This window comes from Pseudomonas sp. NBB (assembly GCF_032701105.1).
Classification (GTDB): Bacteria; Pseudomonadota; Gammaproteobacteria; order Pseudomonadales; family Pseudomonadaceae; genus Aquipseudomonas; species Aquipseudomonas asiatica.
This window is the reverse complement of the sequence record NZ_CP103994.1, coordinates 2,161,446-2,219,116: the sequence shown is the minus strand read 5'-3', so window position 1 is coordinate 2,219,116 and position 57,671 is coordinate 2,161,446. Positions and strand designations below refer to the sequence as shown.

Genomic DNA, 57,671 nt, shown 5'->3' with positions numbered 1-57,671 from the left:
CGCCTGCGCATCTTCAGCCTGTTGCAGAAGCACAGAATTGCCTGACAGCGCCACGTAACCGTGTCGCCACAACGTGGACAGGATGAAGTTAGGGGGCAACAGAGAGATGGAATTGTGGGAAGCATCGAGCATGTACAACGTCTGACAATCCGTGATGCCCTCTGGCAGCAATACCAACCCGGCATTGCGCAGACGCAGTTCGGCCAACTGGCTCATCCCCGCCACAGAAAAGGTCATGTTCAAGCGGTTGTCCGAAAGGTTCAGGTAACGTAACCGGCTGCAGAGCCCAAGCGCTCGAGCCTGGGGTTCGTCCAGTGAGATGCGATTGCTGGACAAGTCGAGTATGCGCAGGTCATTGAGCAACGACAGGCTCTCTGGTAGACGTCGCAATTGGTTGTAACTCAGTTCCAGCGAGGTCAGATTGGGGAATGAAAGCAGGAATTGCTCTGGCACTTCTTTCAGCAACAGGCTACGCAGGGAAAGTTCGGTAATATGCGGGAAGCTGAAGAGTGGGCCCAATTCAGGCAATGAGCACAGGTCGCGCGGTTCGTAATGCCACACCAAAGCCGGACGTTCATCTTCAGGTGCAACTAGACCGGGTACCCGTTCCCGCCAGCATTGCATGAGTGCTTTGCGAAACCGCTTGCGCTCGGTTCGTTCGCCGACCAGCAACCCTCGCCGCTCCCAGCTTTTCAGGTGCTCGCTCAAACGGCGGGCCTGCTCTTCGAGCACACCGAGCTGGGTGTCGGTATCATGTCCCAAAACATGCAAGTTGGTCAGCCAGGCTTCGATCTGCTCGTCACTGTACGCTGGGTAAAGGTCGCGCAGACGCGCCTCGAACGCCCGGGGTCGGGACGCAGGCCGGGCAAAGCGTCCCTGGCTGCCGCCCAGCGGGTAGCCGACCCTGCCATCCTCCAGACGCAGTGGCGCCAGCATCCATGGCTGTCGAGGGTTATTGCCCAACACCTGGGCCAGTACTTTGGTGTGGCCGGGCATTTGCCGGGCCAACATTGCTCTCAACCCCGGGGCGTAGGGTTCAGTGATACCGAATACCGCATGATCGGCCGGGGCAAACGCAGCCGCCAAGGTCTCGAACAGCTCGCCGGGGCCGCGCAACTCGATGCCTAGCGCATCTTCAAGCTCGAACTGCCCGTTGTCATGCACAAGCCTGTAGTTCTGCCCGTCGCCAGCAGTAGTCATTACCGGCTGCGGGCTATCGCCATCGTACAGCCGCCAGCGCGGCCTGGCCTCCCTGACATCCAGAGTCTCCAGCAGCGTCAGCGCGACCTTGGCCTGGTCCAGGGTCTGGGGCGTATCGATGAACAGCGCCTCGCAGGCACGCGCAACACGTATGCGCAGTACGCTCAGCCTGGCCCTTTCGACCAGCCGAAAGGGCACCGTGCCGCTGACCAGTGCCTGAAACTCCGCACCTTCTGCCGAAAGCTCACCCACAAGCTCGCGCGCCGCTCGGCGATGCAGGCTCGGGAATGCCCTGCGCAACGTTGCCACCGCCGCATCGTCTGGCTCCTGCTGCCCGTCGTACACCTGCTGAAACAGCTGGCGCCGCTTTACCGAGACCTGCGCCGCCAATGCTGGCCCGCCCTGCTCGGTGACGCCAGGCAAGGCGCGGGCCTTCGCCAGCAACGGCGCGTCCTCCGGCACCCGCCCGAGTTGCAGATCGTCCAGCAGGGCCTGCAGCCGGCGGTCGATCAGCAGGCGCTCTACGGTATCGACCAGCTCGGCCTCAGGCGGCCGGCCGTACACATGCAACGCCCGAAGATGGTCTGCATCCAGGGCATGGACGGCCATTGCCTGGTCAATCTGTTCATCATCCAGGCGAGCGAAACGCTCACCAAGGCGACGGAACATCCGGTGCTTGTCTGTCCAGCTGGCCGGTTGCTCGGTCCATAGCCGCCAGGCACCGGCGTCATTGTGACGCAACAAAGGCCCATGACCATCTCGTGGTGCCAGTTGCCACTCTTCATCTGCGCGCTGGACGATTTCATAGTTGTGGCCGTCCATGGTCATCCAGCTTCTGTCCTGGGCACGGTAGATGCCCATTTCATCGGCCACTTCCCCAGCGGGAGGTGCAGCGCTGCGAAACGGCACCAGGTCTCCATTCCAGAGCTTCTCGCTGCCGTCTTCCAGGCGCGCTGGCACCCACTGGTCCAATGCGGCCCAGGCCCGGCTCGCTTCCCGCCATACCACAGCGGTTACTCCGATCACGGCCAGGTCTTTGGTCACGTTGAGTACATGGTCCATTGCGGCGCTGGTATCGCCCTCGCGCCAGTCTTCCACGGCCTGGAACAACTCGCCCAGCAGGTCCCAGACCATTACCGCCAGCAGCAGTGCATTGAGTGCGGGGATGAACACGCCCGCCACGGTGGCCAGTGTCCAACCCTCGGCAACCAACCTTTGTTGATGGGCTTCCTGGGCCTTGCGATCCAGTTCTGACACCGGCGTGGCAATCAGCGCAGCATCGTCCTTGATATGGGCAATGCGCTCATCGGCAAGGTGGGCGAACAAGGGTAGCGGGTAGTCCCGTATGTGCTGGTCCATTTCCCGGGTTGCCCAATCGGCGACGCTCACCAGGTCCTTGGCAACCCTGGAGAAGAACTGCTGGCTGTCGCGCCGGCGTACGAAGCGTTTGAAGAAATCCTGATAGCGCTTGTCTCGCAGACGCTTGCCCAAGACCTTACGGGTGAAGCTTTCCAGGTCGCGGCTTGCGGTCCAGGGACCGTGGGGGTCATCGGGAATGTAGACAAGGATCTTGCGGCTGACTTTGTCATGAAATAGATCGAGTATCACGATCTGTTGCAAATCGCAGCCGAACGCCTTGAGTTGCCGGGCCACCACTTTCGACTCGTACAACGTGCCAGGTCTGCCGTGCTTGCATAGCTCTAGCACCAGGTCCAGTTCGGCAGCACTCAGGACTCCATCACCTTTAGCCTTGCAGGCATCGATCAGCATGACCGAGCTGTAAAGCTGGGCAAGTGTCGAAGCCATGCTGCGCCAGCCGCTTGCCTGGCTGCTCGGCGCTTTGAGCACGCTGTCCAGGTGCTGTTGATAGCGCTTGCCCAGATCCAGCTGGCGGCACAAGCGTGCGAAGGCTGGTGCGGTTGGTGAGGCGAGCCGTCGCGACAGGCTGTCGACGATGCAGTTATCCTTGTGCTGCTCGTTCCGCCCCTCGCCCGGCGTGAAGTTGTCCAGTGCCGCCTCGATCAGCGGTACGTCGAAATAGTCCTTTTCCAAAACCGGATAGCGCCCCCACACGGTGCCCTGGCTGGGAGCGGTGTAGGTGTACCAGCGCCTGAAATACAGGCCATCGACATTTTCCCTGGTGCCGAATTCTTCCTGCATGGCGTGTTGCAGCAGCGGCTTGACGAAACGGTCGATGCCCTGGATGCGCGCAAGCTCCTTTTCCAGCCACTGTCGACAGGCCAGGCTGTCTTTCAACGCCTCGCGCAATGCAGCATGCTGCGATTCATACAGACCGTTGGCCGGGATGTTCTGCTCGGTCGGCGATACGATACGCAGCCGGCGAATCCATCTGGGCAGTCGCTTGACGATGAGGTTGTCCTGATAGGCCTGCTCCATGGCCAGCGTATCGGCAGTTGGCGGTTGTTCCTTGCTGGGTGTAGTCACGATGTTGCGCCTCGGGCTGATCAAAAGGCCCGACACTAGACGCAGGCTTGCCAAGCGATCAGCTAGATAGCTACCACCTCTTCAGAACAGCGCCAGCTGCTGGCCGGTCAACCCTTCGAAACTGTCGCCAACGAAAGGCAGGATGGCATCGGCCACCGGCTGCAGCTGCCGCGTCAGGTAATGCTCGTAGTCCACCGGCGCTTGCAGGTTTTCCAGGGGTTCTGGGCCCGCCAGGGTGATCAGATAGCTGATCCAGCCGCCGCGCTGGTATTGCAACGGGCGGCCAAGGCGGCGGTTGTAGTCATCGGCCAGCCGGGCCGCACGCACGTGCGGCGGCACATTGCGCTGGTAATCGGCTAGCGGCCGGCGCAAACGCTTGCGGTACACCATCAGCTCATTGAGCTCGCCCGCCAGGGTGCGCCGTACATAATCGCGCACATACGCCTGGTAAGGCTCCCCGCGGAATATCCGGCCATAAAGCTCCTGCTGGAACTCCCGGGCCAGCGGCGACCAGTCGGTACGCACCGACTCCAGGCCCTTGTAGACCATCTGCTCGCTGCCATCGGCCCGCTGCACCAGCCCGGCGTAGCGCTTCTTGCTGCCTTCGTCCGTACCGCGGATGGTGGGCATCAGGAAGCGCCGGTAATGCACCTCGAACTGCAGCTCCAGCGCACTTTCCAGGTTCATCTGCTCGCGCAGGTGTTTGCACCACCACAGGTTGACCTCGGCCACCAGCTCACGGCCGATGCGTGCTGCAGCCTCCTCGCCGTGGGCGCCCTTGAGCCAGACGAAAGTGGAGTCGGTATCGCCATAGATCACCTCGTAGCCCCTGGCTTCGATCAACGCACGGGTCTGGCGCATGATCTGGTGGCCGCGCATGGTGATCGACGAAGCCAGGCGCGGGTCGAAGAAGCGGCAGCCGCTCGAACCCAGCACCCCGTAGAAGGCATTCATGATGATCTTCAGCGCCTGCGACAGCGGCGCGTTGCCCTCGCGCTTGGCTGCTTCCCGGCCCTGCCATACCCGCTCGACGATGGCCGGCAGGCAATGCTCGCTACGGGAAAAACGCCCACCGCGGAAGCCTTCCACTGAGTGTTCATCGTCGGGCAGGCGCAAGCCTTCGACCAGCCCCACCGGGTCGATCAGGAAGGTACGAATGATCGACGGGTACAGGCTCTTGTAGTCCAGCACCAACACCGAGTCGTAAAGGCCCGGGCGCGAATCCATGACGAAGCCACCGGGGCTGGCTTCGTCGGGGCGGCTACCAAGGTTGGGCGCGACAAAGCCAAGGCGGTGCATCTGCGGAATGTACAAGTGGCAGAACGCAGCCACCGAGCCACCGCTGCGGTCCACCGCAAGGCCGGTGACCGAGGCCCGCTCCAGCAGGAATTCGAGCAGGCGGGTGTGGGCGAAGATGCGTGTCACCAGCTCGCAATCCTTGAGGTTGTAGCGCGCCAGCGCCGGCTTGTCCTCGGCGAAGCGGCGGTTGATTTCATCCATGCGCTGGTACGGCGTGTCGATGGCCTTGCCTTCTCCGAGCAAGGTCTGGGCGACACTTTCGAGGCTGAACGACGGGAAGCTCCAGGTCGCCGAGCGCAGCGCCTCGATGCCGTCGATCAGCAGCCGCCCCGGGGCATCGGCGAACACGTGGCCACCACCGGCATGGCTGCGCAAGGTCATCGGCGCGCCATTGCGCCCCAGTGCCAGCGGTACCTGCAGCAGCTTGGCGTGCTCGTGCAGCAGGCGCAGGTCGAACTGGATCAGGTTCCAGCCGATGATTGCATCCGGGTCGTGCTCGGCCATCCACTGGTTGAGGCAGGCCAGGATGTCGGCGCGGTCGGTGCAGTAGTGCAGGTCGAAATCCAGGACATCAGCCGTGCCATTGGCCGGCCCGAGCATGTACACCTGGCGCTGGCCACAGCCTTCCAGGGCAATGCTGTAAAGCTCGCCCCGCTCGCTGGTCTCGATGTCCAGCGACACCAGGCGCAGCGGCGGGCGATAACCCGGCAGGGGCTTGAGCTGGGCATCGCAGAGCACGCCTTGGGCATCCGGTTGGCCGGTGAACTGCACCGGGGCGGTGATGAAGCGCTCCATCAGGTAGCGCTCGGGCGGGCGAATATCGGCTTCGAACACCTCGATACCGGCCGTGCGCAGGCGTTGCTCCAACTGCATCAGTTGCCGGTGCTGGCGGCAGTACAGGCCCAACACCGGGCGCTGGTCAAAGTCCTTCAGCTGCAGCGGCCGCAACTCGACACCGGCTTCGTTGGCCAGCAGCACCCGCGCGTGCGCTTCCTGCGCCTGGGGGATGAATGCCACCGATACCTGTGGCGCCAGGCGCAGCTGCCGTGGCCCCTGGTCGGTGGCCAGCCAGAATTCCACGCAGGTGCCTTCGGGCGTGTCATGCCAATGTCGGGTCAGGACAAAGCCCTGCTGCAACTCCACCGCGTCGACCTCTGAATCGTTTGTTGTGCTGATTGCGGGATTCTACCGCTGACGCACCGTCGCAGCGCATTTTGTTGGGGCCAGCAGGTGTTTGCCGAAATATTGTCAGCGCCGGGCGCTTGCTCGAACGCGTGTTCAACCGTACAGGTAATTGATGTCCTTGCAGGGCAGCGGTGGCACCTGGCCAAGCAGGAACTCGCGCAGCTTGTGCATCTGCCGCGCCTTGGGGCTGGCCTTGAGCCAGGTCATGTAATAGCCGTCGCCGGTGGCCACCGCGTGCTTGAACGGCGTGACCAGGCGCCCGGCCAACAGGTCGGCGCTGGCCAGCACCAGGTCGACCACCGATATACCCAGGCCTTGCTGTGCGGCCGAGATGCCCTGGTCGAGGGTATCGAACACTTGCCCGTGATCGATGCTGATGTCCAGCGCATCCATGCGAGCCAGCCAGCGCCGCCAGTCTCGTCGGTCAGGGGACGGGTGCAGGAATTCGCACTGGGCCAGGTCGGCAAGGTCCGGTTGTGCCTGGGCCATGTAATCCGGGTGGCACACCGGGATCAGCCATTCATCGAACAGCTTGAAACTCTCGATATCGGCGGGAAAACGCCCGTTGGCCAGGAGGATCGCACAGTCGTAGGGCTCGGAATAGAAGTCCACGCTGTCGATGTCCATCCACACGCTGGACAGCTGCACGCTGCAGTTGTCCTCGGTCTTCTTGAACGCATCCAGCGCCCGCAGCAGCCAGCGCACGGTGAGCGTGGACGGCGCCTTCAGGCGCAGGCCGTAGCGGTCCTGACGCAGCAGGGCGCAGGCATTTTCGATGATCTTGAAGCCAACCTTGAGTTCCTGCGCCAGCAGGCGGCCGTGCTCGGTCAGGGCCAGCTTCGGCCCGCGGCGTTCGAACAGGTCGCAGCCGAACATGGCTTCGAGGGTCTTGATGTGGTGGCTGACGGCGCCCTGGGTCAGGGCCAGCTCTTCCGCTGCACGGGTAAATGAGCCATAGCGAGAGGCCACCTCGAAGGCACGCAGCGCGTGCAAAGCCTGAATCCGTTCCGACATGGCGACGCCCCGAGCATGAGTAAGACTAATAGTAGGTCATAGTTCCACGCGTTTTACAACGCCAAGGACGTCTCGGAAAATGCGGGTAAATAATAAACATAACCAAGATCCTGCCTGCATGTGACTTGAACGTTCATCAAATTTACGCCTGGGGAAATCATGTCGACGGGTTATGGAACTTGCTATCGCCTGGATGCGCTAGAGCTGGCCGCTGACCATGTGCGCAACGCGCGACATTGGACCTACAAAGCCGTAGAACATTTTCGCAGTGTCCTCGCCAACCCCGAGTTCCCCTGCCTGTTCGGCCGCAAGGCGGTAAACGGCGCAACCTGCCACATCCTCTTCGCCCGCGCCGGGCAGCTGGCCGATGACATCGCCATGGGCCTGGCCGACTACGTGCGCACCGTCGCACCTATCCCACCCAAGCAGCGTATCGGCAGCCCACTGGTGGTGTTTCTCGAAACTGCCGCCGACTACACCCTGGCCGAGCAACAGGCGCTGGCCTGGAAGGTGTTGCGTGGCGTGCACGCGCGCGACCCGCATCCCTGGCCGCAGGGCATCCCGACCGACCCCGACGACAATGCCTGGTCGTTCTGCTTTGCCGGCATGCCGCTGTTCATCAACATGAACTTCCCCGGCCACCAGCAGATGAAAAGCCGCAACCTGGGGCCACACATCACCTTCGTCATCAACCCGCGGGCGAACTTCGACGAAGTGGCCAACGTCAACACCGAAAGCGGCCATCGTATCCGCGAACGCATCCGCGAGCGCGTGCACCACTACAACGACGGCGTCATGCCCGACACCCTTGGCTTCTTCGGCGATGCCGACAACTACGAGTGGAAGCAGTACCAACTGCAGGAGGCAGGGTCGCTCAACCCGTCCCGCTGCCCGTTCCACGCCCATGCCGTACAGCCGGCAACACCCGACATACTGATCGAGACCTGACCGTGAATACCGCACTCACCGCTACCTATGCCCTTACTGTCCTGCTACTGATCGCCACCCCCGGCCCGGTGGTGGCACTGATCGTCAACACCGCGGCCTCCTCCGGCTCACGCAAGGCCATGTTCACCGCTGTCGGCACCAACTGGGCATCACTGGTGCTGATCGGCGCAGCGGCCTGGATCATTCTCACCAGCGCCGCCATCGACAAGGCCTGGCTCAGTGCCATGAGCCTGCTGGGTTGCCTGTTCATCGGCTACATCGCCGTCGGCACGTTGCGGGAAGCCCTGCAGGCGCCTGCAGCCGAGGCGCCAAGCGACCTCGCCAAGCCTGGCCGCGGCGGGCTGCTGCAAGGTTTCATGGTGGGCATCTCCAACCCGAAGGACATCATCTTCTTCATCGCCTTCTTCCCGCAGTTCATCCAGATTACCGAGTCATTCGGCAAGAGCATGGTGGTGCTGTCGTTGCTGTGGGTGGCCATCGATTTTGCCGTGCTCAGCCTTTACATCTTCGCCATCGGCAAGATCGCCTCGCAACGCAGCAACCGCATGATCAGCCTGGCCTCGGGGGTCGCCCTGCTGCTGATTGCCGCCGGCGGCCTGCTGTACAACGTCAGGGAGCTGGCGGCCTGAATGTGATGCACGGTGCCCGCTGCGAGAGAAGGAGAACCCATGACTGCGATTGACACGAGCCCTTCACCTTCGCCGTTGCAACAGGACTACCAGCGCTTTCTGCTGCTGGGCAGCCGGCGTGCCCCGCACACCGTGCATGTGCACGAAACCGGCTACCGCTCCGGCACCATCAACACCGATGCCCTGGGCCTGCGTTACAGCCATTGCGCCGGCAAGCGTTTTTCGGTAGCCGAACGCGGTGGTGCATCACGTATCAACCTGCTGGTCGGCGGTTCCGCCGCGCTGGGCATCGGAGCCAGCTCAGACGAACACACGGTGGCCTCGCACCTGTCGATGCTTACTGGCGAAGTCTGGCTGAGCCTGGCCGGCTGCGGGCTCAATGCGAGCCAGGAGCTGCTGATGTTCCTGACCCACCAGCACCGCCTTGGCCAGCTTGGCCATGTGGTGGTGCTAAGCGGCCTCAACACCCTGGCCCACGAAGCCCTCTGCGAAGTCCTCGCCAGCCTGAACGACCCGCGGCAAGCCAAGGCCTATCAGGACTTTCTCAACAGTTTCAGCGAAGGCATGCAGCCCACTACAACGCCACGTCGGCAATCGCTGTGGCGGCGCATCGGTCAGGCGTTGGCCACGCCCCCGGCCGTGACACCTGCCGCCTGGTCGCTGTCGCCTCCGGAAAAGCGCCTCACCCGGGCCGCCGACAACATTGGCCGGACCTTGCGCCAATGGGACCGGCTGCTGGCAGACAGCCATTCCACCCTCACCTTCATCCTGCAGCCGTTGCTGCCCTGGTGCCGGGATAGCCTGCCCGCTGGCGAGGAGGCAATGCTGAATGCGCTGCAGCGGCAACCGGCGAATTTCGACCGGCTGCTGGACGGCGCATTCGACAGCCAGTTGCACTCGGCCTTCTTCCGCCGCATCAAGAGCCAGGCCGACCCGGTGCCTTGCTACGACATGAATTGCATGCTCAGCAGCTCACCGGTGTTCGGCGCCGACCTGTTCATCGATCGCCTGCATCTGAACGATCTGGGCAACAATGCCCTGGCCAAGGTCATTACCGCCAAGCTTGGCCTGGCCCAAGAAAAACATGCCCAGCGCAAGGTCACACCGATCAAGCTCGTCTGACAGTTGCCGGGTGGTCTTCCGGCCAGGCCCTTTGGGTGGCTAGAATAGGCCGTCGTTCCGATCTGCCCGAGGCGCACGCTTGACCGCCATGAACATCGAAGCCATCCATCAGTACCTGGCACCCCTTGGGGCTTGCCTGTGAGCCGCATGCTTCGCTTGCCCCCACTGTTGATCGCCCTGATGCCACTGGCTGCGCACTCGCTGGAAGTGCGCATCGACCCTCATGCCGACCTGCTCTACCGCCAGGCCTTGCCCCTGCTGGAGCAGGCCGACAACCAGGACGACGGCGCCAGCACGCTGCGTACGACCGTCGGCGGCGACCCGGAGCTCAGCCGCCAGGGCCAGGCCATGGCCCACACCCTGCCGACCGCGGTCGCCTTGCTGAAAAAGTCCGTGGAGCTGGGCCACCCGGTCGCACAGTACCGCCTGGCGCTGTACTACATGACCTACCTGCCCGCCGCGCAAATCCCGGATGCCGCCTGCCCGTTGCTCGAAGCCAGCCTCAGGCAGGGCTTTGCCGCACCGGCGCCGGCCATCGCCACCTGGTGCCCTCCCTACAACGCCAGCAGCGAGTACCGTACTGCGCTGGAGGCCATCCCCAACATGGCCACCGTGTATGCGCCCTACTACCCGCAACCGGCCACGCACCTGGCCTGCAACCGCAACCGGCCACAAGGCCTGGAAATGCAGTGGGGGCGCCAGCGCGACTACCAGGCCGAGGTATACCGCCTGCTCGGCGACCTGGACCCGCAGCACCGCCAGAGCCTGCTGCAGAAGGCTGTGGATACCAACGGCTGCGTGACGGCGCAGCAGCACCTGACCAGCCATCCCTGACCATCAGCAGTCGCGAACCTCTGTGGGAGCGGCCTTGTGTCGCGAAAGGGGCGCGCAGCGGCCCCACGATTTCAGCTTCGCTGCAAATATTGCCGGGGCCGCTCTGCGGCCCTTTCGCGACACAAGGCCGCTCCCACAAGGTCGAGACCAGCAAGATCGTTCAAGCCATCCCCCGCCCCGTCTGGCATGCTGGCCTGCCAAGTACACGCACTGCAGCCACCATGCCCCACATCGCCCGCCAAGCCTTTCTCCACGGCGCCATCGCCATTCTCCCGTTGTCCCTGGCCGTTGCCCCCTGGGGCCTGCTGGCTGGCTCCATGGCCATCGAGGCCAACCTCAGCGCCTGGGAGGGGCAAGGGCTTTCGGCCATCGTCTTCGCCGGTGCCGCGCAACTGGTGGCGATCGGCATGCTCAAGGGCGGCGCCAACCTGGCGTCGATCCTGTTGACTACCCTGCTGCTGACCTCGCAGCACCTGCTGTATGGCCTGACGATGCGCCCGGTGCTGTCCAGCCAGCCGCTGCGTTGGCGCCTGGGCCTGGGCTTCCTGCTCACCGACGAGTTCTTCGCCCTGACCAGCCAGTACGACCAGCAGCAGTTCAACCGCTGGTACGCCCTGGGCGTGGGCCTGACCTTCTACGTCGCCTGGAACCTGTTCACCCTGGCCGGCATCCTGCTGGGGCAGAATATTCCGCACCTGGACCAGCTCGGCCTGGACTTTTCCATCGTCGCCACTTTCGTCGCTCTGATCGCGCCACTGGTGCGCAACCTGGCCACACTTGTATGCGTGGCAGTGTCGCTGTTCTGTTCGGTGCTGTTCAGCTACTGGCACTGGGAAACCGCCTTGGTGGCCGCAGGCCTGCTGGGCATGAGCGCCGGTTTCGTCTGCCAGAAATTCGCCGGAGCCCGCGCATGACCTGGGTCCTGATTTTTGCCATGGGCGCCATCGTGTTCCTCAACCGCTATGCGTTCCTGGAGCCGCGCCTGCCCTTGCGCCTGAGCTCCAACGCCAGGCAGTTCCTCGGCTTTGCCGTGCCAGGCATGCTCACCGCGATATGCGGCCCGATCATCTTCATGCCCGAGCACCAGCTGGACCTGAGCCTGCTCAACCCTTACCTGCTGGGTTCGCTGGTGGCCATCGCCCTGGTGCTGTTGACCCGCAGCGTGTTGCTGAGCATGCTGGTGAGCATGTTGATCTTCTTCCTCTTGCGCAGCTGGCTGGCATGAGCACGCCCCTGCGCGAACAGACACACCTCTGGCAGGCGCCGGCACTGGGCGACGTCGAGATGCTGCACGCGCGCTATTTCCAGCAGCGCTTCGCCCCGCATGTGCATGAAGGCTATGTGTTCACCGTGATCGAGTCGGGCGCCCAGCGCTTCTGGCATCGCGGCAGCGAGCACCTGGCGCCGGTCGGCAGCATGGTGCTGATCAACCCCGACGAGCTGCACACCGGGGCCACCGCCCACGAAGCGGGCTGGCGCTACCGAGGGTTCTACCCGGAACATGAACGGGTAACTGGGGTGCTCGACGAACTGGAACTGGGCCGCCACGGCATGCCCAGCTTCAAGGACAGCGTGATCCACGACTCGGCTCTGGCGCTTGCCTTCAGCCAGTTGCACCAGCTGTCCGAAGCCGGCGCCAGTGCCCTGCAGCAGCAGACCGCCTGGCGCCAGGCGGTGCTGGCCCTGGTGCAACGGCACGGGCAATGCGCCGAACCTGCCGCCCCTGGCCACGAACCGCTGGCAGTGGCCCGCGCCCGTGAGCTGCTGGAAAGCCAACTGGCCGACCCACCCTCGCTCGAAGCTCTGGCGGCGGCTGTCAACCTGTCACCGTTCCACTTCGCCCGGGTGTTCCGCCAGGCCACCGGCCTGCCGCCACATGCCTGGTTGAAACAGCGGCGCCTGGCCCGTGCGCGGGAAATGCTCAAGCTTGGCTGGGCTGCCTCGGACGTGGCGTTCGACCTGGGCTTTGCCGACCAGAGCCATTTGAGCCGGCAGTTCAAGCAGGCTTACGGTGTGTCGCCGGGGGCCTATCGGCAAGCATGTGTTCATTCGATCGTGCCAACCAAGCGACTCAAAACGCCAGCTCGAGCTGCAAGGGGTCCGGCAGACTCCTTCGAATCCTGACGGCAACACCTACCAGACGCACCGCTCGCCCTTGCCGTTTGGTATCCCAAAGCATGCGACATAGCCCCTGTATGACCTGCGGCTGTAAAGTCAGGGCGGGCGCCTCGGCACTGGCAATGGAGAAATCGGAGAACTTGAGTTTGACCAGATTCCTGACAATGGGCGGCGTAGGGCCAAGCGCTTCCAGGCGGATGGTTAAGGCCGCCAGCAATCCATCCAGCTCTCTGGCACAACTGGCAAAGTCATCACAGTCGCTGGGCAACGTATGTTCGACTCCCAAGGACTGGACACCTCCGGGCTTCCCTTCATAGCCCTCCAAGCCTCGGCAACGCTCCCACACATAGAAACCGTGCGCACCAAGGTGCCGCAACAGAGCCGGTATCATGTCGTCAGTAACATCAGTACATTTCAGACATCCTAAAGCCTGCAACACGCCCCATGTCCTGGGCCCCACCCCAGGGATCTTGCGAATATCCACATTGGCGAGAAAAGCCTGCACCTGATCGGGTGCAATGACGAACTGGCCATTGGGTTTGTTCACTTCCGAGGCCATTTTCGCCAGATACTTCAAAGGCGCGACACCCGCGGAGGCTGTCAACTGCAGTTCCTGCTCGATCGTAGCCCGGATGCGGCTTGCCATATGCGTTGCCGAACCGTTGCAGTGCATCTGCCCTGTCACATCCAGCGTGGCCTCATCCAGCGAGAAAAACTCGACGCCTGGGGTATAGCGCCGAAAAATGTCCTCCAGCCTGCGAGTCACTGCCTCATACCGCTCGAAGCGCACAGGCAATAGCACCAAATCCGGACATAGACGTTGCGCAGTGGCAGTTGCCATTCCGCTTCTGACACCAAACCGCCTGGCAACATAGTTGGATGTACTGATCACTCCCCTGTCTATCGCCTTGCCACCGACAGCGACCGGCCGCCCACGCAGCCATGGGGCATCCAGCAGTTCGACGGCGACGAAGTAGGAGTCCATGTCGACGTGAATGAACTTACGTCCTTGACCTTGCGGTTGCGTGAGTGCGCCACCCAGCGGTTGAGAGCGTTCAGTCAAGCACGAACACTCCGAACAAGACCGAACCATCGGCATCGCCAATCCTGTGCACACCCTGAATGTGCGGCGCGAATTCGGGGTACTGCGCAGACAAATCCTCCACTGCTTGCAGATAGCCAACCAACGTAGCTGTCCAGCACTCACCGGGAGTGATGCACATGATCCCGGGTGGGTAGGGAATAACGCCTTCGGCCGCAACCCTGCCTGCAACCTCCGAGATCCTCTGCAAGCTGGCCTCTCCACGCACGAACCGTTGGTTGGCCTGGTAAGGGGAGCAATTTTCCTGCGCAGCGCCCATGGCACTGAAAATCTCACTCTGCCGCAGCTCAACCTGATGTATGCGATAGAGCGCTCTGATGCGCTCCCCTAGCTCAGCGATGGACAGGCCCTGATAGGGTGCCGAAGCCGCACGTAGCGAAGGCAGCAGTTGCAGCACCGCAGTGCCATTGAGCCAATGCGCTTCGAAATCCTCCAAAGCGCCCACCAACCTGTTCAAGGTGGCACTGTCGCTGGACGGTGTCATCAGCAGGGTAAACGTGAAGAAGTCTGTTTTCTCCGGAGTAAAACCGCAATCTCGCAGATACTGGGCAACAATGCATGCCGGAATCTCTGACTGCCCTCGGGTGGTGAAGATGGCTTTGCATGGGTCGACATAGTGCAAGCCAGGCTCTATGGCCAACACACCCTGCGCCTGGTATTCAAGCGAAGTCTGCAATACAGGCGGCATCAGTGGCCGGATCAACCGACAACGGTGTACGACCTGATCGCGCAACGCCTGCGCACTGGCCAGCGCTTGCCGCCAGTGGCGCTCGCCCTCACCGTCGGCGAGTATGGCTGCATTCACTTCCAGCGACATGAACAAGGGATACGACGGGCTGGTCGAAGCGTGCTGCATGAATGCTGCGTTGAACATTGGCCGTGTGCAATAACGGCGCAGGTGGCTGATATGCTGGTCTTTCTTGTGAATCTGTGAAGTCTGGGAAAGCCCTGACATCTGCTTGTGCACCGATTGCGTCACAACAATGCCGGGAGAGCTGTCAGTCAATTGCACGCCCAGCGGCGATAAATCGGCCAGTGCGGGAACGAAAGGTTCATACCCAGCCCAGGCGCCATCGAACAGTACGTATTCACATAGATGCCCAATTCGCGCCAATATTGCCGCAGCATCGACCACCACCCCATCACAAGTCGCCTGCTGGATTACCGCCAGACGAAAGGGCCTGGGTTCTCCCGCCCGGCGCTCACAGATCTGCCCCACCCGGCTGCGCAAGTGGCCCTCATCCAGGGCACCTACTCGGTAGCCACCCAGCAGCCCCCGCTCATCTCGCACATTATCCAGGTACACCGGCAAAGCGCCGCACTGGACCAAGGCACCGAGAAACACCGACTTGTGGTTGTTGCGATCCATCAGCACCAGGTCGCCAGCTGCCAACAGCGCACTGGCAACGACCTTGTTGGCAGTGGACGTGCCATTGAGCACGAACCAGGTATCGTCAGCACCAAAAACCCTTGCAGCCAATTGCTCGGCCTCTTGGACCGGGCCTTCGTGGCCTAATACATCACCCAGTTCAGGCGCTGCATGGGGTACATCCACGTGGAACACTTCAGGCCCCAGCAACTGCCTGAAACGGGCTCCAGCGGGATGCTGCTGCAAACAGGCTCCTCCCTGGTGACCTGGGCAGGCAAAGGTTGGCCGACGCATGTCGACAAAAGACGCAACCGCACGTGTGAAGGGAGGCAGTACCTGGTGTTCAAAGGTGAGTGCAGCCGCCATTAGCCGGGCCCTGTCAGGCTCCGACAGCGGCACGCTCAGCCTTCGCTCATCGCCGTCTGCCAGGCCATTCACACCTTCCGAGGCAATGAAAAGTGGTAAACGCCAGCGCGTAACCGCCTCAAGTACAATCGCTTGCAGCGCATCCTCCGGCGTCAAGAACAAGGCAGAAGCGAGTGCGAGATTAGCTGACGTATGAAAGGGCGCAGTCAGCACACCGTCCCATGCGTCAACATCGAGCGCCACGCTATATACGATTGTCGGGGTCATCGGCATTTCCTTTCAGGTTCCAGTGCACAGGCGCGATGAACAGCATCAGCGTCATCCAGATGAAGGTTGCCGGCCCCGCAAGCACAAACACCAAACTGGCAACCAGGCCTGAAACGGCATCACCAATGACGGCCGTGAAGTAATAAAGGGAAAAATTCCTGCCCACCTCATGCTCATTCGACAAGCACTGGATGTTGGTCACGATAGCGATATCGACAAACGCACCGATCAAGCCGACCAGGAACAAGACCGACAGAAACAGCCAGCTGTTGATCTGCAGCGCCACTGCTGCAGCCAAAAACAATGCGCCGTATAGCAGCCAATAACGCAACACCAATCGTGCGGTTGTGCGCGGATTGAAACGTGTGTAGAGCACGCCCCCCAGAACAGTACCCGCTGCAAGCAATGAAAGTACGTAACCTACCGCTGCCTCGGAAGCGAAATGCTCCAGCACCGAAGCCGGAAGGATGAAGCGAATGACCGACGTGGCAAACATCGCGCAGAGCGTGGTGCAACCAATAACGGCAAACAACGGTGCATTGTTGCCCCTTAGCTGACATACACTGCGTGCAGCATCGCGGACGATGGCACGCCCATCGAAGGCTTGCCTGGCACTTTGCCCACCTGGCCCCAATGTGGCGATGGAGATAGCCGACAGCACCAGACATGTCGCAAAAAACAAGAACGTTGCTTCGCGAGAAAGCACTATTACGCAGACCGAAAAAACCAGCGGGCCGATAATCGAGGCAGCATCCTCGATCACCTGGACACCGCTGTTGACCGAGGCCAACTGGTCCGTTGCGACAATGTCCGGAAAATACGCGCGAAATGTCGGCACATAGAGGCACTCGAGCGCCGTCATGACCATTGCAAGACCAACCAATACAGGTAATACCGGGGTGAACAGGCCGAACAAGGCAAAGAAGGCAAGCGCCAAAAGGCCTTTGGCAACCTCGACTGCCAACAGTGTTTTCTTTTTTTCGGCGTTATCTGCCAACCAGCCACCCAATGGGGAAAATACAACGCTTGGCAAGTAACGAAAAAATAGGCGATGCCTATCAACAGCAGATCAGCATCGGTGAGGGACACAATGGCCACGGCAAACGCGGCTTCGAAAGCAAACTCACCACATTTGGAAAATCCATAGCCAAACGCCAGCGATCGCGTTCCGTAGTTAAGATTCAGCGCGTGCATACCTTATGTTTTCCTCAGCCAGCGGTATAGATCAACTCGTGCTCGGTGATGTCTCGCCCAGGCACATCAAGCCGCTCGAAAACCAGCTTCCTGAGAATGTCCTGCTCACTTGCTGGCATCAGGTAGAACATGATGTTGCTGTACCAGAGCCAACCGAGCCGCGTCAGCCGATAGAACCGTGAGTCCTCAAGCACCAGGCCTGCCTGTATCAATTCATCAAGCCGCCGCATCAGCGCTTCGGGCATGCGGCCCAGTTCAACCAGGCGTTTGTCGACTGAACCGTGATACGCCAGGCGAACTACCAGCGGCTTAACCACATCCAGCATCGGGTCATGCCTGCTCACTTGGCACAAGTGCTCCCCTTGCGCCATGCCTCGGGTGTATTTTTCGCGAGATGAAATATTGGTAATGACATGCTCCGCCACCGACGAGATAGCCCCCACACCGAAGCCCAGCAGGTCATGATCGGCATAGCCGTAGACATGCTCGTGATAGATGAAGGAGTAATCTTCGGCAAACAGCGCACTGCCAGCCCTGGGCCTGCGCACATAGCCGTGACCGTTGTAGGGAATATAGCCATATTGGCGCAGGTGCTCATCGAGCATGAACTTCATATTGAGCTTGCGCATGGCTGGCATTACGTCTGCAAAGCGGGATTTGATCTGCCTGTGCAATTTGACGGATGTTGCAGCGTTGTTGATGGGATAGATGTCGATATTGCTGACTCCTATCGCCACTGCCTTGTCAATGTCGGCAAGCGTCTGCTGCTCGTTACTGCCGTTCATGCCATAAAGGATGTCACAAAGCACATGCTCAAATTGGCTATTCAACAGCTCGGCCGTGCGTTCGATTTTGCCTATGTCCGGGTCAAGGTTGAACAGCTGTCGCCATTCGCGATCCGTCGTTTGCAAGCCAAATCGCGCATGGGTCACACCAATGGCAGCCAGTGCACGAGCGCGCTCCTCGGTGACACTTGTAACACTGAACTCGAATGAAAACTCCTGCACATCGCACATATCAAAATGACGATGCAGCACCTCGCCAATATCGTGGATGTTTCGCGGCGACAGCAGTGACGGTGTCCCACCGCCAAAAAATATGGCCCTGACCGGGACCGCCCTAAAGTCCATTGCTTGCGCCTTGTACTCGATTTCGCTAATCAGTGCCTGTGTATAGCGGTCTATGTCACTGGCACTCTTGTACAGACCCCGGGTAAACGGGCAGAACGAACAAATGGCCTCACAAAAAGGGATGTGAAAGTACAAGGCGCGTGAACGCGAAGCCTGATTGGCTGCGGACATCATCTCAGCGAATTGATACGGGGCCGGCTGGTAGACATTGCATGCTTGCGTCGGAAAGAAAAAATTGTACAGCGGAAACTGATAATCAAACTTCAACACCCCTCTATCGAGCAACTGCATGTTCCCCTCCCAGCCGGTCAGCTACTGCACTGCCGCGCAGCAAGGTTCTTTTGTTGACCTGTACGTCCGCACCAAAAAACCCCAAAATCCGATCATTGATCAAATCATTATTTTTTCCACACGTGTATACATCGATACTGATGTATTCGCGTTCAGGATAAGTATGGTAAGAGAGGTGAGACTCCGATAACAGAAAAATCCCGGTGACACCCTCGCCCCCTGAGGAAAATTTGTGAATCATATCGCTTATGATGTTAAACCCTGACGCCTGCAACGCGGTCAGAAAAAAGCGATGCAATTTTCTATCATTGCTCAGCAACTTTGCACTAGCACCCGTGATATCCCAAATGGTGTGGTAGCCACGATCATCCATAAAGCGTGCTCCTGCTCAAGGAAAATAAAGGGGTGGCACAAAGCCGCCCCCTTGCTCACCACATGCACACACCTTTGGTGGTGACACCGGTCACATCGGTCTTGAACAGCTCGATTGCAGATTTCATGTGTGAACTCCTTTCAGGTTTTTGGAATTACCCTTGCATCGCTTGGGCAACTAAAACCTAAGGCTAATCCAGTATCACACTCAACATCCAAGTTGTAACAGCGCCACAGCCTGTGAGTGGCTCGAACCAAGACCCAGGAACATTCCTACAAATACACTTCATGGAGGCGGGACATTGCCGAATGGGCAACCCTGCGAAACAGAGCACTTCAGTACATCGCTTCAAAATTACGACTGGCATACCGCACAGATCGCAACGACACCGGCTTTAAACACATTGCTTATAAGTAACGAGTTGTTGCAGCGCCTCAGAAGCCGCCATTTGCCGCTGCATCTGCGCCTGCTGCAAAGGCAGCAGTGCGGCGCTAACCCTCTGCTACACTGACAAGGCTGAATGGAGGATCCTGCCATGTCCGAAAGAGAGCTCACCACCCTCCTGTCGCTGATGAACCAGCGCCAGGCCTGCCTGAGCAGTGCCTGCAAGGAGATAGCCGACTGGATCGACCGGCAGGGCGACGTGCCCGCCGCCGGCAAGATCCGCGCAAGCCTCAAGGCTCTGGAGGCTGATGAGGCCCAGGTCCGCAAGACCCTGACCTCGCTGACCCTGGACAGACCGCTGCCCAGGTTTCGCAGCTGATTGAACCGGGGGCTGCCTGGCAGCCCATCGCGACACAAGGCCGCTCCCACAGGGGATACGCGTTCTCCTGTGGGAGCGGCCTTGTGTCGCGATGGGGCGCAAAGCGCCCCCAAAGGGTTCAGCCTGATCAGTGCTTCATGTGCATGTGATCATGCCCACCGCCCGCCTCGGCGTTGAGCGCACGCACTTCGGCCTGCACGTCCAGGGTTTCCTTGGCCCCCTTGGCATCTTCGATGGTCAGGGTCAGCGGCACTTTCTCGCCTTCCTTCACCTGGTTGTTCAGGCCCATCAGCATCACATGCAGGCTGTTCGGGTCGAGGGTCACCGCCTTGCCGGCCGGCAACTCGACCGCCTTGACCTCACGCATGCCCATCACATCACCGTTCATGGTCATCTCGTGCACCTGCACAGTCTTGGCCACAGGAGAAGCCACACCCACCAGCTTGCTGTCGCTGCTGGCGGTCAGGGTCATGAAGGCACCGGTGGACTGCTGGTGCGGCACGGTCGCACGCACCCAGGCGTCACTTACGGTGGTCTGGGCCAGGGCCGGCAGCGCCAGGCCCATCAGGACCAGGGCAGCCAGGCCGTGCTTGATCGGTTGCATCGACATTCAGCAGATCTCCATCAGAGTGACCAGGTCTTCGGCGCATTCCTGGGCGGTCAGGGAATGGCCCAGGCTCAGGCGCAGGGTGCCACGCGTATCGTAGACGTAGCTGGTGGACGAGTGAGAGACGGTATAGGTATCACCGGCCGGGACTTTCTCGTAGAACACCTTGAATTCCTTGGCCACCGCGGCGATTTCCTCGGGGGTGCCGGTCAGCGCGGTGAACGACGGGTCGAACGCCTTCACGTAGGCATCGAGCACTTCGGGGGTGTCACGTTCCGGGTCCAAGGTAATCAACACCACCTGGAACAGGTCGCGATCGCGGCCGCGCAGCAGCTTGCGGATTTGCGCCGCGCGCGCCAGGGTGGTCGGGCACACGGCCGGGCACTGGGTGAAGCCGAAGAAGATCATCGGCATGCTGCCGTAGAAACTCGACAGGGTGCGCACATTGCCTTGGGTGTCCTTGAGGCTGAACTTGCGCCCAAGGATTTCGTTGCTCATGTTCTTGCCGTACTTGAACTCGAGCCCCCGGGCCGGGCTGCAGCCTGCGAGCAGGCCAAGCCCGAGAACGCCCATCCCGGCGACAACTGCGCGCCGGGTATATAGATCATTCATGAAACCATCCTTTACAGGGAAGGTGCCGGCCCTCGGGACGGGCCGGTCGAAAAACCGGGGCATTCTGGCACGACACCCCGAGGGGTTCTACCCGACGAAGGCAAGGATCGGCTGCAGCCCTTTGAATACGGGCTGCGGCCTGTTGTCGCAGGGGTTGAAACAGTAACACTTTGTTGCTAAGGGAGTGTGTTCAACGCGATCCCTGTAGGAGCGCGTCATCCTCAGTAGTAGGCGTTCTCTTTCTGACTGTGGTCAGTCACGTCACGCACGCCCTTGAGTTCGGGAATACGCTCGAGCAGGGTGCGCTCGATGCCTTCCTTCAGGGTCACGTCGGCCTGGCCACAGCCTTGGCAACCACCACCGAACTGCAGCACGGCAATACCGTCGTCGACCACATCCACCAGGCTCACCTGGCCGCCGTGGCTGGCCAGGCCGGGGTTGATCTCGGTCTGCAGGTAATAGTTGATGCGCTCGTTGATCGGGCTGTCTTCGTTGACCATCGGCACCTTGGCATTCGGCGCCTTGATGGTCAGCTGGCCACCCATGCGGTCGGTGGCATAGTCGACCAGTGCGTCTTCCAGGAACGGCACGCTGACCGCGTCCAGGTAAGCGGTGAAGCTCTTCAGACCCACGGCGGTGTCGTCAGGCTTCTCTTCTCCCGGCTTGCAGTAGGCGATGCAGGTTTCGGCGTACTGGGTGCCCGGCTGGGTGATGAAAATGCGAATGCCGATGCCAGGCGTGTTCTGCTTGGAGAGCAGATCGGCCAGGTAGTCATGGGCGGCGTCGGTAATGGTTATAGCGCTCATGTAGGTTCCTCACAGACTTGCGGCCAAGTGTACGCCAACCCGGCCTTCGAACAAAGTCCTAGTATTTGACTCGGGAAAGCGCATATTCAGGGGCCCGCCCCCGTGGCGCCGCCAGCCAGGCCTGCATGCGCCGGTACAGGCCGCGCTCCAGCCACTGGTAGCTGAACCACGACATTAGTCCAATGGACGGCACGCACAGGGCGAACACCAGGTACGGGTTCAACTGCAGGCGCTGGCTGGCGAACCAGCCGGCGTACAGCACCAGCACATGGACCAGGTACACCGAATACGAACAGTCGCCCAGCGCCTTGAGCAGCCGGTTGCCGCGGAACACCGGCTCCAGGGCGACGAAGGCCAGCACGATCATTGCGCTCGGCACGCCCCAGTGCAGCAAGCGCCGGGAAGCGTCCAGGTGGTAGATGGCAAGGCCTGCCACCGCCAGCAACGCCAACGGCATCCAGCGGCCCTGGTGAATCAGCCCGCGACGGTGCAGCACGCCCAGGCCGATGCCTAGCAGGAATTCGTAGATGATGTCGTTGCTGTAGAAGCGGCTGAGCACGCCCAGCCCGCCCAGTATCTCGCTGGCCAGCAGCAGCGCGGCGGTGACCAGCAGCTGGTGATGACGCTGGCGCACCAGAAAGGCCAGGCCGAACAGCAGGTAGAAGAACATCTCGAAGTTCAGCGTCCAGCCCACGTTCAGGGTCGGGTACAAGCCATAGCCACCGGGGTTTTCCGCCGGGATGAACAGCAGCGACAGCAGCAGGTGGTGCCAGGTGAATGCCTGGTGCGGCATCCATTGGCTGAAGGCCAACAGCAGGGTTGCCATCAGCGCCGTGTAGAACCAGTAGGCCGGAATGATACGCAACGCCCGGTTGAGCAGGAACTGGCGGGGCTCGATGGCCTTGTCGCAGGTCGACAGGTAGATGACCAGCCCGCTTATGACGAAGAAGATGTCGACGCCTGCGGCGCCGCGGTCGGTGAGCAGTTGCCCGATGGGGCCGGAGGCTTGGAAGTCGAAGAAGATCTGCATGAAATGGTGGCAGACCACCACCCAGGCGGCGAACGCCCGCAGTGCCTGAAGCGAATACAGCATGGAGAACCCTGCAGTTGCCGGTGCATTGAGGCCCAGGCTCGAATGCAGGGGCGAGCGCTACGCGCTCGTTCGCGGGTAAACCCGCTCCCACCGGGTTAGCGCTGACCTCGAGAGCGGTGCCATACCTGTGGGAGCGGGTTTACCCGCGAAGGGCTGCAAAGCAGCCCCCTTGCAATCGATCAGGACCACCCAGCAAGTCCGACCGCAGGGTAATCGGAAAGGTCAGCCCAACCGATCAGAGGTTTTCGTAGCGGTTCATGTCCAGCACGCCCGCCTCGACCGGTTCGGTCTCCTTGATGAAGCTGTTCAGGTCATGGAAGTAGCGCCAGAACTCTGGGTGACTGCGACGCACACCCCAGCGCATGACGATGCGCTCGAACCTGGCCGGGTCATCTTTCGCATACTCCATGTCCTCGACGAACTCGGGTACATCCTTGGCCGGGATGTTGAAGATGAAGTTGGGGTAGCTGCTGAGCACGCCCGGGTACAGGGTCAGGGTATCCAGCCCCGGCTGGTAGCGGTACGCCTCGCCCAGCAGGAACGCCACGTTGCTGTGCGCGCGGTTGCGCAGCAGGCTGTACACCTGGCGCTGGCCGCCCTGCCCTTCGATGCGCAGCATGGTTGCCTCGGGCAGCTGGTTGATCACCTTCAACCCGGCAGCCGGGCGCGACACCAGGCGGCTGAGCGACTGCTCGGCATTGCGGAACTCTTCGCTGACCTGCGGCCGTGAACAGAACGCGCCCTGGCAGCGGTTGATGGGGTCGGGCGCGGCATTCAGGCTGCCGGTACGCTGCAGAAGCTTCAGGCCGAAGTCGCGCTTGGGGTTGCGCGGGTCGAGCTGGATGCCGCTCGGGGTGTCGGTGTCGATTTCTTCATAATCCATCCACATCTTTACCTTGCCGCTGTTCTGGTACCAGTCGCCGAGGATCGCCTTGCGCTGGTCGGCCGGCATCAGGCGCAGGAAGTTGACCTCGGCGCCGTTGCGGATAAGGTCGAAGTACAGGCGCGTCTGCAACTGGTGCGAGACGTTGCCGAACACATCGAAGTTGACCGCCAGCTGGTAATAGGTGCGCTCGAACAATGGGTAGTCGAACAGCCACACGGTCAGCGGCACATCACCGATCAGGCCCTTGGTCACCGAGGCGCTGTCGAAGTGGCGGAAAATGCTCAGCAACGCGTTGTCGTTACCGGCCCATAGCGTCGCCCAGCCCGGGGCCGGCATGTCGGCATAGGCTTCGCGGCGCAGTTTTTCGTACTCGTTGCGCTTGTCACGGTAGGCGTGCCACAGGCTCAGCACGCTGCCCACGTCATCGATCTGCCCAGGCATGGCCAGCAGCGGCGTGGCCTCCCCACGGTACTTGGCATCGGTGATGTAGCGGTCGTGGGCCGGCTCCTGGAACAACGCCCAGAAGTTGTCGCGGATCACGTCGGTGGCAATCTGCCCACGGCATACCGGGCCGCGGATGAAGGTGCGCACGAAGTATTCGGCGTTATCCAGCATGAACTGGTAGCGCGCCACTGCCGGGATCGCTTCGAAGGTTTCGAACGGGTTGGCCCGGTGGCGCGGGCCATAGCCTGGCAGTGCGGCGGCATGCCAGTCGCCGGCATAGAACAGTTGCTTGACCCGCTTGAGCTTCTGCGGCCCCATCGGGTAGGTGATGTGCGTCTTGTGCACGATCACGCCCTGCACCGGGATCAACCGGTAGTAGAAATCGGTGCCCGGCGGGTCATTGGGGCGGCGCGTGGCGATCAGGTCGACCGGCTGACCGCTCGGTGTACGCGAACGTACCCATTGGAAGAAGTGGCCCTGCTCGCCACCGACGAAGTAGATGTGCGCCAGGAACAGATGCTCGTACAGCCAGCGGCCGACCAGCGCCTCGGTGGAACCCGGGCGGTTGAGCAGCTCTTCCCAGTCGGCAATCTGCTTGGCTTCGGCCGCGCTTGGCTTGATCGGCTGGTACTCGACCGGCGCACCGGCGGCCAGCCAGCGGCGCATGGTGTCGTATTCCTTGTCGGTCAGGCCGGTTACCGCCAGTGGCATGCCTTCCTTGGGGTGGGCGCCGGCATAGGCATCGAACTCTTGCGGCAACGGGCACATGTTGTTGCGATTCAGGCCCAGGACGATTTCCTCGGGCAGCTTGGCATTGGGCGTGAGCGGGGTCTTGTGCCCCAGCTCGAGCATGCGCGCCATCAGCGCGGCCTGGCTGCCCTGGTTGTCGAGCACCGAGTAAAAGCCCTTCTTGCGCCACTCGCCCTCGCTGTGGGCGTCGTAGAACAGCCGCGTGGTGGGCACTGCCTTGCTGCGCTCGCCCTGATACACCGGCACCTTGGTGGCGCCGCGCACCGCGCCTTCGGGGCTTTCCAGCTTCAGCTGGCAGGCTGCGTCGTTGCAGGCGTGGCAGGCCACGCATTTCTCGGTGAAGATCGGTTGAATGTCCCGGGTGTAGGAAATAGCCGGGCTCGACTGGGGGGCTTGCCCGAACGCCACACTGCAGATGAGCAGGGCGAAAACGCCGGCAAGAATACGATGCACCATGTGCGGAAAGTCCTGGGTATTGAAAGCCATCACGATTTGTTGCCTGGTCGTCCTTGGGTGCTCTGCTTCGCCGACGCCCGCCCAACATGAGCCATTTTCATGCAAATGGGCGATGCGCCTAAAAACCGCGCAGCTTTGTTATGATTCTGCACCTTCTGAAATTTGCCCGACCAGGTAGTTCCTATGTCCGACCGCAGCGCTCGTCTCCAAGCACTCCAGAACGCACTCAAGGAGCGCATCCTGATCCTCGACGGCGGCATGGGTACTATGATCCAAAGCTACCGGCTCGAGGAACACGACTATCGTGGCACGCGTTTCGCCGATTGGCCAAGCGATGTCAAAGGTAACAACGACCTGTTGCTGCTCAGCCGCCCGGATGTGATCGCCGCCATCGAAAAGGCCTACCTGGATGCCGGCGCCGATATCCTCGAAACCAACACCTTCAACGCCACGCAGATTTCCCAGGCCGACTACGGCATGGAATCGCTGGTCTACGAGCTGAACGTCGAGGGCGCGCGCATCGCCCGCCAAGTGGCCGATGCCAAGACCCTGGAAACCCCGCACAAGCCGCGCTTCGTCGCTGGCGTGCTCGGCCCTACCAGCCGCACCTGCTCGATTTCCCCGGACGTCAACGACCCAGGCTACCGCAACGTCACTTTCGATGAGCTGGTAACGAACTACATCGAGGCCACCCGCGGCCTGATCGAGGGCGGCGCCGACCTGCTGCTGATCGAGACCATCTTCGACACCCTCAACGCCAAGGCGGCGATCTTCGCCGTGCAGCAGGTGTTCGAGGAAGACGGCATCGAACTGCCGATCATGATCTCCGGCACCATCACCGACGCCTCGGGCCGTACCCTGTCGGGCCAGACCACCGAAGCGTTCTGGAACTCGGTACGCCACGCCAAGCCGATTTCCGTGGGCCTGAACTGCGCCCTCGGCGCCAAGGACCTGCGCCCGTACCTGGAAGAGCTGGCGACCAAGGCCGACACCCATGTCTCGGCCCACCCCAACGCCGGCCTGCCAAACGCCTTTGGTGAATACGACGAAACCCCGGCAGAAATGGCCGTGGTGGTCGAGGAATTCGCCGCCAGCGGCTTCCTCAACATCATCGGCGGCTGCTGCGGCACCACGCCGGGCCACATCCAGGCCATTGCCGAGGCCGTCGCCAAGTACAAGCCGCGCGAGATTCCGGAAATCGCCAAGGCCTGCCGCCTGTCGGGCCTGGAGCCGTTCACCATCGATCGCCAGTCGCTGTTCGTCAACGTCGGCGAGCGCACCAACATCACGGGCTCTGCCAAGTTCGCCCGGCTGATCCGTGAAGAGAACTACACCGAAGCCCTGGAAGTCGCCCTGCAACAGGTCGAGGCCGGCGCCCAGGTGATCGACATCAACATGGACGAAGGGATGCTCGATTCCCAGGCTGCCATGGTCCGCTTCCTCAACCTGATCGCCGGCGAGCCGGACATCTCGCGCGTGCCGATCATGATCGACTCGTCCAAGTGGGAAGTGATCGAAGCGGGCCTCAAGTGCATTCAGGGCAAGGGCATCGTCAACTCCATTTCCATGAAGGAAGGCGTCGAGCAGTTCAAGCACCACGCCCGCCTGTGCAAGCGTTATGGCGCTGCCGTGGTGGTGATGGCCTTTGACGAGGTCGGCCAGGCCGACACGGCCGCGCGCAAGAAAGAGATCTGCCAACGCAGTTACGACATCCTGGTCAATGAAGTGGGCTTCCCGCCGGAAGACATCATCTTCGACCCGAACATTTTCGCCGTCGCCACCGGCATCGAAGAGCACAACAACTACGCCGTCGATTTCATCGAGGCCTGCGCCTACATCCGCGACCACCTGCCGCACGCCCTGAGCTCGGGCGGTGTGTCCAACGTGTCGTTCTCGTTCCGTGGCAACAACCCGGTGCGGGAAGCCATCCACTCGGTGTTCCTGTACCACGCGATCCAGAACGGCCTGACCATGGGTATCGTCAACGCCGGCCAGCTGGAGATCTACGACGAGATCCCGCCTGCACTGCGTGAAAAGGTCGAGGACGTGGTGCTCAACCGCACCCCGCATGGCACCGACGCACTGCTGGCCATTGCCGACGACTACAAGGGCGGCGGCGCAACCAGGGAAGTGGAAAACGAAGAGTGGCGCTCGCTGCCGGTGGAAAAACGCCTGGAGCACGCGCTGGTCAAGGGCATTACCGCGTTCATCGTCGAAGACACCGAGGAATGCCGCCAGCAGTGCGCCCGCCCGATCGAAGTGATCGAAGGCCCGCTGATGAATGGCATGAACGTGGTCGGCGACCTGTTCGGCGCGGGCAAGATGTTCCTGCCCCAGGTGGTCAAGTCGGCCCGCGTGATGAAACAGGCGGTAGCACACCTGATTCCGTTCATCGAAGCCGAGAAAGGCGACAAGCCGGAAGCCAAGGGCAAGATCCTGATGGCCACGGTAAAAGGCGACGTGCACGACATCGGCAAGAACATCGTCGGCGTGGTGCTGGGCTGCAACGGCTACGACATCGTCGACCTCGGCGTGATGGTGCCGGCCGAGAAGATCCTGCAAACCGCCCGCGACGAGAAGTGCGACATCATCGGCCTGTCCGGCCTGATCACGCCGTCGCTGGACGAGATGGTCCACGTGGCCCGCGAAATGCAGCGCCAGGGCTTCCAGTTGCCGCTGATGATCGGCGGCGCCACCACCTCCAAGGCGCACACCGCAGTCAAGATCGAGCCCAAGTACAGCAACGACGCCGTGGTCTACGTCACCGACGCCTCGCGCGCGGTAGGTGTTGCCACCCAGTTGCTGTCCAAGGAGCTGAAAGCCGGCTTCGTCGAGAAGACCCGCCAGGAATACGAAGAAGTACGCGAGCGCACCGCCAACCGCAGTGCCCGCACCGAGCGCCTGAGCTACGCCCAGGCTATCGCCGCCAAGCCGCAGTACGACTGGGCTGGCTACCAGCCAGCGGTGCCCTCCTTCACCGGCGTCAAGGTGCTGGAAGACATCGACCTGCGCACGCTGGCCGAGTACATCGACTGGACCCCGTTCTTCATCTCCTGGGACCTGGCCGGCAAGTTCCCGCGCATCCTCACCGACGAAGTGGTCGGCGAAGCGGCGACGGCGCTTTACAAAGATGCCCGCGAGATGCTCGACAAACTGATCGACGAAAAACTCATCAGCGCCCGCGCGGTGTTCGGCTTCTGGCCGGCCAACCAGGTAGCCGATGACGATATTGAAGTGTACGGCGAGGACGGCCAGGCCCTGGCTACCCTGCACCACCTGCGCCAGCAGACCATCAAGCCGGACGGCAAGCCCAACTGGTCGCTGGCCGACTTCGTCGCGCCGAAGGCCAGTGGCGTTACCGACTACGTGGGCGGTTTCATCACTACCGCCGGCATCGGTGCCGAGGAAGTGGCCAAGGCCTACCAGGACAAGGGCGACGACTACAGTTCGATCATGGTCAAGGCCCTGGCCGACCGCCTGGCCGAGGCCTGTGCCGAATGGCTGCACGAGCAGGTGCGTAAAGAGCACTGGGGTTATGCCCGCGACGAACACCTCGACAACGAGGCGCTGATCAAGGAGCAGTACCGCGGCATCCGCCCGGCCCCCGGCTACCCGGCCTGCCCGGACCACACAGAGAAGGAAACCCTGTTCCGCCTGCTTGATGGCACTGCCATCGGTGAGACCGGGCCGAGCGGCGTGTTCCTCACCGACCACTTTGCGATGTTCCCGGCGGCGGCGGTCAGCGGCTGGTACTTTGCCCACCCGCAGGCGCAGTACTTTGCGGTGGGCAAGGTCGACAAGGACCAGATCGAGCGCTACAGCGCGCGCAAGGGCCAGGATGTGAGCGTCAGCGAGCGCTGGTTGGCGCCTAACCTGGGTTACGACAGCTAAGACCCTTGGGGCCGCTTTGCGGCCCATCGCGACACAAGGCCGCTCCTACAGGAGAATGCAATCCTTTGTAGGAGCGGCCTTGTGTCGCAATGGGCTGCACAGCAGCCCCAATAGCCACCTACACTGTCCCTGATTGCCTCTGATTTCCTCAGGAGCCACCATGGACGATTCCAGCCAGGGCAAGCCCCCTACCTTCTGGCAGATGCTGCACAGCATCCTCGCTGCCGCCTTCGGCGTGCAAAGCGGCAAGAACCGCGCCCGCGACTTCACCCACGGCAAGGCCAGCCATTTCATTGCGCTGGGGACGCTGTTCACCCTGGTGTTCATTGCCGTACTGATCGGCCTGGTGCAATTGGCCCTGCACCTTGCGCGCTAGCGAAAACGCCTGCGGGACTCCCTCCCGCAGGCGCTCTGGCTGCATCACGGTCTTGAATACAAGTCTACTGGTGGCTGACCCAATACACGGCAGTGACCACCACCAGAACGATCAGGCAGAGGATCGCCCAGGCATCGACGCTGCTGTCAGCTTTGCGGACCTTGGTTGAGTTTCCCATTGCATTGCCTCTTGTAGTGGTTATGGGAATGCACTTCACCACCAGCAGTTAAGACGAGCAATGCCCTTCCCTCAAGCAGGGTCTTTCAATAATTGATCGGTGATGTCAGAAATGGGTACTGGTAGTCGGGCGGCCGCCCTTCGGCACTGTAATGCTGGAAATCGATACCGTAGTCGGGCCGTTCCAGTAGTTTCAGCCAACGGGTTGCCTTGGCCTGGTCAATCGACTGCAACACCGGGATGCGATGCTCGCGCAGGCCATCGCGGTTCACCGTCAGTCCCTGGGCATCATCGTGCAGCATCACCATGGCCCAGCCGCCGAGGGTGAAATGCCCGCCCATCAGCACGCTAAGACGCCCGTCGATTCGGGCATGCAGGGCCTCGGGCGAGCTGTTGATGGCGCTGAACAGCACATCGCGCCCCGGCTTGCGCCCTGCCTCCTCGAACGCCTGCATGGCACCAAAGGCCATTTCGTCGTTGGCCGACCATACCAGGCGGGTGGCCGGGTAGCGCTCCACCAGTTGCTGCGCCTGCTCGTAGGCGCGCTGGCGGCTCCAACCACCATATACCACCTGGCGCAGGCGCACCTGGGGGAAGTCGGCCAGGGCGCGGCGCATGCCCTCCTCGCGCAGCTGCGAGGCCGGGGTGGTCTTGACCCCGGCAAACGCCAGCAGGTCCACCGGCCCACTGTCGCGGGGCAATTGCGCGACCATCTGGTGCAACATCTCAAAACCCGCCTGCTCGTCGTTGGCCGTCAAGGTGCCCAGCAGCTCGGCATACTTGTCCGGCTGGGCCTCGATGCTACGGGCCTGGCTGGCAGTCAGGCCGTTGTTGACCAGGAACAGTTTGACGCCGGTGCCACGCGACAGCCGGATGATCTCCGGCGCCACGTACCGCTCATTGACCAGGACCAGGTAATCCGGCCGCTGCGGTCCGCCCAGGATAGCCCTGGCCTGGGTCAGCGCCAGGTCGGCGCGGCGTTCGCTGTACTCCACGCGCAGGGTCATGCCCAGCTCATCCGCGGCGGCCTGCATGAAGCGCGTATAACTGGTCCAGAACGTCTCGGTGGACAGCCCCGGGTTGAGGAAAACCACCGAAGCCGGTTGCGCACTTGCCGCCAGCGGCAAGGCAAGACACAAGCTTTGGCACAACGCCTTGAGCATGGGCTGACATCCCTGCGAAGCAAACGCCGGATTATAAACGCCAAGCCACGCCCAGCGCACAAATGGCAGTCAGTCTCACATAGTCCATTTGGTTCTTTTCATATGCAAAAACATCACTTTAGCGCATAAACGCAACCTGCTATCGTTCCCCGGCTCCGAAGCGGAGTGCGCGGCCGTGCGCGCGAATAGCTGCATGCCTGAGACAGGACTTTTATGTACGTATACGACGAGTACGATCAGCGGATCATCGAGGACCGCGTCAAGCAGTTCCGTGATCAGACCCGCCGCTATCTGGCCGGTGAGCTGAGCGAAGAAGAATTCCGCCCTCTGCGCCTGCAGAACGGCCTTTACATCCAACGTTTCGCGCCGATGCTGCGCGTCGCCGTGCCGTACGGCCAGCTGAACGCCACCCAGGTCCGCACCCTGGCCAGGATCGCCCGCGACTACGACAAGGGCTACGCCCACATCTCCACCCGCCAGAACGTGCAGTTCAACTGGCCGGCCCTGGAGGACATCCCGGACATCCTCGCCGAACTGGCCACCGTGCAGATGCACGCGATTCAGACCAGCGGCAACTGCCTGCGCAACACCACCACCGACCAGTTCGCCGGTGTGGCCGCAGACGAAATCGTCGATCCGCGCCCGTGGTGCGAAATCGTCCGTCAGTGGACCACCTTCCACCCGGAATTCGCCTACCTGCCGCGCAAGTTCAAGATTGCCATCAACGGCTCGCAGGAAGACCGCGCCGCCATCGAAGTGCACGACATCGGCCTGGAGCCGGTGCGCAATGCCGCTGGCGAGCTGGGCTTCCGTGTGCTGGTCGGTGGCGGCCTGGGCCGTACCCCGGTGGTTGGCTCGTTCATCAACGAGTTCCTGCCGTGGCAGGACCTGATCAGCTACCTTGACGCCATCCTGCGCGTGTACAACCGTTACGGTCGCCGTGACAACAAGTACAAGGCGCGGATCAAGATCCTGGTCAAGGCCCTTACCCCGGAAGTGTTCGCCGAGAAGGTCGAGGCCGAAATGGTCCACCTGCGCGGCGGCAGCACCACCCTGACCGAAGCCGAAGTGCAGCGTGTATCGCGCCACTTCGTCGACCCGGCCTACCTGGCCCTGGACAACGTCGACTACGCCGCGCAGGACGCCGAGTACCCAGGCTTCGCCCGCTGGCGCTCGCGCAACACCCGCGCCCACAAGCGCCCTGGCTACGTGGCCGTGACCCTGTCGCTGAAGCCCACCGGCGTTGCACCTGGCGATGTCACCGACAAGCAGCTGGACGCCGTGGCCGACCTGGCCGAGCGCTACAGCTTCGGTTTCCTGCGCACGTCGCACGAGCAGAACATCATTCTTGCCGACGTCGAGCAGCGTCAGCTGCATGCCCTGTGGCTGGAGCTGCGCGAAAACGGCTTCGCTACCCCGAACATCGGCCTGCTGACCGACATCATCTGCTGCCCGGGCGGTGACTACTGCTCGCTGGCCAACGCCAAGTCGATCCCGATTGCCGAATCCATCCAGCGCCGCTTCGACGACCTGGACTACCTGTTCGACATCGGCGAGATCGACCTGAACATCTCCGGCTGCATGAACGCCTGCGGCCACCACCACGTGGGCCACATCGGCATCCTCGGCGTGGACAAGAAGGGTGAGGAGTTCTACCAGGTGTCGCTGGGCGGCAATGCCGCGCGTGGCGCGAGCCTTGGCAAGATTCTCGGCCCGTCCTTTGCCCAGGATGACATGGCCGATGTGATCGAGAAGCTGATCGCCGTGTACGTCGAGCAACGTACCGAGGAAGAGCGTTTCATCGACACCTACCAGCGTATCGGCATCGACCCCTTCAAGGAACGCGTCTATGCAGCGAATCATTAAGAACAACCAGATCGTCGACGAAACCTGGCATCTGCTGCCCAAGGAAACGTCCTTTGACGAGCTGACCAACTGCGACGACTACATCGTCCCGCTGCAGATGTGGCGCGACCATGCCCATGCGCTCAAAGCCCGTGACGGTGGGCTGGGCATATGGCTGGACAGTGACGAAGAAGCCGAAGAAATCGGCGAAGACGTGCAGCACTTCCAGGTCATCGCACTGAACTTTCCGGCGTTCACCGACGGGCGCAACTACTCCAATGCGCGCCTGCTGCGTGACCGCTACAAGTTCAAGGGCGAACTGCGCGCCATCGGCGACGTGCTGCGCGACCAACTGTTCTTCATGGCCCGTTGCGGCTTTGACGCGTTCGCCATCCGCGCCGACAAGGACCCGGAAGACGCGCTGCAAAGCCTGAAGGACTTCTCGGTGACCTACCAGGCCGCCACCGACGAGCCGCTGCCGCTGTTCCGCCGCCGCTGATCGTCACCTTGCAATGCCAGACGGCCCGCCTATATGGCGGGCCGTTTCGTTTTCCTGTACCGGCCTCTTCGCGGGTGAACCCGCTCCCACAGGTACTGCACCGTTCTTGAGTGCGGCGCGGTCCCTGTGGGAGCGGGTTCACCCGCGAAGAGGCCGGTACAGGTTTACCCTGCATTCCCCCAGCAACAGTCACGGCACAGCGACCTATTCTTGCCTCCCAGTCAAATGACCTTGGCCCCGCCCCACCTTAATCAATCCCCCTCAAAGCCGCACACTGCTCCCCACACGAAGAGCGATCGAACCCGAGCGACCAACCTCGATTCGGCTCACCCCCTCACTCACCAGGAGCAGATCCATGAGCGTTCCATCCTTCGGCCTCGGCACCTTTCGCCTAACCGGCCAAGCCGTCATCGATTCGGTCAAGTCGGCCCTGGAACTTGGCTACCGCGTCATCGACACCGCGCAGATCTACAAGAACGAAGCCGACGTCGGCCAGGCCATCGCCGAAAGCGGCGTCAAGCGCGGCGAGCTGTTCATCACCACCAAGATCTGGGTCGAAAACTACGCCGCCGACAAGCTGGTCCCCAGCCTGCGCGACAGCCTGCAAAAACTGGGCACCGACTACGTCGACCTGCTGCTGATCCACTGGCCGGCCCCAGGCAACGGCGTTGCGCTGCCCGAGTACATGGCCGCCCTGGCCGAAGCCAAGAAGCTGGGCCTGGCCCGCCAGATCGGTGTGTCCAACTTCAACATCGAACTGACCCGCCAGGCCATCGAAGTGGTCGGCGAAGGCGAGATCGCCACCAACCAGATCGAACTCAGCCCCTACCTGCAGAACGGCAAGCTGACCGCGTTCCTCAAGGAGCAAGGCATCACCGTCACCTCGTACATGACCCTGGCCTACGGCAAGGTGCTGAAAGACCCGGTACTGGCCGACATCGCCGCCAAGCACAAGGCCACCGTGGCCCAGGTTGCCCTGGCCTGGGCCCTGCAGCTGGGCTACGCGGTGATCCCGTCGTCGACCAAGCGGGAAAACCTGGCCAGCAACCTGCTCGCACGTGACCTGAAGCTGGACGCTGACGACATGGCACGCATCGCCAAGCTCGAGCGCAACGGCCGTGAAGTCAGCCCTGACGGCCTGGCGCCAATCTGGGATTGATGCCATGACCACGCCCCTCGAACGCCTGACCGCTGGCGGCTTCAGCATCGGCCTGGAAGCGCCGCTGGACCACGACTGGACCCCCGCCGGCGACCAGGCGCGGCGCCGCGATGGCCGCCAGTTCGGCGAGCCGGACCTGGCCCGCCACGCAGAACTGGCACAACTGGCCGATCGCCTAGGCTACCGCGCCCTGTGGGTCCGCGATGTGCCGCTGTACGACCCGTCGTTCGGCGATGCCGCCCAGGTGTTCGAGGTGTTTGCCTACCTCGGCTACCTGGCCGGGGTAACCCGCGACATCCTGCTTGGCACGGCCGCCGTGGTGCTGCCGATTCGCGAACCGCTGCTGACCCTGAAATCGGCCAACAGCGTGCAGCGCCTCAGTGGCAACCGCCTGCTGCTGGGCGTGGCCAGTGGTGACCGGCCGGTGGAGTACCAGCCGACACAGCCTGATAGAGCCCCCTTGCCCCATCTCCGGCGGTCTTCATTGTTCCACGCACTGCAATTATGATGTGCCAGGCACACCCATTCTCTATTCGGCCAGCGGCTACTACTCTCCTACCAGCCAATCGAACTGAGGAGTATCGCGATGTCCCGCCCACCCCTGCCGCCCTTCACCCGCGAAAGCGCCATCGAAAAGGTCCGCCTGGCCGAGGATGGCTGGAACAGCCGCGACCCGGCCAAGGTCGCGCTTGCCTATACCATCGACACCGTGTGGCGCAACCGCGCCGAGTTCCCGCGCGGTCGTGCCGAGGTCGAGGCGTTCCTGACGCGTAAATGGAACCATGAACTGGAGTACCGCCTGATCAAGGAGCTTTGGGCCTTCACCGGCAACCGCATTGCCGTGCGCTATGCCTACGAGTACCACGACGACAGTGGCCAGTGGTACCGCGCCTATGGCAATGAGAACTGGGAGTTTGCCGAGGACGGGTTGATGCAGAACCGCCATTCGAGCATCAACGAGCACCCTATCAGTGAAGCCGAGCGCAAGTTCCACTGGCCGCTGGGCCGGCGCCCGGATGATCACCCCGGGCTCAGCGAACTGGGGCTCTGATCAGCCCTGCGGCAGCATGATCCTGACTTCCAGCCCGCCACCCGGGCGGTTGCCCAGGGACATGCTGCCCCCCTGCTCCAGCACGATGGCACGTGCTGCGGGCAGGCCCAGCCCCACGCCACCGGTATTGCGGTTGCGTGAACCTTCGATACGGTAGAACGGCGCGAATACCTGCTCGTGCAGCTCCGGCGCAATGCCCGGCCCGCGATCCTGCACGGTAATCTCGATCTGCCTGGTATTTACCGCCAACACCACCGTGGGCTCGCAGCCGTATTTCGCTGCATTGTCGATCAAGTTGACCAGCACCCGCTTGATACCCACCGGCCGCCCCGTATACACACAGCGACGCGGCCCGCTGAGGCCGACCTCGACCCCCGCATCCTTGAAGTCGTCCACCACGGTCAGCAGCAATTCGCCGAGGTCGAATACGGTCGTCTGTTCCAGCCGCGCGTCATCACGGAAGAACCCCAACGCCGCATCGACCATCGCCTGCATCTCGTCGACGTCCTTGAACAACTTGGCCTGTAGCTGGGCATCGTCGATGAACTCGGCGCGCAAGCGCATGCGGGTCAGCGGTGCACGCAGGTCATGGGAGATGGCCGCGAGCATCTGGGTGCGGTCGTTGAGAAAATGCTTGAGCTGCGCCTGGGTGGCATTGAACGCAAGAATGGTCTGACGCAGGTCGTGCGGGCCAACCACCGGAATGGGCGGGGCGTTGAAGTCCTTGCCAAAACGCCGCGCACCTTCGGCAAAGCGCTCCAGCGGCTTGGCCAGGTAGCGGGTGGCCAGCAGCGCGACGACAAGGCTGGAAACCAGCATCAGCCCGAGGATGATCAGGTTGCGCGGCAGTTCGTCCAGGCCCCAGCTACGGTTGGTGGCACGGAACAGCACCCAGGACTTGTCGGTCAGCTCGATCATCAGCGCATAACCACGCTCAGGTGCGTACTCCGGCATGTCGGACGGTGCGAAGGCCTCGACCCTGGCATCCGGGCGCTTGAGCAATGCGCGCAGGATAGGCGTGCCCTCGCTGAACTCGGCATCGACCAGCACGGGTACGCCCGCTTCGTCATGGCGGCGCAGCCAGCGCACGGAGTATGAGCCGTCGCCCGCCGCACTGGCGATGTTGGCGCGCTGCGCCATGGGCGCGACGTCGAGGATGCGAGTGACCGCTGCAACCTTCTCGATCACCCCGCTCTCCAGCAGCGGTGGCTGCGCCCAGACACTCAGCAACAGGCTGAACAGCCCCTTGAGCAGCAACAGGAACAGCATCGCCGTCAGGGTGGTCAGCGCGATCCAGCGGGCAATGGTGATCCTGGGCCGTGGCAGGGCCTGGCGAACCCTGGCGAGCAGCTTCATCGCTTCGCGACCGTGGGCGTGAACAGGTAACCGGCGTTGCGCAGGGTACGGATCAACGGCTCGTTGCCGTTGTCGGTTTCAAGCTTGCGGCGCAGCCGGCTGACCTGGACGTCGATACTGCGATCATAGGCGTCGTAGGCATCGCCACGGGCCATGTCCAGCAACTGCTGGCGGCTGAGCACCCGCCGCGGATGTTCGGCGAACACCAGCAGCAGCTCGAACTCACCGTTGGACAAGGGGATCATGACGTTGTCCGGCGAACGCAGCTCGCGCCGCACCACATCCAGCCGCCAGCCGGCAAACTCCAGGGTCGCGCAGGCATGGCCCGCCGCGTTCCCGGCCGCTTCGCCGGCACGGCGCAGCACTGCCCTCACCCGGGCCAGCAGTTCACGGGCGGCGAACGGTTTCGTCAGGTAGTCGTCTGCCCCCAGCTCCAGGCCAACCACCCGGTCACTCAACTCGCCCATGGCGGTGAGCATGATCACTGCCACCTTGTGCTCGGCCAGCAGGCGCTGGCACAACACCAGGCCACTGTCGCCAGGCAGCATCACATCCAGGATGACCAGGTCCGGCACCCGCCGCTCGACGGCCTGCCACAGCGCCTTGCCATCCCTGGCCACATCAACCTCGTAGCCATGTTGGCAGAGAAACTTCTGCAGCAGGTCGAGCACCTCGACATCATCGTCGACTATCAGCAAATGGCTCACAAAAAAGCACCGCAAAACAAGGTTATCAGGCCGTACTTTAAGGCCATCTCCACGTAGCCGTCATATATTTCAACCCGGAAACAAAGTGTCGACGCTGAGACAATCCGGACATTACCAGGCAAAGAAAACTGCGCAGCATCGCTGCCAGTTCTTGCCAGGAATGTATCTATGTCCCGTTCATCATCCGCCTCCCGCTCAGCGCGCTCAGCCGCGCTGGCCTTGTCGCTGCTTGCGGCGGGAGGCTGCAGCCAACGCGCACCGGCCACGGCGGCCTGCGGCAATGTCGCCTATCAGGTCAGTGACCCGGCGGAGCCCGCCAACCGCGCCGTATTCGCCTTCAACCGCACGGTCGACGACTATCTGCTGGCCCCCGTCGCACGGGGCTACACCGCGCTGCCCGATTTTGCCCAGCAGGGCATGCACAACTTCGCCAGCAACTTCGGTGAGCCGAAGGTGTTCGTCAACGACCTGCTGCAGGGCAACGGCGAACGGGCGATGACCAGCCTCTCCCGCTTCATCTTCAACACCACCCTGGGTGTGGCAGGGCTGGTCGACGTGTCTGGCAAGATGGGGCTGAGCCAGCATCGCTCGGACTTTGGCCAGACTTTCGGGGTGTGGAACATCGCCTCTGGCCCCATCGTCGAGCTGCCGCTGCTGGGCACCCACAACCTGCGTGATGCCACAGGCACGCTGCTGGGCCTGGCACTGGACCCGTTTGGCGGCAACAGCGATACCGTCGAAACCATGGGCAACGTAGCCACGGCCGGCGGCATCGTCGATGCACGGGCCGAAGCACTGCCGCTGACCGACCTGCTGCGCACCTGGCCTGACTACTACGTTGCGATGCGTGACTACACCGCGCAGCGGCGCAGCAACCGGGTGGCAGAAGGCAAGGCCGGCGAGCCGGGCACCTGGCCAGTGAATTGCGCAGGGGGTGCCCATGAAGAATGATGCCCAAGGCGCCATGCTGCTGTTCAGGCGCCTGGAAGGCGCTGCCCGGCAACCGCTGTTGCTGCATGAACTGGAGGCCCGGGTTTCGGCCGATGGCCGGAGCCTGGTGCTGAGCCGCTATCGCGAACGCTTTACCGCCGAGGGCAAGCCCTACCGACACGAGGCTCACCGCAGCGTACCGATTGCAGCATTGCTGCGCTGGGTGGCGCGGCACGAACGATGAATTCGAGGGCGGCCAAGTGTCAGCAGGGACCCTGTGGGAGCGGCTTTAGCCGCGAACACCGGCGCAGCCGGTGCCATGCACCGCGCTGGATTCTTCGCGGGTGAACCCGCTCCCACAGGGTACGCGGACCGCCTGCGAATTCAGGGCGTCAGGCCCGGGATGTCCGAAACGCGACAGTGGCTGCCTGTTCGGCGTGAGACAGGCAAACCGGGCACTGGCTACCCTTCTTCGGCAAATGCCTTGTTCCCTTTCGCCAGAAGAAGATCGCCCATGACGACCTCCACCGCCTCCATGGCCGCCACCACACCTGCCGACCAACCCCAGGGCTTTCTGGTCCGCATCGTCGGCGCTGCGGCATTCGCCCACCTGCTCAACGACCTGATCCAGGCCGTGCTGCCGTCCATCTACCCGATGCTCAAGAGCGATTTCGCACTCAGCTTTGCCCAGATCGGCTGGATCGCCCTCATCTACCAGGTGACCGCGTCCTTGCTGCAACCCTGGGTCGGCCTGTACACCGACAAGCGCCCGCAGCCCTACCTGCTGCCGGCCGGTATGCTGGTGACGCTGGTGGGCATCGCCCTGCTCGCCTTCGCCAGCAGTTATGAAATGCTGCTGGTGGCTGCCGCGGTGGTCGGCGTGGGCTCGGCGACCTTCCACCCCGAAGCCTCGCGACTGGCCAGGATGGCCTCCGGTGGGCGCTTTGGCACCGCGCAATCGACCTTCCAGGTTGGTGGCAACACTGGCTCGGCCCTCGGCCCGCTGTTGACCGCTGCCATCGTCATTCCGCACGGCCAGCCGGCCATCGCCTGGTTCATGCTGGCGGCCGCGCTGGCGGTATTCGTGCTGCTGCGGGTGACCGGCTGGACCGTGCGTCACGGCCAGACCCGGCTCAAGACCTTCGCCGGCCAGCAGGCCCCCGGCCTGTCGCGTGGCGCCATGTGGCGCGCCGTGGCGGTCATCGCCGTGCTGATGTTCGCCAAGTTCGTCTACATCGCCTCGTTCACCAACTATTTCACCTTCTACCTGATCGAGCATTTCGGCCTGAGCGTGCAGCACAGCCAGCTGTACCTGTTCGTGTTCCTCGCGGCCGTGGCCCTGGGCACCTTCGCTGGTGGCCCGGTGGGTGACCGTATCGGGCGCAAGGCGGTGATCTGGGTCTCGTTCCTCGGCGTGGCGCCCTTCGCCCTCGCCCTGCCCTACGCCAACCTGGCCTGGACGGCGGTACTGGCGGTGGCCATCGGCCTGGTGATGTCCTCGGCCTTCGCCGCCCTGGTGGTGTATGCCCAGGAGGCCGTGCCGGGCCGGGTCGGCATGGTGTCGGGGGTGATGTTCGGGTTGATGTTCGGTATCAGCGGCATCGGCGCCGCCGGGCTTGGCGAACTGGCCGACCGGCATGGCATCGAGTGGGTGTACCAGATCATCTCGTTCCTGCCGCTGCTGGGGCTGGCCACCGCGCTGCTGCCGGCAACCCGCTCGCAAGCCCGCCCCAGCCGCTGCTGTTAAAGTGGGCGTGCCAGGCTGCCCGTACAAGAGGTCGAAATGCTGAAGCCGCAGCACGAATTGCTGGTGGAGGTGGATGAGTGGAGCTGGGAGGTGGGCAGCCGTGCGACGGACTACCCGACCGACTGGTTCATCGAGCCCCACAGCCATGCCAAGCATCAACTGATCTATGCCACCAAAGGCCTGATGATCGTCGAGTCCGGTAACGAACGCTGGACCGTGCCTCCCAGCCGCGGCGTATGGATGCCTTGCGGACAGGTGCACGCGATACGCTGCGTGGGCGAGGTGAAGATGCGCAGTGTGTTCGTGCGCGCCGACGCGGCAGTGCAGTTGCCCCTGCAGAGCAAGGCGATCAGCATCTCGCCGTTGCTCAGCGAACTGATCAAGGCCTCCGTAGGCTTTACCGCGCCGTTTGCCGAAGACTCGCGTGAAGCCCGGGTGATGCGCCTGATCCTCGACGAGATCTGCGTGCTGCCGACCTTGCCGCTGAAGCTGTCGCAGCCCGGCGACAAGCGCCTGCAGGCGATCTGCTCCGCGCTGCACGAGCGGCCTGACGATAACGCCACCGTGGCCGACTGGGGCCAGCAGCTGGGAGTGGACGAAAAGACCATCCAGCGCCTGTTCCGCAAGGAAACCGGCATGACCTTCGGCCAGTGGCGCCAGCAGGCGCGGTTGATGCAGGCACTGGAGCGGATCGCCCTGGGCGAGCGGATCATCGATGTGGCGGGGACGCTGGGGTATGACAGCCCCAGTGCCTTTGCCAGCATGTTCAAGCGCCAGTTCGGTATCACGCCGAGTCAGTTCTTCAAATAGCCTGTAGGAAACATATGAGATCGCCCCGCGTCGCCTGATCTCGCACAGCAACCCTGTCAAGCCGTGTACAGTACCCCCACAACAAAGCCCCCAGAAGGAGCCCGGCACATGACCGTGACGCTGTCCCCCCTGCAGATCGACTGCGATTTCGACTCCGGCAACATCCAGGTGCTGGATGCCAGCAACCCGGCCAGGGTGCACCTGGCCATCCGCCCGGACACCCACAGCGGCCACTACCAGTGGTTCCACTTCAAGGTCAGCGGGCTGACGCCAGGCGAGGTCCATCGCTTCAGCCTCGACAATGCCTCCGGTTCCTCCTACAAGAACGCCTGGAGCGGCTACAACGCCGTGGCCTCCTACGACCAGCAAACCTGGTTCCGCGTCCCCAGCCAGTTCGACGGCACGGCGCTGTCGTTCGAGATAAAGGCCGAACAGCCGCACATCTGGTTCGCCTACTTCGAGCCCTACCCGCGCGCTCGTCACAACCAGCTGATCGAACGTGCACGGCAACTGCCGGGGGTGGAATTGCTCGCCAGTGGCCGCAGCGTACAGGGCCGCGACATTCCCCTGCTGCGTGCCGGTGATGGTGCCGCAGGCAAGCGCAAGCTGTGGCTGATTGCCCAGCAACACCCGGGCGAACACATGGCCGAATGGTTCATGGAGGGCGTGATCGACCGCTTGCAGGCCAACGACGAGGTGATCCGGCAGTTGCTGGCCAAGGCCGACCTGTACCTGATCCCCAACATGAACCCCGACGGTGCCTTCCTCGGCCACCTGCGCACCAACTTCAAGGGCAAGGACCTCAACCGTGCCTGGCAGGACGCCAGCGTCGAGCTCAGCCCCGAGGTCTTCTTCGCCCAGGCACAGATGAAGCAACACGGCGTGGATGCGTTCATCGACGTGCATGGCGACGAAGAGATTCCCCATGTGTTCACCGCGGCCTGCGAGGGCAACCCGGGCTACACGCCGCGTCTGGCCAAACTGGAGGAGCAGTTCCGCAGCACCCTGTGCAGCCTGACCCGCGACTTCCAGACCGTGCATGGCTATACCCGCGACGAACCGGGGCAAGCCAACACGACGCTGGCCTGCAATGCGGTGGGGATGGCGCATGACTGCCTGTCACTGACCCTGGAAATGCCGTTCAAGGACCATGACGACGCGCCGGATGCCGTCACCGGGTGGTCGGGGGCGCGCTCGAAGGCGTTGGCCGGGGCGGTGCTTGAGACCTTGGCGAAGATGGTTGGCGATTTGCGCTGACTGAAACGGCCCATCGCCGGCAAGTCGGCTCTCACAGGACTGCACATGACTCATGGAATTAGCAGGGCCCCTGTGGGAGCGGCTTTAGCCGCGAACACCGGCGTAGCCGGTGCCATGCACCGCGTTGGATTCTTCGCGGCTAAAGCCGCTCCCACAGGTTACGCGGACCGCCGCTCCCACAAGGTCCCTGCGCTCAGAACTGCACATCCAGAATCACGCTGTCGGTATAGGTCGCAGCCGGGGGGGTAGCCTGGTCGGTGTAGACCTTGGCGTTGTAGTTGAACACCTGGCTACCGGTGCCGGTCCCCGTGCCGGGGTTCACATCGGCATCGGCACTGGCCCGCCGCGCAGCCCCTGTCGAACCCCAGCGCACCGCACCGGCGCCCTTGAAAATGTCATAGGCCAGGTAGTTGTTGGCCGAAGACTTCATCCGCCGTCGACCATTGGCCACGTTCTGCCCGTCATCCAGGCCCACCGTGTAGTTGCTGCCTTGGTGCACGACACGCTCAGGCTCTGGCTCACCGTGCCGAACCCCGCCACCACCGGCGCGCTGGCGAAGTTGATGCTGGGCGTGGTGATCTGGCAGTCGTTGGTCACCGTCATGCTTACCAGCAGGGTCCTGGTACCGGAGCCCTTGTCTCGCCCTATGCAAAGCCCGCCAACACCAATCCCGTCGCAATAGTCCCAGGTCCACTCGACATCGAGGATTTCCTGATATAGCCCCGCCGATACGTTGCTGCCCACCTGCGTGCGCATGTAGATAGGCACATTCTTCGGTGTACCGTTGAGCAACCCGAGCAAGTCGAGGATGCCGGTGGTCCTGAATTCGAAGGGGGTGCCACGGGTGATCGGATAGTTGGTTGTGGCGTCGGCATAGAGGGTGTAGGGGATCACATCCCCGGTAGGCCCTACCAGGCCGCTGGTGGTGGAGGTGATCTTGATCTTGAAGGAGTCGGTGCTACTGAGCACGCTGATCACCGAACCGTTGCATTGCAGGCCCGAGTTGGTGCTGGAAGCTGTCTGGACCGTGCCACGTACCTGAGTCGAGTTGAGCGAACCAAACGCCGCCGGCGCAGTCAACACTGACGTGCACTTGGCCCAGGCCGAGCCCGCCCACAACAACAAGGCGCATGCCCAAAAACCACGCCAGCAGGCCTTCACTTGCACACCAACGGGCCAATCAACGGGATCGAACCTTGCGACTCAGGCAGGTCGAACGCCACCTGGCAATGCCCGCCCCCCTGCAACTCAACCAGCAGTCGGTTATGCGGCGTCAGGTTCTCCAGATAAACCAGGCCATCCCAACCGACCACCGCCTGGCTGCCACTTTCTGCATGGGTGACACGGCTGCCCAGCTTGAGTACCTGCTGTTCGGCGTCCACCAGTTCGACGCTGGCCGCCAGCACGCGCCTGAGCGGAAACTCCAGCAAGTAGCCGCTGCCCCGGCGCACCGCCACCCGCTGTTCCACTTCCGGCGCGAGGATGTCCGGCGGCAAGCCCATGGGGTCGATCTCGTACTTGCCGCGGTAGTAACCGCTGCTGTACGGCACCAGCAGGTGACCATCGGCATCGGTACGGCCGACCTCCTGGTTTTCATAGCGCACCGGCACGTCGGCGTAACCACTGGTGCTGACTAACACGAAGGCATCGTCGATACGATTGGCAGCGAACAGCCCGGCATCCATCCAAACCAGCGAGCCACTGGCGTCGGCCCAGCGGGTCATCTCTCCACTGCTGCCATACAAACCGGCCTGCAACTGCACCGACTGCAGGCGCCAGGTGACATCGGCCTGGCGGTAGGCATCGCGCTCGCTACCGGCGGCGTAGCCCAGGTTGTAACCGACACCACCCCCCACCGGCGTCGCGCGGCTGTAGTTGACCCGCTGCAGGGTTTCGCCTTGCTGGCTGCGCTCCATGCCCAGGGCCAGGGTGCCGTGCAGGTCGAACGGGATCACCAGTTGCGCCTGCACTGCCCACTGGCTTTCCCCCACTTCACGGTTGGCCGACAGATAAACGCTGCTGTTGCCCCACAGCGGCCTGCTGTAGCTCAGGTTGATCAGCCGGGTACGTGTGCCGTCGCCGGCGCGCACATCGAAATAGCCGGCGCCGATGTTGCCGTATTCGTTCAGGTTCAGGCTCAGCGTGACCTGCTCGCTGCGCTGGCTCAGCTGTATGTCCCGGCTGTCGACCCGGGTCAGGTCGGCATAGTCGCCATGGCGTTGCAGGCGCTGGTAGCTGAAGCCGATGCGCTGGCTGTTGTACTGGTAGCCGAGGGCGACCTGGTGGCCCTTGTCGCCGTCGAACCGGCTCTGCGCCAGCGTCGCATTTAGCACGCCGAAGTTGCCCAGCCGCATGTTGCCACCCAGGCCTCCCAGCATCAGCGATTCGGCGCTTTCGGCATGGGTCTCCAGGGTGAAGACGTCGCTGACCCCGTAGCGCAGGCTGGCCGAAGCAACCCCGGGGCCGTAGGCAAAATCGCGCACCCCGTAGTCACGCCGCAGGCTGCCGGCCGCTACCGAATAATCCGCCAGGCCCTGCTGCAGCAGGCTGCTGGTGACGTAGAACGGCAAGGTGGTCGACACCTGCCGGCCAAGGGCATCGGTGGTGACCACCACCGCCTCCCCGGCGCCGTTGATGAACGGCACGTTGGTCAAGGTGTAGGGACCCGGCTGCAATTCGCTGGTGCTGGATTTGTAGCCATTGATGAACAGGTCCAGCGAGGTCGGTACCGCCGCTTCACCGGAGAACGCCGGCAGCGGATAGGTGACCAGGTCAGGGCGTACAGCGAAATCGCGCGACAACTGCAGGCCACCGACCCGCACCGAGCTGGTCCAGGGCAAGGCCCCGGTTACCAGGTCACCAGCTTCGTAGGTCAGCAGGCGCTGCTCGTCGGTGAAGCGCCAGGTGGTGTCGTAGCGCAAGAAGCCTTGGCGCATATCGTCGGTCGGCGCACCATTGAACGACTGGCGCCACTGCCCGCTGCTGGAGAACGTTCCCCAGCTGTCGAACAGGCGCAGTTCGTTCCAGGCCGCCAGGTAGCTGCCGCCGTCATCGGTGTCGTTCAGGTACAGGTCGTAGTTGAACAAGGCGCCGAAACTGCTGCGTGCATCGCTGGCCGGGTACAGGTTGCGGTCGCCCAGTTGCTGGTCGGGCAGCCAGGCCGGCGGCACTTGCAGCAGCAGGCGCTGGTTCTGGCTGTCGTAGTCGGCATGCATCCCCACGATGGCCTCCAGGGCCACCTCGCCCTGCGGGTTGCCTGGCAGCGAGACGCCGGCCGCCCGCAACACCTCGCTGTCCAGGTACAACTGCCCGGCGCGCTGCTGCACCGGCACCAGCTCAGCCCTGGGCACCTGGTTCACCAGCAACTCGAGGTACAACGTGGCATCGGCGATGGCAGACATCTCCGTGGGTGGTGGCGGCAGGTCGTCGGCCAGCACCAGGCCTGGGCCGACCAGGGCGAGCCCCAGGCAACAACGGTGGGTCAGCCACCTCACACACGGTGTCCAACCATTGCCGGATTCTCCACGGCCTCTGCGCGGCATTCAGGCGCAGGCTCATTGGCTTTGGCGGATGGCGTCCGCGCTGCTCTGGCCGTTTACCCTCCCCTTCAGCACACTCCCGGCACTCGGTGCCAACGGTGCCGGCCAGCGCATGCTGGCTCCCGGCAGCACATAACCCAGCAAGCCATCGGCCAGTGGTTTGCTCTGGCTGCCCTGCTGCACCACCACATCAGTCAGGCGTGCATGCACCGGGCCGGTGTTGCGCAGTTCCACGTACGGCTTGCCCTGCACGGTCACTGCGCGCCAGCTGAGTTGCGGCTTGCCGACGCCCTCGGCATTGCCCTTGCCCTCAGGGCCTGCCTTGCCCCACAGGCCTTCGCCGTAGACGAACAGGGGTACCGAGTAGCGCATCTGCAGGCGGATCGCCGCGGTGGTGCCGGGCTCGGCCTTGTCGACCGGGATGGCGGGCGGGATTTCGTCGATGATGATGCGGTAGGCCTGCTCCTGGCCGACTGGCGAGGGGCCGGTGCGGGTCAGGCGGATCAATTGCTTCTGCCCGGGGGCGACGTTGGCCACCGGCGGGCTGCCAATGATCTCGCGCTGTGCCTGGTACTGTTCCTGGTAGTCACCTTGGCGCCAGGCGAACCCCCGCACCTGCAGGTTGGCCGGTGCGGTTCCGCGGTTTTCCAGCCACAGTGCGCCAGCCTTCTGGTCAGCCTCCAATACCGGGTCGATCGGCCAGATCAGCACCGAGGTGGCCGCCCAGGCTGGCAGGCTCGCCAGCCACGATACTCCGATCAATCCTCGCGCCCACTTCGCGCCTGCCCCCATGAAGCTCTCCTTGGATACTGGTCATTAGTGCCGATGCATTCACCAGGTCACCGTCACTTGCACCACATCGGTGTAAGTCCCCGCCGGCATCATGCCGGTCAGCTGAACCCGCCCGTACACCGGCAGCTTGATCGCCGTCGGGTCGGTATAGCTCACGGCCACGCTCTGGCCGATCCCCAGGCTCTGGCTGTACGCCGCGTCCCGGTACAACTGGTAGGCCAGCACCTGCGTGCCGCCCGTGCGTTTGAGGTTGCGTGTGCCACTGGCACTGTTCTGCCCGCCATCCACGCTCATGCTCAAGGCCACGCCCGGGGTGCACTGGAAGGTCACCGTGGTACCGCCCAACGAGGTGCCAAGAGTTCCGGTGGCCAGTGCCGACTGCGATCCGTAGTCGAGCGTCCCGTAGCTGGTCACGCCGCCCACCACCAGGCACCCGGCGACGATCTGCGCCGTCACCAGGAAGCTGCTGGTGGTCGCCGCATCCAGGGGCGCGGCCAGCAGCACGCCAAGGACGCTCATGCCGCCCGCCAGCCAGCTGCGCATGGTTCAGAACGACAGCTCGACGGACACTGTGTCGGTGTACTCCCCCGCCGGCAGGCCGACCTTGCCGCGCGCCTGGCCATACAGGTTGACGGTCTGGGCCACACCACTGCTGAGCGGCAAGGTGATGGTGCCGTTGATGGCCAACACCTGCGTACGCCCGGCATCGGTGTAGAAGTCGTACGGCACGAAGTTGCCGACGCCATCCGCCAGCGCACGGCTGCCCCCGGCCGACTGGCCATCGTGGGAACCTGCACCCACGCGGATGACTGGTACCGTGCCAGCCGAACAGAGAATGCTGATCGCCCCACCGCCGCCGCCGATTACCTGGCCGTCGGCGGTGTTGAACAAGGCATCGTGAGTGCCGAAGTCCAAGGTACCGAAGTCGGCCCCCGAGGAGGCTGAGCTGCCGTTGACCTGACACGCTGCGGTCAAGGTCAGCGTCGACTCGATAGTCCCGGTGGTGGCGGCCTGCGCCTGGTAAGTCAGCATCAGCCCCAGACCGGCGAGGATGCAGCGTGAAAGGTTCGTTCGCATCGAAGTCTCCTTGTGTCGTTACCAGTCCAGGGTCACCCTCAGGGTGTCACGGTACAGGCCGGCTGGCAGCGCACGCGGTTGCGCCACTACCACACCGTAGATGGGGATCGGTATCTGCCGGGTACTGCTGATGGTGAAGGCACGCGCCTGGCCGATGCCGTAGCGGCTGTTACCACCTGGGTCGATCGCCAGTTGGTAGGGGATCAGCTCGCGGCCGTTGCTCAGCCGCCGTATGCCGTCACTGCCATTCAGGCCGCCGTTGATGCGCACGTTGAACGCCCGCACCTCGGGCGTACAACTGATCTGCAGGCTGCCTTCGCCGCTCACATCATCAACCCGGCTGCGCAGCGGCTGGTCCCAGTTCGGTCCGCGCTCGCCGAAGTCCATCACGCCGGGGTTACCCACCGTTGCCGGTTGCGTCTCGTTGCTGCTGATCTGGCAAGCACTGCTGATCACCAGCCGCGCCTGGATGAAACCGGTGCTGGTGCCATGCGCGGCACCACCGGGCACCAGCAGCGGGCCCAGGGAAAGCAGCAGGATCGAGGTGCGGTTCATGGCGTCGCGTCCTTGAGCATGGTTGCATCCCTACCAGGTGACGGTGACTTTGAGCAGGTCGGCGTACAGGCCTGCAGGCGGTACCCAGGCCAGCTTGTCGATCCGTGCATACAACGGCAGCTCGACCGAACCGCTGTCCGGCACCCGCGCCGAATGCGCCACATTCACCGCCAGCGGCTCGCGCCAGGCAGCGTCGCGGTAGAGGCGATAAGGTATGAGCCGGGCCGTGTCATCGTCACTGGCCAGAAAGCGCAACTCGCCGACGCCGCCATGCTGCCCACCATCGACGCGGACCTGATAGGGGGTGTGGGGATTGCATTCCAGGCGTGGCGGGCGCTGGCTCAGCAGCGCGCCGGTGAGCGGCGCACCAGGGCCATCCAGCCGTGCAGCAGCGCCCAGGTCGATGCGCCCAAGCGCCTGCGCCCCAGCATCGCGGGGCTGGTTGACCAGCATGCAGCCACGCTGCACCAGCACCCGCACTTCCACCAGGAAGTCCGCCGCCATTGCGCTGCTGCTCAACATAAGGCCCAACAGGGCGGCCAGGTAGCGCTCCGTCACCTTATTATCCTTGTCGATGTCTGCTGACCTGAGCGTAGCAGCGACGTGACATCACGGTACTGGCATCGAGCCATTTTTTTGTATTAGCCAAAAAGCGCTACCACCTGAAAAAAAAACCACACGACACAGAACGCATCGCCGGCATTCTCCTCAAATGGCCAAGGGCCGTTATCCCGGCGGGTATTCTGTTAAGGTGTATTCCCTTCATCCTGCCTAGACTCATGCGGCATGCATGGAAGGACACGACAGGAGCGTTTTCATAGATGATTGCAGACAGCACGCTCACCCAAGCCCTCGAGCGCTGCGCCCAGGAGCCGATCCAGCTACCTGGCAGCATCCAGCCCCACGGTTTTCTGCTGGTGCTGGACGAAACCGACATGCGGGTACTCCAGGCCAGTGAAAATGTCGAGCATTGGCTGGGCATACCGGCCAGTGAACTGATAGGTCGCGAGTTCGCCGAGCTGGTCAGCGGTGCCTTCGACTTGCGCCTGCACCTGGCCCGCCTGCCGCAGGACGAGGTCTTTCCGTTCCACATCAGCGATGTGCACCTGCGCCAGGACGCTCCATATAGTGGCAACCTGCACCTGCTGGTCCATCGTCACGACCAGGTGCTGATCGCCGAATTCGAACCCCCTCGCCTGCCGGCCGATCTTGTCGGGCAAGGCGACTACTACCCGCTGGTGCGCAGCTTCGTAGGCCGCCTGCACCAGGCCGGCAGCCTCGAGGAACTGCTGCAGCAAGCAGTGCTGCAGCTCAAGCGCATCACCGGCTTTGGCAGGGTCAAGGCCTATCGCTTCGATGCCGAAGGCAACGGCCAGGTGCTGGCCGAGGTGGCCGACCCGGGCTACCCGAGCTACCTGGGCCTGTGTTTCCCCGCTTCGGACATACCGCGCCAGGCGCGCGAGCTGTACCGAATCAACCGCATCCGCGTGATCGAGGACGCCAACTACCAGGCCTCGCCGTTGCTGCCCGCTGCCAACCCACGCACCGGCAAGCCGCTGGACCTGAGCTTTGCCGCGCTGCGCAGCGTGTCGCCAGTGCACCTGCAGTACATGCGCAACATGGGTACCCTGGCATCGATGTCGCTGTCGATCGTGGTCGACGGGAAACTCTGGGGCCTGGTGTCCTGCCACCACGAACAGCCGCGCCCGGTGGACTTGCGCACCCGTACCGCCTGCGAACTGCTGGCCAGTGTGCTGTCGCTGCAGATCGAATCGCGCGAGTCCCACGCCAACACTCGCCAGTTGCTCGAGCTGCGCCAGCACATCGTGCGCATGATCTCGTCCATGGCCGACCATGACAGTGTCGGCGACGGCCTGCGCGACTTGCCCGAAGTACTGCTGGCCTTCGCAGGCGCCCAAGGTGCCGCGGTCATTTCCGCCGAACGTTGCGACCTGATCGGCAAGACCCCTCCGGCCGCGCAGGTAAACGCCCTGGTGCACTGGCTCTCCCAGCGTGGCGAAGAGAGCGTGTTCCACAGCGACAACCTGTGCCGCGACATCGATGAACTGCCCGAGCTCGCGGCCCATGCAGGCGGTGTGCTGGCAGTGGCCATTTCGCAGATCCACTCGCACTACCTGCTGTGGTTCCGTCCCGAGCAGGTGCGCACGGTGAACTGGGCCGGGCAGCCGAACAAACAGGTCGGGCCGCAGGGCAACCTCGACCCGCGGCACAGTTTCGATAGCTGGCAGGAAAAACTGCGCGGCTACTGCGAACCCTGGCACCCGCTGGTCATCGAAGGCGTGCAGGAGCTGCGCACGGCAGTGCTGGGGATTGTCCTGCGCAAGGCCGAGGAACTGGCGCAGCTGGCTGGCGAACTGCGTCGCTCGAACAAGGAGCTCGAAGCGTTTTCCTACAGCGTGTCCCATGACCTGCGCGCCCCCCTGCGCCATATTGCCGGCTACTCCGAACTGCTCGGCGAAATCGAGGGCCAGGGCCTCAGCGAGCGCGGCAGGCGCTTTCTGCAACACATCGAGGAAGCCGCGCATTTTGCCGGAAGCCTGGTCGACAACCTGCTCAACTTCTCGCAAATGGGCCGCTCTGCCCTGCGCCTGTCCGAGGTCGACCTCAACGCCCTGGTCGAGGCCATTCGCAGCGAACTGGCGCCCGACTACCAAAACCGCGAAATTGTCTGGGACATCGCCCAACTGCCCAAGGTGGTCGGTGACCCGGCGTTCATCAACATGGCCTTGCACAACCTGCTGGCCAACGCCATCAAATACACACGTGGGCGCACCCCGGCGCGCATCGGCATCAGCGCCGTGCAACATCCGGGCGAAACCGAGATCTGCATTCGCGACAACGGCGTGGGCTTCGACATGGCCTACGCCAACAAACTGTTCGGCGTGTTCCAGCGCCTGCACCGCATGGAAGACTTCGAAGGCACAGGGATCGGCCTGGCCAGTGTTCGTCGCATCATCGAACGCCATGACGGTCGGGTCTGGGCCCATGGCAAGGTTGGCCAGGGTGCTACCTTCCACTTCACCCTCCCGCGCCACCCCGCGACCACTTGAGGCACCGCTACCATCATGCTCAAACCCATCCTGCTGGTCGAAGACAACCCACGGGACCTGGAGCTGACGCTCCTGGCGCTGGAACGCAGCCAGTTGGCCAACGAGGTCATCGTGCTGCGTGACGGTGCCGAGGCACTCGACTACCTGCTACGGCGCAATACCTATGCCGAACGTGACGATGGCAACCCCGCCGTGTTGCTGCTGGACCTGAAACTGCCAAAGGTCGACGGCCTGGAGGTGCTGAAGGAAGTGCGCGCCACCGCCGAGCTGCGCAGCATCCCGACGGTGATGCTGACGTCCTCGCGCGAGGAGCCCGACCTGCTGCGCGCCTACGAGCTGGGGGTGAACGCGTACGTGGTCAAGCCGGTGGAGTTCAAGGAATTCGTCGCCGCCATTTCCGACCTGGGGGTGTTCTGGGCGGTACTCAACGAACCCCCACCCGGCTCGCTGCGCCTGAACCGGCGTGGCAGCATCTAAGGTGGCCGCGACGATGCAGCCAACGCCGCTGAAACTGCTGATGGTCGAAGACAACTCGATGGACGCCGAGCTGACCCTGATGCGCCTGGAACGTAGCGGGTTGCAGGTGCAGGCGCAGCTGGTGTTCGACCATGCCGGTGTCGAGCAAGCCCTGAGCGAGGCCCACTACGACCTGATCTTGTGCGACTGCGTGCTGCCGGGCTCGTCCGGCACCGATGTGCTGGCCATCGCCCAGCGCCTGGCACCCGACATTCCGTTCATTTTCCTGTCTGGTATCTATGGCGAAGAACATGCGGTGGAAATGATCCGCCTGGGCGCCACCGACTATGTGCTGAAGAAGAACCTGCCGCTACTGCCCAAGGCCGTGCGCCGGGCCCTGACCGAAGTGCAGGAGCGCCAGCGCCGGCGCCGCGCCGAAGAGGCCCTGGCAGACGTCGAGGCACGTGCACGCATTGCCATCGACGCTGCCGGCATGGGCACATGGGACATGCGCCCGCAGGAAGGCCTGTTGTTGTGGGATGACCGCTGCAAGACCCTGTTCGGTCTACCCACCGATACTGAAATGAGCCTCGAGGTGTTTTACGCCGGCATCTACCCCGACGACCTGCCGCAGGTGCGCGAGGCAGTGGAACAGGCCATGTGCCCGGAAGGTGGCGGCCTGTATCGGGTCGAATTCCGCATCGCCCAACCCGACGGCCTGGAACCGCGCTGGTTGCTCAGCAGCGGCCAGAGCCGGTTCGTCAACGACCAGTGCGTGCGCTTTTCCGGGGTGTTGCAGGACATCCACACCCAACGCCTGGCCACCCAGGCACTGCGCCAGCTCAACGAAATGCTGGGGGAAAGGGTCGAGCGCCGCACCCGCGAACGCGACCGTGCCTGGGAGCTGTCGCAAGACTTGCTGGCCGTGCTCAACAAGGACCTGACCCCAGTCGCGCTGAACCCCGCCTGGGAAGCCAGCCTGGGCTTGTCCCGCGAACGTCTGAGCCAGTCGTCCTTGCTGCACCTGCTGCCCGAGCATGACCAGGAACTGATGCTCACCGAACTGGCCGCCCTCGCCCATGGTCGCACCAGCGCCCGCTTTGTCGGGCGTATCCTGGATGCCGGTGGTCTGCAGCGCTGGTTGTCTTGGGTGGTGGTGCCGGAAGACACCCTGCTGTATGTGGTGGCACGCGACATCACCAGCGAGCGCGAGGCCGCCCTGGGCCTGGCCGAAGCCAACGCCCGCCTGCGCGAGCAGATCGCCGAACGCGAACGCATCGAGGCCGCGCTGCAGCAGATGCAGCGCCTGGAAGCGGTCGGCCAGCTGACCGCCGGTGTGGCTCACGACTTCAACAACCTGCTGACGGTAATCCTCACCGGCGCCAGCTTCCTTGAGCGCGACCTGGCCAAAGCCGACCTGGAAAAGGCCAGTGCGCGGCTCAAGCACATCCGCGAAGCCGGCGAGCGCGGCGCCAAGCTGACCTCGCAGTTGCTGGCTTTCTCCCGCCGCCAGCGCCTGGAGCCGGTGGCGCTGAACCTCAACCGCACCCTGGCCGGGCTGGAAGAGTTGCTGCGCCGCACCTTGGGCGGCAATGTCTCGGTGCGCCTGGACCTGGAACCAACCCTGTGGCAGGCCTTGACCGACCCGACCCAGACCGAAATGATCATTCTCAACCTGGCGATCAATGCCCGCGATGCCATGCCCGACGGTGGCCAGCTGACGCTGTCGACCCGCAACACCCGGATCGACGCACGTCCACAGCGCCCGGAAGACCCGGACCCTGGCGAGTACGTGATGCTGAGTATCCGCGATACCGGCTGCGGCATGAGCGAAGAGGTGTTGGCCAAGGTGTTCGAACCGTTCTTCACCACCAAGGATATCGGCAAGGGTTCGGGCCTGGGCCTGGCCCAGGTATTCGGCTTCGCCAAACAGTCCGGGGGTGGCGTGCGCATCGACACCACGCCGGGGCGTGGTACGCAGGTGGCCGTGTATCTGCCGGCAGTCAAGGGTGAAGCCGTCAACGAACCGATGCCGTCGCTGCTCAGCCACTCGACTAGCGAAAGCGGTTGTAATCGCACCGTGCTGCTGGTGGATGACGACCATCTGGTACGCGACATGCTTGGTGATGTGTTGCGCCAGTACGGCTACCAGGTACGCCAGGCGCACAGTGGCGAACAGGCTTTGGCCTTGCTGGATGAGCAGATCGACCTGCTACTGAGCGATTTCGCCATGCCCGAGTTCAACGGTGCGCAACTGGCCCTGGCGGCGCGCGAGCGCTACCCGCACCTGCCGGTGGTGCTTCTTACCGGTTATGCAGAGTTGCAGGGACTGGAGTTGCCGGGCAGCCTGGTGATCCAGAAGCCGGTAAAGGCCGATGAACTGGCCCGCTTGCTGAACGAGATGCTTGGAACGGCCAGGTGACCGAACAGAGCCTTCGGCAAAACCTGTGGAAACGACAAAGCCCAGCGCTTGTATTTCCAAGCACCGGACCGAGATACGTTTGAAGCAAGAAAATGGCAGGGGCGGCTGGATTCGAACCAACGCATGGCAGGATCAAAACCTGCTGCCTTACCGCTTGGCGACGCCCCTGTATCGGATGCAGCATCTGCTGCTCTGACAATTCCAACTGAGTGACAACTGGGTTGTTGTCTTGGAATGCGCGGCACTTTAACAACAAACTTTCGGTCTGTGAACCCCCTGATGAAAAAAATTACCAAAAAACAGCGAGTTAGTCATTTTCGTGGTTGGCGAGGCGACCATCCGTCGCTTTCCGCCCGCTTGGCTTCAACACAATCGCATTCCTCCCTTCCAATCAGATGAGCCATCTGCATTGACCAAGGAGGACCCCATGCCTGTCTCCCACGATCTTTACCAGGACTTGCACTACCCGCGCGAAATCGTCCAGCAGCGCCGACAGCAGGACAAGGCACTGGACCGTCTGCTGGACGAATACATGGACATCGACAACCAGGTGCTGGCCGCCGAGTCGATTTCGGCGGGCAACTTCGAGGATGAAGACCTGCGCCGCCTTAAAGAACGTCGGCTGGCAGTGAAGTACATGATCGAGCGCCAACTGGAGCAAAAGGCCTGAACTAACCCTGCAACATGGCCAGCGTCAGGGCGTCCGGCTCACCGTCGTAGAACTGCACCAGCGCCAGCTGGAACAACGGGTTGCCGGGCGCGGCCTGGGCGAACAGGGTCAGGCACGAGCGCAGCTTGAGGTAGTCAGGGCTGCCGAGCATTTCACGGGCACTCTTGTCATGGTGCTGCAGCAGCGCAGTCACGCACGCTTGCAGGCGCGGGCCGAGCAGCGGATGAGCCAGGTAGGCACGGGCTTCGTCGATACCGGCCAGCGCATAGCGTTCGGCCATGGCGCTGTGGCCCAGGCCATCGAGCTGGGGAAACACGTACCACATCCAGTGGCTGCGCTTGCGCCCGGCCTGCAGCTCCTGCATCACCTGGTCATACACTGGGTTCTGCGCCTCTACGAAGCGCTGCAGATCAAAGTCGGCGTGCATGCTCGCCCCTCCTCGCACCGGTTCCAGCCTTTACTGTACGCCTGCATGGCGAACCTATCTCGTCAGGCGATGATTGCCGCGCACTTTCTGTATTAGTCAAAATGGCTGCCCTCGGGCAAGCTGCACCCTGCCCTGCCATCGCCCAAGGAGCTTTGCTTTTGCCTGCCTGGATCCCTACCCCGCTACGCCAGCTTGGCCAACGCCTGCGCGGCGCCGCCGCCAACCAGAGCGAACTGCTCGGCTGGTTCGAGGACAAGGCGCACAGCCGCGGTTACCAACTCAGCGACGGCCAACTCCGGGTAATCCACTGCATGGCCGAACAGCTGGCGCAGCTCGAACAAGGCCAGCCACGCAGCCTGTACCTGTACGGTTCGGTGGGCCGTGGCAAGAGTTGGCTGCTCGACGGTTTTTTCCAGGCCGTGCCGGTGCAGGCCAAGCTGCGCCTGCACTTCCATGACTTCTTCGCGCGCCTGCACCAGGGCATGCACCGCCACCGGGCGCTGGATGATGCACTGGGCGCGACCCTCGACGAGCTGGTGGGTGATTGCCAGGTGCTGTGCTTCGACGAATTCCATGTGCACGACATTGGCGATGCCATGCTGCTCACGCGGCTGTTCAATGCGTTGTTCAGCCGTGGCGTATTCCTGCTGGTGACGTCCAACTATGCACCCGAAGGGCTGCTGCCCAACCCGCTGTACCACGAGCGCTTCCTGCCGGTGATCCGCCTGATCAACAGCGCGATGGAAGTGCTGGAAGTGGGGGGCGATACCGATTTCCGCAGCCTGCCGGCCAACCGCGAACATCAGCGCTTTACCCGGGGCCACTATGTCTGGCCGGGCAATGCAGCGCAGCGCCAGGCGCTGAATGTGCCCGAGCCGCAGCCGGTGATGCTGGAAGTGAACAAGCGCCCGCTGCGCGCACTGGCGGTGGACGGCCGGCGGGTGGTGCTGGGCTTTGACGACCTGTGCGAAAAGGCCACGGCAGTGATCGACTACCTGGTGCTGGCCGGGCAATTCGATGAGTGGATCATCGATGGGCTGGATGACTTGTCGGAATGTTCCCTGGCGGCGCAGCAGCGCTTCGTCAACCTGGTGGATGTGCTGTATGACCAGGACCGGCAGGTGCTGGTGATCGGCAAGCGGCCACTGGAAGAAAGCCTGGGCGGGCCGCTTGCCGACCTGATGCGTACGCGCAGCCGGTTGGGGCAGCTGCATCAGGTAGGACCCTAGAACTGCTTTGCCCGGGCCGGCCTCTTCGCGGGCACGCCCGCTCCCACAGGTATTGCACAGTTCTGTAGGAGCGGGTTTACCCGCGAAGAGGCCAGCCAGGTCAAACCCTCAGCCAGCCCTGGGCAAATCCGCCAGCACCGCCTCGATCTCCCCCAGCACCGCCGGGTCATCCAGGGTCGAAGGCGGCACATAGTCCTGCCCGTCGGCAATCTTGCGCAGCACCGCCCGCAGAATCTTCCCGGAGCGGGTCTTGGGCAGTCGCTTCACCAACCGCACCCGGTTGAAACATGCCAACGCGCCAATCTCCTCGCGCACGCTGCCCACCAGGTCCACCAGCAACTGCGCCTCGGCAATGCCCTCGCCGTCCTTGAGCACCACCAGCGCCAACGGCACCTGCCCCTTGATCTCGTCATGCACGCCAATCACCGCGCACTCGGCCACTGCCGGGTGGCGTGCCACCAGGTCTTCCATCTCGCCGGTGGACAGCCGGTGCCCGGACACGTTGATCACGTCATCGGTGCGCCCCATGATGTAGACGAAGCCGTCATCGTCCAGGTAGCCACCGTCACCCGTGTGGTAATACCCCGGGTAAGTCCGCAGGTAAGCCTGCAAGTAACGCTCGTGGTCGCCCCAAAGCGTCTGGCTGCACCCGGGCGGCAATGGCAGGGCGATGACGATCGAGCCCTGGTGGTTGGGCCCCAGCAGGTGGCCCTCGTCATCCAGCACGCGCACGTGGTAGCCCGGCACCGCCCGGTTGCTCGACCCCGGCTTCGCCGCGCTGCCTTCCAGCCCTACGCAGGGCGCGGTGACCGGCCAGCCGGTCTCGGTCTGCCACCAATGATCGTGCACCGGCTTGCCACTGACCCGCTCCAGCCACTCGTGGGTGCTGGAATCCAGTTTCTCGCCAGCCAGGAACAACTGGCGCAGCGAGCTCAGGTCGTGCTTGCGGATCAGCTCGCCCTCAGGGTCTTCCTTGCGGATGGCGCGCATGGCCGTGGGCGCGCAGAACAATGCATTGACCTTGTATTGCTCCACCACCCGCCAGTAGGCCGAGGCATCCGGGGTGCGGATCGGCTTGCCTTCGTAGAACACCGTGGTGCAGCCGCTCATCAGCGGCCCATAGACGATCAGCGAATGGCCAACCACCCAGCCCACGTCGGAT

At 63.0% G+C, this 57,671-nt stretch carries 47 protein-coding genes, 1 tRNA gene and 3 pseudogenes (2 of these 51 cut by a window edge); 25 read left to right on the top strand and 26 right to left on the bottom strand.

Annotated features, from left to right (window positions below):
• From NY023_RS10340 to NY023_RS10330, 3 genes are all read right to left on the bottom strand, one after another.
• On the bottom strand, positions 1-3,597 hold the 5' portion of the coding sequence (locus NY023_RS10340; protein ID WP_238531261.1) for an NEL-type E3 ubiquitin ligase domain-containing protein. Its footprint begins 867 nt before the window's first position; only the first 3,597 of its 4,464 coding nucleotides appear in the window; it begins with the start codon at positions 3,595-3,597; its stop codon lies off the left edge, out of view.
• Positions 3,598-3,726: 129 nt separating this feature from the next.
• The gene (locus NY023_RS10335) at positions 3,727-6,087 is read right to left on the bottom strand and encodes a DNA polymerase II (protein WP_013971963.1); all 2,361 of its coding nucleotides are present in this window, start codon (positions 6,085-6,087) and stop codon (positions 3,727-3,729) included.
• Between the two features lie 135 nt (positions 6,088-6,222).
• On the bottom strand, positions 6,223-7,143 hold the full coding sequence (locus NY023_RS10330) for a LysR substrate-binding domain-containing protein (RefSeq protein WP_003260436.1): 921 nt from the start codon (positions 7,141-7,143) through the stop codon (positions 6,223-6,225).
• 159 nt (positions 7,144-7,302) lie between these two features.
• Here NY023_RS10330 and NY023_RS10325 point away from each other — a divergent pair, with 159 nt between their 5' ends.
• The 7 genes from NY023_RS10325 to NY023_RS10295 all read left to right on the top strand — a co-directional run bounded on the left by NY023_RS10325 (position 7,303) and on the right by NY023_RS10295 (position 12,800).
• Positions 7,303-8,091, top strand: a complete 789-nt coding sequence (locus NY023_RS10325) for a YqcI/YcgG family protein (protein WP_013971962.1) — start codon at positions 7,303-7,305, stop codon at positions 8,089-8,091.
• A gap of 2 nt (positions 8,092-8,093) precedes the next feature.
• Complete coding sequence (locus NY023_RS10320) at positions 8,094-8,720, top strand: LysE family translocator (RefSeq protein ID WP_013971961.1); 627 nt, start codon at positions 8,094-8,096, stop codon at positions 8,718-8,720.
• A gap of 39 nt (positions 8,721-8,759) precedes the next feature.
• A complete protein-coding gene (locus tag NY023_RS10315; RefSeq protein ID WP_023661420.1) occupies positions 8,760-9,842 on the top strand; it encodes a hypothetical protein in 1,083 nt (360 codons plus the stop codon).
• A gap of 138 nt (positions 9,843-9,980) precedes the next feature.
• Positions 9,981-10,676: a hypothetical protein gene (locus tag NY023_RS10310; protein WP_013971959.1), complete on the top strand. Its 696-nt coding sequence runs from the start codon at positions 9,981-9,983 to the stop codon at positions 10,674-10,676.
• A 221-nt stretch (positions 10,677-10,897) separates the two neighbouring features.
• On the top strand, positions 10,898-11,590 hold the full coding sequence (locus NY023_RS10305) for an AzlC family ABC transporter permease (protein ID WP_013971958.1): 693 nt from the start codon (positions 10,898-10,900) through the stop codon (positions 11,588-11,590).
• Positions 11,587-11,901, top strand: a complete 315-nt coding sequence (locus tag NY023_RS10300) for an AzlD domain-containing protein (RefSeq protein ID WP_013971957.1) — start codon at positions 11,587-11,589, stop codon at positions 11,899-11,901. Before NY023_RS10305 ends, NY023_RS10300 begins: the two co-directional genes overlap by 4 nt.
• Positions 11,898-12,800 carry an AraC family transcriptional regulator gene (locus NY023_RS10295; protein ID WP_013971956.1) on the top strand — a complete coding sequence of 301 codons (903 nt, stop codon included), beginning with the start codon at positions 11,898-11,900 and terminating at the stop codon, positions 12,798-12,800. The genes NY023_RS10300 and NY023_RS10295 overlap by 4 nt, the downstream gene beginning before the upstream one ends.
• Here the strand turns inward: NY023_RS10295 and dinB are convergent.
• The 5 genes and pseudogenes from dinB to speD all read right to left on the bottom strand — a co-directional run bounded on the left by dinB (position 12,748) and on the right by speD (position 18,886).
• Complete coding sequence (dinB, locus tag NY023_RS10290) at positions 12,748-13,857, bottom strand: DNA polymerase IV (protein WP_024086653.1); 1,110 nt, start codon at positions 13,855-13,857, stop codon at positions 12,748-12,750. The genes NY023_RS10295 and dinB overlap by 53 nt on opposite strands.
• On the bottom strand, positions 13,850-15,898 hold the full coding sequence (locus NY023_RS10285) for an ornithine decarboxylase (RefSeq protein WP_013971954.1): 2,049 nt from the start codon (positions 15,896-15,898) through the stop codon (positions 13,850-13,852). Before NY023_RS10285 ends, dinB begins: the two co-directional genes overlap by 8 nt.
• Positions 15,876-17,092 (bottom strand): annotated as a pseudogene (locus NY023_RS10280) (MFS transporter). The gene NY023_RS10285 and the pseudogene NY023_RS10280 overlap by 23 nt, the downstream one beginning before the upstream one ends.
• Positions 17,093-17,106: 14 nt before the next feature.
• Positions 17,107-18,513 carry a coproporphyrinogen-III oxidase family protein gene (locus NY023_RS10275; RefSeq protein WP_013971952.1) on the bottom strand — a complete coding sequence of 469 codons (1,407 nt, stop codon included), beginning with the start codon at positions 18,511-18,513 and terminating at the stop codon, positions 17,107-17,109.
• Positions 18,497-18,886: an adenosylmethionine decarboxylase gene (gene speD, locus NY023_RS10270; protein WP_013971951.1), complete on the bottom strand. Its 390-nt coding sequence runs from the start codon at positions 18,884-18,886 to the stop codon at positions 18,497-18,499. The genes NY023_RS10275 and speD overlap by 17 nt, the downstream gene beginning before the upstream one ends.
• A gap of 535 nt (positions 18,887-19,421) precedes the next feature.
• Between speD and NY023_RS10265 the strand changes: the two genes are divergently transcribed.
• Positions 19,422-19,649 carry a hypothetical protein gene (locus NY023_RS10265; RefSeq protein ID WP_003250422.1) on the top strand — a complete coding sequence of 76 codons (228 nt, stop codon included), beginning with the start codon at positions 19,422-19,424 and terminating at the stop codon, positions 19,647-19,649.
• 127 nt (positions 19,650-19,776) lie between these two features.
• On the opposite strand, the gene NY023_RS10260 is transcribed toward NY023_RS10265, so the two are convergent.
• From NY023_RS10260 to NY023_RS10240, 5 genes are all read right to left on the bottom strand, one after another.
• Complete coding sequence (locus NY023_RS10260) at positions 19,777-20,259, bottom strand: copper chaperone PCu(A)C (protein ID WP_013971950.1); 483 nt, start codon at positions 20,257-20,259, stop codon at positions 19,777-19,779.
• Positions 20,260-20,868, bottom strand: coding sequence for an SCO family protein (locus tag NY023_RS10255; protein WP_024086651.1), 609 nt, complete (start codon positions 20,866-20,868; stop codon positions 20,260-20,262).
• 221 nt (positions 20,869-21,089) lie between these two features.
• Positions 21,090-21,674: a Fe-S biogenesis protein NfuA gene (gene nfuA / locus NY023_RS10250; RefSeq protein WP_003250416.1), complete on the bottom strand. Its 585-nt coding sequence runs from the start codon at positions 21,672-21,674 to the stop codon at positions 21,090-21,092.
• A 58-nt stretch (positions 21,675-21,732) separates the two neighbouring features.
• On the bottom strand, positions 21,733-22,767 hold the full coding sequence (locus NY023_RS10245; protein ID WP_013971948.1) for an acyltransferase family protein: 1,035 nt from the start codon (positions 22,765-22,767) through the stop codon (positions 21,733-21,735).
• Positions 22,768-23,002: 235 nt separating this feature from the next.
• Positions 23,003-25,303: a fatty acid cis/trans isomerase gene (locus NY023_RS10240; RefSeq protein ID WP_044047233.1), complete on the bottom strand. Its 2,301-nt coding sequence runs from the start codon at positions 25,301-25,303 to the stop codon at positions 23,003-23,005.
• 183 nt (positions 25,304-25,486) lie between these two features.
• Here NY023_RS10240 and metH point away from each other — a divergent pair, with 183 nt between their 5' ends.
• Both metH and NY023_RS10230 read left to right on the top strand, forming a co-directional pair.
• Positions 25,487-29,194, top strand: a complete 3,708-nt coding sequence (gene metH / locus NY023_RS10235; RefSeq protein ID WP_013971946.1) for a methionine synthase — start codon at positions 25,487-25,489, stop codon at positions 29,192-29,194.
• A 160-nt stretch (positions 29,195-29,354) separates the two neighbouring features.
• Positions 29,355-29,570 carry a DUF2970 domain-containing protein gene (locus tag NY023_RS10230; RefSeq protein ID WP_003256398.1) on the top strand — a complete coding sequence of 72 codons (216 nt, stop codon included), beginning with the start codon at positions 29,355-29,357 and terminating at the stop codon, positions 29,568-29,570.
• Positions 29,571-29,833: 263 nt separating this feature from the next.
• Here NY023_RS10230 and NY023_RS10225 read toward each other — a convergent pair whose 3' ends face one another.
• Positions 29,834-30,910, bottom strand: a complete 1,077-nt coding sequence (locus NY023_RS10225) for an ABC transporter substrate-binding protein (protein WP_013971945.1) — start codon at positions 30,908-30,910, stop codon at positions 29,834-29,836.
• Between the two features lie 213 nt (positions 30,911-31,123).
• Between NY023_RS10225 and NY023_RS10220 the strand changes: the two genes are divergently transcribed.
• The 5 genes and pseudogenes from NY023_RS10220 to NY023_RS10200 all read left to right on the top strand — a co-directional run bounded on the left by NY023_RS10220 (position 31,124) and on the right by NY023_RS10200 (position 35,464).
• Positions 31,124-32,776: a nitrite/sulfite reductase gene (locus NY023_RS10220; RefSeq protein WP_013971944.1), complete on the top strand. Its 1,653-nt coding sequence runs from the start codon at positions 31,124-31,126 to the stop codon at positions 32,774-32,776.
• Positions 32,760-33,254, top strand: a complete 495-nt coding sequence (locus NY023_RS10215) for a DUF934 domain-containing protein (protein ID WP_013971943.1) — start codon at positions 32,760-32,762, stop codon at positions 33,252-33,254. The genes NY023_RS10220 and NY023_RS10215 overlap by 17 nt, the downstream gene beginning before the upstream one ends.
• A 355-nt stretch (positions 33,255-33,609) precedes the next feature.
• On the top strand, positions 33,610-34,413 hold the full coding sequence (gene dkgB, locus NY023_RS10210) for a 2,5-didehydrogluconate reductase DkgB (protein ID WP_013971942.1): 804 nt from the start codon (positions 33,610-33,612) through the stop codon (positions 34,411-34,413).
• A 4-nt stretch (positions 34,414-34,417) separates the two neighbouring features.
• Positions 34,418-34,846 (top strand): annotated as a pseudogene (locus NY023_RS10205) (LLM class flavin-dependent oxidoreductase); the annotation flags it as partial.
• 153 nt (positions 34,847-34,999) lie between these two features.
• Positions 35,000-35,464, top strand: coding sequence for a DUF1348 family protein (locus tag NY023_RS10200; protein WP_013971940.1), 465 nt, complete (start codon positions 35,000-35,002; stop codon positions 35,462-35,464).
• On the opposite strand, the gene NY023_RS10195 is transcribed toward NY023_RS10200, so the two are convergent.
• Together NY023_RS10195 and NY023_RS10190 are read right to left on the bottom strand one after the other, a co-directional pair.
• Positions 35,465-36,820: an ATP-binding protein gene (locus NY023_RS10195; RefSeq protein WP_013971939.1), complete on the bottom strand. Its 1,356-nt coding sequence runs from the start codon at positions 36,818-36,820 to the stop codon at positions 35,465-35,467. It abuts the gene before it with no gap.
• Positions 36,817-37,527, bottom strand: a complete 711-nt coding sequence (locus NY023_RS10190) for a response regulator (protein WP_013971938.1) — start codon at positions 37,525-37,527, stop codon at positions 36,817-36,819. Before NY023_RS10190 ends, NY023_RS10195 begins: the two co-directional genes overlap by 4 nt.
• A gap of 168 nt (positions 37,528-37,695) precedes the next feature.
• Here NY023_RS10190 and NY023_RS10185 point away from each other — a divergent pair, with 168 nt between their 5' ends.
• The 5 genes from NY023_RS10185 to NY023_RS10165 all read left to right on the top strand — a co-directional run bounded on the left by NY023_RS10185 (position 37,696) and on the right by NY023_RS10165 (position 42,271).
• Complete coding sequence (locus NY023_RS10185; RefSeq protein ID WP_041506154.1) at positions 37,696-38,478, top strand: VacJ family lipoprotein; 783 nt, start codon at positions 37,696-37,698, stop codon at positions 38,476-38,478.
• On the top strand, positions 38,468-38,701 hold the full coding sequence (locus tag NY023_RS10180) for a hypothetical protein (protein ID WP_013971936.1): 234 nt from the start codon (positions 38,468-38,470) through the stop codon (positions 38,699-38,701). The genes NY023_RS10185 and NY023_RS10180 overlap by 11 nt, the downstream gene beginning before the upstream one ends.
• Before the next feature lie 270 nt (positions 38,702-38,971).
• Positions 38,972-40,204, top strand: coding sequence for an MFS transporter (locus tag NY023_RS10175; protein WP_038409241.1), 1,233 nt, complete (start codon positions 38,972-38,974; stop codon positions 40,202-40,204).
• A 36-nt stretch (positions 40,205-40,240) separates the two neighbouring features.
• Positions 40,241-41,014, top strand: coding sequence for an AraC family transcriptional regulator (locus tag NY023_RS10170; RefSeq protein ID WP_003256408.1), 774 nt, complete (start codon positions 40,241-40,243; stop codon positions 41,012-41,014).
• 108 nt (positions 41,015-41,122) lie between these two features.
• The gene (locus tag NY023_RS10165) at positions 41,123-42,271 is read left to right on the top strand and encodes a M14-type cytosolic carboxypeptidase (RefSeq protein WP_013971934.1); all 1,149 of its coding nucleotides are present in this window, start codon (positions 41,123-41,125) and stop codon (positions 42,269-42,271) included.
• A 193-nt stretch (positions 42,272-42,464) separates the two neighbouring features.
• Here NY023_RS10165 and NY023_RS10160 read toward each other — a convergent pair.
• The 7 genes and pseudogenes from NY023_RS10160 to NY023_RS10130 form a co-directional block, all read right to left on the bottom strand.
• Positions 42,465-43,432 (bottom strand): annotated as a pseudogene (locus NY023_RS10160) (spore coat protein U domain-containing protein).
• Positions 43,429-45,726 carry a fimbria/pilus outer membrane usher protein gene (locus NY023_RS10155; protein WP_044047232.1) on the bottom strand — a complete coding sequence of 766 codons (2,298 nt, stop codon included), beginning with the start codon at positions 45,724-45,726 and terminating at the stop codon, positions 43,429-43,431. The pseudogene NY023_RS10160 and the gene NY023_RS10155 overlap by 4 nt, the downstream one beginning before the upstream one ends.
• A gap of 99 nt (positions 45,727-45,825) precedes the next feature.
• A complete protein-coding gene (locus NY023_RS10150) occupies positions 45,826-46,602 on the bottom strand; it encodes a molecular chaperone (RefSeq protein WP_044046955.1) in 777 nt (258 codons plus the stop codon).
• A 39-nt stretch (positions 46,603-46,641) separates the two neighbouring features.
• Positions 46,642-47,145 carry a spore coat U domain-containing protein gene (locus NY023_RS10145; RefSeq protein ID WP_013971931.1) on the bottom strand — a complete coding sequence of 168 codons (504 nt, stop codon included), beginning with the start codon at positions 47,143-47,145 and terminating at the stop codon, positions 46,642-46,644.
• A 3-nt stretch (positions 47,146-47,148) separates the two neighbouring features.
• Positions 47,149-47,679 carry a spore coat U domain-containing protein gene (locus tag NY023_RS10140; protein WP_023662547.1) on the bottom strand — a complete coding sequence of 177 codons (531 nt, stop codon included), beginning with the start codon at positions 47,677-47,679 and terminating at the stop codon, positions 47,149-47,151.
• Positions 47,680-47,697: 18 nt separating this feature from the next.
• The gene (locus NY023_RS10135) at positions 47,698-48,234 is read right to left on the bottom strand and encodes a spore coat U domain-containing protein (protein WP_003256412.1); all 537 of its coding nucleotides are present in this window, start codon (positions 48,232-48,234) and stop codon (positions 47,698-47,700) included.
• Positions 48,235-48,264: 30 nt separating this feature from the next.
• Complete coding sequence (locus NY023_RS10130; RefSeq protein WP_024086641.1) at positions 48,265-48,792, bottom strand: spore coat U domain-containing protein; 528 nt, start codon at positions 48,790-48,792, stop codon at positions 48,265-48,267.
• Positions 48,793-49,055: 263 nt separating this feature from the next.
• On the opposite strand from NY023_RS10130, the gene NY023_RS10125 reads away from it, so the two are divergent.
• The 3 genes from NY023_RS10125 to NY023_RS10115 are packed head-to-tail and all read left to right on the top strand — an operon-like array spanning position 49,056 to position 54,183.
• A complete protein-coding gene (locus NY023_RS10125) occupies positions 49,056-51,305 on the top strand; it encodes an ATP-binding protein (protein WP_013971928.1) in 2,250 nt (749 codons plus the stop codon).
• A gap of 15 nt (positions 51,306-51,320) precedes the next feature.
• Complete coding sequence (locus NY023_RS10120) at positions 51,321-51,782, top strand: response regulator (RefSeq protein WP_013971927.1); 462 nt, start codon at positions 51,321-51,323, stop codon at positions 51,780-51,782.
• 13 nt (positions 51,783-51,795) lie between these two features.
• The gene (locus NY023_RS10115; RefSeq protein ID WP_013971926.1) at positions 51,796-54,183 is read left to right on the top strand and encodes a hybrid sensor histidine kinase/response regulator; all 2,388 of its coding nucleotides are present in this window, start codon (positions 51,796-51,798) and stop codon (positions 54,181-54,183) included.
• Positions 54,184-54,276: 93 nt separating this feature from the next.
• On the opposite strand, the gene NY023_RS10110 is transcribed toward NY023_RS10115, so the two are convergent.
• Positions 54,277-54,351 (bottom strand) — tRNA-Gln (locus NY023_RS10110).
• Between the two features lie 259 nt (positions 54,352-54,610).
• Here NY023_RS10110 and NY023_RS10105 point away from each other — a divergent pair.
• On the top strand, positions 54,611-54,853 hold the full coding sequence (locus NY023_RS10105) for a DUF465 domain-containing protein (RefSeq protein WP_013971925.1): 243 nt from the start codon (positions 54,611-54,613) through the stop codon (positions 54,851-54,853).
• A 1-nt stretch (position 54,854) separates the two neighbouring features.
• Here NY023_RS10105 and NY023_RS10100 read toward each other — a convergent pair whose 3' ends face one another.
• Positions 54,855-55,280, bottom strand: a complete 426-nt coding sequence (locus NY023_RS10100; RefSeq protein WP_003256418.1) for a DUF1810 domain-containing protein — start codon at positions 55,278-55,280, stop codon at positions 54,855-54,857.
• Positions 55,281-55,438: 158 nt separating this feature from the next.
• On the opposite strand from NY023_RS10100, the gene zapE reads away from it, so the two are divergent.
• A complete protein-coding gene (gene zapE, locus NY023_RS10095) occupies positions 55,439-56,509 on the top strand; it encodes a cell division protein ZapE (protein WP_031324969.1) in 1,071 nt (356 codons plus the stop codon).
• A 108-nt stretch (positions 56,510-56,617) separates the two neighbouring features.
• Here zapE and NY023_RS10090 read toward each other — a convergent pair whose 3' ends face one another.
• Positions 56,618-57,671, bottom strand: the 3' portion of a protein-coding gene (locus tag NY023_RS10090) for a propionyl-CoA synthetase (RefSeq protein WP_013971923.1). It continues 836 nt past the right edge of the window; 1,054 of the gene's 1,890 nt are visible here — the last part of the coding sequence; its start codon lies beyond the right edge, outside the window — the gene reads right to left on this strand; its stop codon occupies positions 56,618-56,620.

Bases quoted from the DNA above. Each gene is read 5' to 3' on its own strand.
- NY023_RS10330 (WP_003260436.1), bottom strand. From the start codon at position 7,143: ATGTCGGAACGGATTCAGGCTTTGCACGCGCTGCGTGCCTTCGAGGTG.
- NY023_RS10325 (WP_013971962.1), top strand. From the start codon at position 7,303: ATGTCGACGGGTTATGGAACTTGCTATCGCCTGGATGCGCTAGAGCTG.
- NY023_RS10315 (WP_023661420.1), top strand. From the start codon at position 8,760: ATGACTGCGATTGACACGAGCCCTTCACCTTCGCCGTTGCAACAGGAC.
- NY023_RS10305 (WP_013971958.1), top strand. From the start codon at position 10,898: ATGCCCCACATCGCCCGCCAAGCCTTTCTCCACGGCGCCATCGCCATT.
- NY023_RS10300 (WP_013971957.1), top strand. From the start codon at position 11,587: ATGACCTGGGTCCTGATTTTTGCCATGGGCGCCATCGTGTTCCTCAAC.
- NY023_RS10295 (WP_013971956.1), top strand. From the start codon at position 11,898: ATGAGCACGCCCCTGCGCGAACAGACACACCTCTGGCAGGCGCCGGCA.
- NY023_RS10285 (WP_013971954.1), bottom strand. From the start codon at position 15,898: ATGACCCCGACAATCGTATATAGCGTGGCGCTCGATGTTGACGCATGG.
- NY023_RS10275 (WP_013971952.1), bottom strand. From the start codon at position 18,513: ATGCAGTTGCTCGATAGAGGGGTGTTGAAGTTTGATTATCAGTTTCCG.
- speD (WP_013971951.1), bottom strand. From the start codon at position 18,886: ATGGATGATCGTGGCTACCACACCATTTGGGATATCACGGGTGCTAGT.
- NY023_RS10265 (WP_003250422.1), top strand. From the start codon at position 19,422: ATGTCCGAAAGAGAGCTCACCACCCTCCTGTCGCTGATGAACCAGCGC.
- NY023_RS10260 (WP_013971950.1), bottom strand. From the start codon at position 20,259: ATGTCGATGCAACCGATCAAGCACGGCCTGGCTGCCCTGGTCCTGATG.
- NY023_RS10255 (WP_024086651.1), bottom strand. From the start codon at position 20,868: ATGAATGATCTATATACCCGGCGCGCAGTTGTCGCCGGGATGGGCGTT.
- nfuA (WP_003250416.1), bottom strand. From the start codon at position 21,674: ATGAGCGCTATAACCATTACCGACGCCGCCCATGACTACCTGGCCGAT.
- NY023_RS10245 (WP_013971948.1), bottom strand. From the start codon at position 22,767: ATGCTGTATTCGCTTCAGGCACTGCGGGCGTTCGCCGCCTGGGTGGTG.
- NY023_RS10240 (WP_044047233.1), bottom strand. From the start codon at position 25,303: ATGGTGCATCGTATTCTTGCCGGCGTTTTCGCCCTGCTCATCTGCAGT.
- metH (WP_013971946.1), top strand. From the start codon at position 25,487: ATGTCCGACCGCAGCGCTCGTCTCCAAGCACTCCAGAACGCACTCAAG.
- NY023_RS10230 (WP_003256398.1), top strand. From the start codon at position 29,355: ATGGACGATTCCAGCCAGGGCAAGCCCCCTACCTTCTGGCAGATGCTG.
- NY023_RS10225 (WP_013971945.1), bottom strand. From the start codon at position 30,910: ATGCTCAAGGCGTTGTGCCAAAGCTTGTGTCTTGCCTTGCCGCTGGCG.
- NY023_RS10220 (WP_013971944.1), top strand. From the start codon at position 31,124: ATGTACGTATACGACGAGTACGATCAGCGGATCATCGAGGACCGCGTC.
- NY023_RS10215 (WP_013971943.1), top strand. From the start codon at position 32,760: ATGCAGCGAATCATTAAGAACAACCAGATCGTCGACGAAACCTGGCAT.
- dkgB (WP_013971942.1), top strand. From the start codon at position 33,610: ATGAGCGTTCCATCCTTCGGCCTCGGCACCTTTCGCCTAACCGGCCAA.
- NY023_RS10200 (WP_013971940.1), top strand. From the start codon at position 35,000: ATGTCCCGCCCACCCCTGCCGCCCTTCACCCGCGAAAGCGCCATCGAA.
- NY023_RS10195 (WP_013971939.1), bottom strand. From the start codon at position 36,820: ATGAAGCTGCTCGCCAGGGTTCGCCAGGCCCTGCCACGGCCCAGGATC.
- NY023_RS10185 (WP_041506154.1), top strand. From the start codon at position 37,696: ATGTCCCGTTCATCATCCGCCTCCCGCTCAGCGCGCTCAGCCGCGCTG.
- NY023_RS10180 (WP_013971936.1), top strand. From the start codon at position 38,468: ATGAAGAATGATGCCCAAGGCGCCATGCTGCTGTTCAGGCGCCTGGAA.
- NY023_RS10175 (WP_038409241.1), top strand. From the start codon at position 38,972: ATGACGACCTCCACCGCCTCCATGGCCGCCACCACACCTGCCGACCAA.
- NY023_RS10170 (WP_003256408.1), top strand. From the start codon at position 40,241: ATGCTGAAGCCGCAGCACGAATTGCTGGTGGAGGTGGATGAGTGGAGC.
- NY023_RS10165 (WP_013971934.1), top strand. From the start codon at position 41,123: ATGACCGTGACGCTGTCCCCCCTGCAGATCGACTGCGATTTCGACTCC.
- NY023_RS10150 (WP_044046955.1), bottom strand. From the start codon at position 46,602: ATGGGGGCAGGCGCGAAGTGGGCGCGAGGATTGATCGGAGTATCGTGG.
- NY023_RS10145 (WP_013971931.1), bottom strand. From the start codon at position 47,145: ATGCGCAGCTGGCTGGCGGGCGGCATGAGCGTCCTTGGCGTGCTGCTG.
- NY023_RS10140 (WP_023662547.1), bottom strand. From the start codon at position 47,679: ATGCGAACGAACCTTTCACGCTGCATCCTCGCCGGTCTGGGGCTGATG.
- NY023_RS10135 (WP_003256412.1), bottom strand. From the start codon at position 48,234: ATGAACCGCACCTCGATCCTGCTGCTTTCCCTGGGCCCGCTGCTGGTG.
- NY023_RS10125 (WP_013971928.1), top strand. From the start codon at position 49,056: ATGATTGCAGACAGCACGCTCACCCAAGCCCTCGAGCGCTGCGCCCAG.
- NY023_RS10120 (WP_013971927.1), top strand. From the start codon at position 51,321: ATGCTCAAACCCATCCTGCTGGTCGAAGACAACCCACGGGACCTGGAG.
- NY023_RS10115 (WP_013971926.1), top strand. From the start codon at position 51,796: ATGCAGCCAACGCCGCTGAAACTGCTGATGGTCGAAGACAACTCGATG.
- NY023_RS10105 (WP_013971925.1), top strand. From the start codon at position 54,611: ATGCCTGTCTCCCACGATCTTTACCAGGACTTGCACTACCCGCGCGAA.
- NY023_RS10100 (WP_003256418.1), bottom strand. From the start codon at position 55,280: ATGCACGCCGACTTTGATCTGCAGCGCTTCGTAGAGGCGCAGAACCCA.